Raw genomic sequence first — 57,671 nt, forward strand, 5'->3', positions numbered from 1 at the left:
TGGATTGAGGAGGCCGCCGCTCATCTGGCGCCCATGGTTGCCATGCTCGAGAATATTCTCGATCCCCAGACAGTCATTCTCGGCGGTGCGCTACCTGAAATCGTCATCAGCGAAATCATTGCGCGGATGGGGCCTTTGCCAACCTCGGTCGCAAGCCGGCGGCAGCGGGAACTGCCGCGTGTCATCCACGGCAAGTCCGGCCAATTGACCGCCGCACTCGGCGCCGCCGCCTTGCCGCTGTTCGACATCGTCACGCCAAAACTCGAGACATCCATGGGAGCCGCAGCGCAGGCACCCGGCTGAATATTGGAGGAGACCGCCCATGCTTAACCCCCGGGAGCGCATCGAACGGCAGATGGCCGATCCGTGGCTTGTACGCCTGCACCGCAAGCTGAGCGCGCTGAAATCCACCGTCACCGTTATGCATACCGGCGCACACCCGGACGACGAGCAGAACGGACTTCTGGCTTATTTCCGCATGGAACTCGGCATGAGGATCATCATCGCCTGCTCGACGCGTGGCGAGGGCGGGCAGAATGCGCTGGGGCCGGAGCGGCTCGGCGCGCTTGGCGTCATCCGATCGCGCGAGCTGGAGGAGGCCGCTCGCGTCATCGATGCTGATATCAGCTGGCTCGGCCATGGCCCGGCGGATATCATTCACGACTTCGGTTTTTCCAAGGATGGCGACCAGACCTTTAACCGCTGGGGGCAGCAACGCATTGTCGAGCGGCTGGTGCGCGCCTACCGCAAGGAACGTCCGGATATCGTCATTCCGACCTTTCTCGATGTGCCGGGGCAGCACGGGCACCACCGCGCCATGACGCGGGCGGCAAAGAGCGCCATCGCGCTCGCGGCCGATCCTGCCGCCTATCCCGAGCATTTCGCCGAGGGGCTGAAACCGTGGAAGGTGGCGAAGTTCTATCTTCCCGCCTGGTCGGGCGGTGGCGATACCTATGATGACGAAGTGCCGCCGCCGGAAACGACGCTGACGATCAATGTTCCGGGCAGGGAGCAGGCCACCGGTGCGCAATATGACCGCATCGGCGAATGGTCGCGTTATTATCACGCCTCGCAGGGAATGGGGCATTGGCCGCAGCGGGCGCAGGAGGTCTGGCCGCTGCATCTCGAACTCTCGGACGCCGTCGGTGGAGAGGAAAGCTCGATCCTCGACAGGTTGCCGTCTTCACTCACCGACCTTGCGACTTTTCCGGGGCTGGATGCCGGACTGGCAAAGGCGCTGGTCAAGGCCGAACAGGCAATAACCGAAGCAATCGCGGCATTTCCCGACAGGCAGCGGATCACGGCGTCACTTCTTGCGGCGGCGGCTCTTTTGCAGACGGTGGATGAAGCCGCAGCCACGGATTTCAGGGAGCTGCACGGGCATCGGATCGCGCGCAAGCGGGCGCAGGTCGACGCCGCTATCCTGACGGCGCTCGATGTTTTCGAGCGGGCCTATGCCGAGCCGGCGGAGATCGTTCCGGGCGGGACATCGTTTCTTGCCGTGGAGCTTTCAGACAAGGCGGCTGAATTTGATGTCGAGGTCACGCCGGTCCTTCCATCGGGTGTCTCGTCATCCATTCAGTCGCGTGGCGAGACGCTGGTCTTTTCGCTTGCCGCCGATCGGGATGCTGCAGTTTCGGAGCTTTACCAGCCCGACTGGAAAGCCTTAGGCGGCAATGGCCATGCCTCTGTGCTGCTTTCCGCAACGGTTGAAGGCAGAAAGGTCTCGGCCGCCTTCGATCTGGAGGAGCCGTTTTTCGTGACGCCCGCGCAGTCGCTGACGATAGCGCCAGATGCCCTTCTGGTGCCGCTTGGACAGCGGCAGGACGCCCATGTCTTTCAGGCGCATATAAAGGGTGCCGATGTGCCGCTGTCGTTCAGGAATACGGGCGGCTGGAACCTGCGCAAGCGCGGCGGCGACTGGATTGCCGAACGCACTGGCGATGCGAAGGCGGGCCTTGCCCAGATCGAGGCGCTCGTCGGTTCACAACCCGCATTCCAGATCACGCCCATCGCTTATCCGCATATCGGCAGGGCAAGGTTTCTGGCGCCTTCCGTTTTGAAAATCCTGTCGCTGGACCTCAAACTGCCCGAAGGCGCGCGCGTCGGTTATGTCGGCGGTGGCGCCGACAGGGTGGGTCTCTGGCTTTCGCGCATGGGCCTCGATGTCACCGAACTCGATGCTCAGGCGCTTGGCGGCGACCTGTCGTCCTTCACGACGATCGTTATCGGCATCTTTGCTTTCGGCATCCGCAAGGATCTGGCCGCGGCAACAGAAAAGCTTCATCGTTTCGTTGAAGATGGCGGCCATCTCGTCACGCTCTATCACCGACCGACCGATGGATGGAACCCGGAGACGACGCCTGTGAGGCGGCTTGAGATCGGCAAGCCTTCCTTGCGCTGGCGGGTGACCGACCCGAGGGCGGAGGTGACGGTGCTGACGCCCGAACATCCGCTGCTTGTCGGCCCCAACAGGATCGATGCCGCCGACTGGGCGGGTTGGGACAAGGAACGCGGGCTTTATTTCGCCTCGCGTTGGGACGATGTCTACGAGCCGTTGCTTGCGATGCATGATGTCGATGAGCAGCCGCTCAAGGGCGCGCTGGTCTCCGGTATCATAGGCAAGGGCCGTCACACCCATACCAGCCTCGTGCTGCATCACCAGATGGACAAGCTTGTGCCGGGGGCCTTCCGCCTCATGGCCAATCTTGTACAGCCGGCGTGAATGGCGACGGAAAGAGCGAAAGTGTAGAAAACCCGCGCGACGCCAATGCCCGCGCGGGCATTGGCTGGCTGCTTATGGATATGGCCCTCGTTTCGGGTGGAATGACAGCGCTCGTCAAGGCGCATGGCGTTACCTATCCAGCTTTCCAGCTCGTCTTCATAAGGGCGATGATCGGTCTGCTCTTCATTCTGCCGCTCATCTGGCGACACCGAATGGAAATGGCGCGCGTCCGATATCCATGGCGCAATATTTTCCGGATTTGCTGCAACGCCATTGCGCTTACCAGCAATTTTATCGCTATCACTCTTCTGCCGCTTGCCACTGTCAATGCCGTCGGTTTTTCGCGGCCGTTGGTGACGATGGCGATGGCCGTTGCCGTTTTAGGGGAAAAAGTGAGCCGATATCGCTGGGCGGGGGCGTGTCTTGCCTTTGTCGGCGTTCTGATCGTCATCGGGCCGGGCGGCGCGGCGTTCAATGCGGGGGTGCTGGTTGTCCTCGTCTCGGTGGTGTTTGGTGCTCTTGCCGTGATCCAAACCCGGGCGCTGCGGCAGGAAAACACCACGGTGATGATGGTGTTCTATACGGTCGGCCTTGCCGTCATCACCGCCGTTCCGGCGATCTGGACATGGAAGCCGGTCGCGCCGCTGGACTGGGGGCCGTTGCTCGCCATCGGCCTGCTGGCGCAGCTGGGGCAATATTGCTTCCTGCGGGCCTATCGCATTGCCGATGCCAGTGTCCTTGCACCCGTTGGCTATTTATCGATCCTGTTCGTGACCGCTGTTGGATATTTCCTGTTTGACGAGGTGCCGGAGGCCCGTGTGGTGGTCGGTATCGTCATTATTCTCGTTGCCTTGCAGTCAACTGCCCTTGCGGAATATCTCCTGAAGAGGCTGCGCCGCAAACGGTGACGGAGCGCTCTGCCTCTATTGCGCGAGAAGCCGGAGCCTGACCCAGTTCAGTGCCGCAAGTTTGAAGCGATCGTAAAACGACCGCGCGAAACGCACATAGCGCATGATCCATGCGAGCCAGGGATAGGTGAGGAGTTTTTCCCGGCCGGCGTGATAAATGCGCTCGACGATCAGGAATGTCGCGAGATGAGCGAGGACCGTCAGAACCAGCCCCACCTTGACGGCGCCATGGGCAATGAGGACGAGACCGATGATCTTCATCGGTTCGGCGATGGCGAAGGGCACGGCGAGGCAAAGGAGAATGGCAAGACGCGGCAATCGCGCGATCCGGCTTTCCAGTCGCTTGATGAATGTCAGCCCGGATATGGCCCTGATGACGGGCCGGTAGAGCGGGCGGAAAATGCCGTCCAGGATCAGGGCGAAAACGATGATCGCCCGAAGCGGGAAAACGAGGATCGTCCGGATTATGCTCTTCACCTCGGCGGGTCTCCAATAAGGGTGCAACGCCCATCCTTAATCGCCTGAAACATGTCAAAACGAAGTCGTGTTGTCGTTCAGCCCTGCCGCACACTCGCATACATGCCGGTGGTGCGGAATTCGCTCGGATTGGTGCCGTAGAGCCTGCGAAAAACCTTGGAGAAATAGTTCGGGTCCTCGAAACCGCACAGCACCGATACCTCCTTGATGGGAAGGTTGGCAGCCGAGGTGAGAAGCTTGGCTGCCCGCCGCAGGCGTCGCTGCAGCACGAATTCCGCTGGTGACAGGCCCTCGCTCGCTGCGAAGATGCGGGAAAAATGCGCGCGGCTAAGGCCTGCTACCGCCGCAAGGTCGCTGACCGAAAGCCGTTCGCCGAGATGGCTGTCTATGTAGCTCAGCACCTGCTGCATGGTGCGATATTCACCGCCAAAAGAAGGATGAGAGCCGAAGACATCGTCATAAAGCGTCATCGCCGCTTCATAAGCGACGGCGGAGGCGGCGCCTGGCGTTTCCGCGCCATTGACGAGGCGCGAGCAGCATTCGGCAAGATGATCCACGGTTTCGGGCTGGAGTTTGAGGATCGGGCCGGTGACGGAGAGGATATTGCGGTGAATGCGCAGGGCTTCCTCGCCATTCATGGAAATCCAGAAGAACTCCCATTCTTTGCCGTCTTCCAGCCAGTAGCGGTGATTGTGCGGTATGAGCAGCAGCAGGGTTTCGCCCGGCCTCACCACATAATGGCGGTTCTCGTAACGCAGGTTGCCCTGTCCGGCGATGCAATATTGTAGCACGGTAAAAGGCGTCTGGCCGCGTTTGCGCCCGTCCCAGTCGTAATTGCCGCCGCTGCGGATTTCATAGCCGCTGCTGGTCGGCATGGTGTGCAGCGTCTGGCGGCCGCGCGGCAGCGAGACTGTTCGCATGCCGGGTCCCTGATCGATCAAATCTCGCAGCACAAAATTACCCATGAAAGCATAATCCTTCTCTGGTCCTCACCGATATTATACGCATAATCCCGATCCGAGGAGACAGCCAGCGGGATATTGCTGCTGAAAAATTGGGAGTAAGGCCGGTTTTCCGGGATTCTTACGGGTATTTTTCTGTGGTGCCATATTTACGATCCTTCGGCCCGTTTCACCCGTTCGATTTGCAACAGAGGTGGCGTTATGAGTTTCAAAATCGCTATTATTGGCGCAGGCAGCGTCGGTTTCACGAAAAAACTGTTCACCGATCTCCTGTGTGTGCCGGAGTTTCGCGATATTGAAGTCGCGCTGACGGATATCAGCCAGCACAATCTGGATATGATCAGGGCGATCCTCGAAAAGATCGTCGAGGCCAATGGTTTCCCCGTCAAGGTGACGGCCGATACTGACCGCAGGCGGGCGCTGGAGGGCGCGAAATACATCATCAGCTGCGTGCGGGTCGGCGGGCTGGAAGCCTATGCGGACGATATCCGCATTCCGCTGAAATACGGCATCGACCAGTGCGTGGGCGACACGATCTGCGCCGGCGGCATTCTCTACGGTCAACGCAACATTCCGGTCATTCTGGATTTCTGCAAGGATATCCGCGAAGTCGCCGCACCGGGTGCAAAATTCCTGAACTATGCCAATCCCATGGCGATGAATACATGGGCAGCCATCGAATATGGCAAGGTGGATACGGTCGGTCTCTGCCACGGCGTGCAGCACGGCGCGGAACAGATCGCCGAAATTCTCGGTGCGAAAAGCGTGTCCGAGCTGGATTACATCTGCTCGGGCATCAACCACCAGACATGGTTCATCGATCTGAGGCTCAACGGTCGCAAGATCGGCAAGGACGAGCTGGTCGCCGCCTTCGAGGCGCATCCGGTCTTCTCGCAGCAGGAGAAACTGCGCATCGACGTGCTGAAGCGGTTCGGCGTCTATTCGACAGAAAGCAACGGCCATCTCTCCGAATATCTGCCGTGGTATCGCAAGCGGCCGGAGGAAATCGCCCGCTGGATCGATATGTCCGACTGGATTCACGGGGAAACCGGCGGTTATCTCCGCCACTCCACCGAAACGCGCAACTGGTTCGAAACCGAGTTTCCGCAGTTTCTTGCCTCCGCCGCCAAGCCCATCGACCCGGCGAAGCGCTCCAATGAACATGCAAGCCATATTCTGGAGGCACTTGAGACGGGGCGTGTCTATCGCGGCCATTTCAACGTCAAGAACAATGGCGTCATCACCAATCTGCCATCGGACGCCATCATCGAATCCCCCGGTTTCGTCGACCGTTTCGGCATCAATATGGTCTCGGGCATAACGTTGCCGGAAGCCTGCGCAGCCACCTGCATGGCGTCCATCAACGTGCAACGCATGTCTGTCCATGCGGCGGTGAGCGGCGATATCGATCTTCTGAAGCTCGCCGTGCTGCACGATCCGTTGGTCGGCGCCGTCGCCACGCCGGAGGAGGTCTGGCAGATGGTGGATGAGATGGTCGTCGCGCAGGCCCGCTGGCTGCCGCAATATGCCGATGCCGTGCCGGCGGCGAAGGAGCGGCTTGCGAAATCCAGCGTCAAGACCCGCGACTGGGCCGGTGCCGCCCGCCGCAATGTGCGCTCCATCGAAGAACTGCGGGCCGAAAAATCGGCGCTGAAAAAGGCTGTTTGAAGGAAAAGGCATGGGAACAGGCCGGGCGGCGGAAGGGAGTTCGTCGCCACGGCCAGAACGATCACAGAGGGTGGGCGGTCGAAGAGCTGCCATTTGGGAGGAATGACGATGTTACTTCAACGCAGGATCGGTATCATCTCGGCACTGGGTCTCGGTGTTTCGATGATCGCACTCAATGCGAATGCCTTCGAGACCGCCACGCCGCCGGAGCCGCCGCAATTTCCGGCCGAAGGCAAGATCAATTATGTGGCGCGCGACTCGATCCTCGAATTCAAGGCGCTGCCTGATTACAGCGAGCCTGACTGGGTCAGCGAGAAATTCGAAAAGACCGGCAAGCTGCCGCCCTTGAAGGAGCGCCTGCCGGAAGAACCGCTGGTCTACAAGACCGGCAATATGCCCGACGGTATGGGCGTTTACGGCGATACGATGCGCCATGTGGTGGGCGGCCGGCCCGAGGGCTGGAACTATATTGCCGGCCAGAGCCAGGGCTGGGGCGGCATCGATATCGCCCTTTCCGAATGCCTGACGCGCACCGCACCTCTCTTTCAGGTGGATGCCAAGGACACAGAACCGCTGCCCAATCTCGCCAAAAGCTGGGAATGGTCCGAGGATGGCCACAAGCTGACGATGCATCTCGTCAAGGGCGCCAAATGGTCTGATGGCGAGCCCTTCAACGCCGATGACGTGATGTTCTATTGGGAAGATGCCGTCGTCGATCCCAATGTTTCACCGCTTGGCGGCGGCGCATCGCCCGAGGCTTTCGGTGAGGGAACGACGCTCACGAAGGTTGATGATTATACGGTGGAGTGGACCTTCAAGAGCGCCTTTCCCAAGCAATATCTCTATACCATGGCCTATCCGAGCTTCTGCCCCGGGCCGTCGCATATTCTGAAACCGCAGCATCCGAAATATTCCAAGAACACCTACAATCAGTTCAAGAACGCTTTCCCGCCGGAATATATGAACATGCCGGTCATGGGGGCATGGGTGCCGGTCGCTTATCGTCCCGATGACATCATCGTGCTGAGGCGCAATCCCTATTACTGGAAGGTCGATGAGAGGGGTCAGCAGCTGCCTTATCTCAACGAGGTCCATTATAAGCTCTCCACCTGGGCTGACCGCGATGTGCAGGCTGTGGCGGGATCGGGCGATTTCTCAAATCTCGAACAGCCGGAAAATTTCGTCGCCTCGCTGAAACGCGCCGCCGACCCCAATGCGCCGGCACGTCTCGCCTTCGGCCCCCGTCTCATCGGCTATAATCTGCAGATGAATTTTTCCGCCAATGGCTGGGGCAATCCGGATGAGCGCGGGCAGGCCATTCGCGAGCTGAATCGCAACGAGGTGTTCCGTCAGGCGGTCACATCGGCCATCGACCGCAAGGCGGTCGGCGACTCGCTGGTGAAGGGGCCGTTCACGGCGATCTATCCGGGCGGCATTTCGTCTGGCACCAGCTTCTATGACCGCGCCTCCACGGTTTATTATCCCTTCAACCTCGAGGCCGCCAAGGCCGCACTCGCCTCGATCGGCCTGAAAGATACGGACGGCGATGGTTTCCTGAATTTCCCGAAGGAAACGCTGGGTGGCCGCAATGTCGAAATTACCCTTCTCGTCAATAACGGTTACGCGACGGACAAGAGCCTTGCGGAAGGTCTTGTTGGCCAGATGGCGAAACTCGGCCTGCGCGTCGTCATCAACAGTCTCGATTCCAACCAGCGTGATGCCGCCCATTATGGCGGGCAGTTCGACTGGCTGGTGCGGCGCAATTCCACCGAGCTTTCGTCCGTGGTGCAGAATACCGAGCAGCTTGCCCCTGTCGGCCCGCGCACCAGCTGGAACCACCGCTCGCCCGAAGGCAAGGAACTCGATCTGATGCCGTTCGAGAAGGAGATGGCCGACATCGTTCGCAAGTTCATCTCCTCGCAGGACAATGCCGAGCGGGCGGAACTGATGAAGCAGTATCAGAAGGTCTATACGCAGAACCTCTATACGATCGGTCTCACAGAATATCCCGGCGCGCTGATCGTCAACAAGCGGTTCTCGAATGTGCCGCAGGGCACACCGATCTTCATGTTCAACTGGGCCGAAGATTCCATCATTCGCGAACGCCTTTGGGTCGCGGCGGATAAGCAGGGCAAATACGAACTCTTCCCGCAGCAGCTTCCCGGCAAGCCGGGTGAGGGCGGGCCGATCAACTAAAGCATTTCCGGTAAAACTGGACCCCGGTTTCCCGTCTGGAAATGCGAATATCTTGAAGTACTCCTCCCGGAGAACACCCGGTACCGGTCGCGCGTGAAGCGCGGCCGGAGGCACCCGGCGGACCGTATCCATCACGGCCCGCCCAAACGGAGGAAAACCGTTCGATGCTGAGATTCCTGACGATACGCATAGGCTCCGCCATTCCGGTGCTGTTGATCCTGAGCGTGGTGACCTTCGCCATCATTCAGGCACCGCCCGGCGATTATGCCGATTACATCCGCTCGCAGCTGATGAACCAGGGCGGCGCGTCTTTCGAACAGGCAGAAGCGCAGGCGCAGGCCTATCGTGTCGAACACGGCCTCGATAAGCCGCTCGTCATTCAATATTTCAACTGGATCGGCGGCATCGTCACCCGTGGCGATTTCGGCTACAGCTTCTATTACAACAAGCCGGTCGCCGATGTGGTTGGCGAACGCCTGCCGCGCACCATTGCGCTGGCGCTGGTCTGCCACATCTTTGCATCGGTTCTCGGTATCGCCTTCGGCATCTGGGCGGCTACACGGCAATATTCCTGGGTCGACAACCTGCTGTCGACCATAGCCTTCCTCGGTATGACGATCCCGCGCTTCCTGATGGCGCTGATCCTCGTCTATCTCATGGTGTTTCATTTCGACGTGTCTGAGATCGGCAGCTTCTTCTCGCCGCAATATGGCGGTGCGCCATGGTCATGGGGCAAATTCGTCGATCTCGTCAGCCATGTCTGGCCGGTGGTCGCCATCGCCGTCTTCGGTGGGCTGGCCTATAATATGCGGGTGATGCGCGGCAATCTGCTCGATACGCTGAACGCGCAATATGTCGAGACGGCGCGCGCCAAGGGGCTTTCGGAGGGTGCGGTCATCATGCGCCATGCGGTCCCGAACGCCTTGCACCCGCTCGTCATGTATCAGGGCGTGGTGTTGCCCTACATGCTGAGCGGTGAGATCGAAACCGCGATCATCTTCGCGTTGCCGACCGTCGGCCCGGCCATTGTCGGCTCCATGGCAGTGGGCGATGTCTATGTTACCGCGACCTTCATGATGGTGCTGGCCGCCACGCTGATCGTCGGCAACATCATCGCCGACATGCTGCTCGCCATGCTCGACCCACGCGTCCGCGAATTCGGGAGGGCCTGAGATGATGGCGTTTGACGAGATGAAGACCGAAACCGCCGCCACTGCAAAACCCGACCGTTCCGCCCATGGCAACGAGACCTATCTCGCGCTGGTATGGCGGCGTCTCAGACGCTCCTTCACCGGCATGGTCGGGCTGGTGCTGGTGACGCTGCTGATCCTGATCGCCATCTTTGCGGATTTCTTCGCGCCGATGAACCCGCTCGAAACCCATGGCAGCTTCTCGCCGCCGCAGGTGGTGCGCTTCACCGACAAGGACGGTAATATCAGCCTCGCGCCGCGGGTCTACGCCATCGCCGAGACGGAAGAGCTCGATCCGATCACCTTCCAGCCCATCGTCGGGCCGGACTATGATAATCCCGTCTATCTCGGCCTTTTCGTCAAAGGCGCGGAATACAGGCTTTTGGGTCTCATCCCGATGAGCCGGCATTTCTTCGGCTCGACGGACGGCCAGCCGGTGCACTTTCTCGGCACCGACAAGTTCGGACGAGACGTACTCTCGCGCGCCATCTACGGTTCACGCATCTCGCTCGCCATCGCGCTTAGCGTTGTCGCCATCGTCACCGTCATCGGCACCAGCGTCGGGCTGATATCAGGCTATTTCGGCGGGCCGCTGGATGCCTGGGTGCAGCGTTTCGTGGAAGTGGTTCTGGCTTTCCCGCAATTGCCGCTTTACCTCGCACTGACCTCGCTCATTCCGGTAACCGCACCCACTACCGTTTTCCTTGTCTTCGTGGTCGGCGTCATGTCGGCGCTCGGCTGGGCGCAGATGTCGCGCGAGGTGCGCGGCAAGACGCTGGCGCTGGCGCGTATCGATTATGTAAGGGCGGCGATTGCCGTCGGGGCCACGGACCGGCGCATCATCTTCCAGCACATCCTGCCGAATGTGATGAGCCATGTGATCGTCGCCGTGACGCTGCATATTCCGAGCGTCGTGCTGCTCGAATCCTTTCTCGGTTTCCTCGGCTTTGCGGTCAAGCCGCCGCTGATTTCCTGGGGGTTGATGCTGCAGGATACGGCGACCTATTCCGTCATCGGTTCCTATCCCTGGATTCTCGCACCTGTTGGTTTCGTGCTGGTCACAGTCTTCGCCTTCAACGCGCTGGGCGATGGTCTGCGCGATGCCGTCGATCCCTATTGAGAGGAGCGTAATATGGTTGCTGCTGCACAGAACAACACTTACGCGCCCGCCATCCGCTTCGATGCCGATGACCGAAATGACGACGCCATCATCGATGCGCGCAACATCGCCGTGACCTTCAGGGTGGAGCACGGCACGGTGGAGGCGGTGAAGGACATTTCTTTTCAGCTTTACCGGGGCGAAACGATTGCCATCGTCGGCGAATCCGGTTCGGGAAAATCCGTCACGGCCCGCACCATCATGGGGCTGTTGACGAAGCGGGCGTCCGTTGCGAAATCCGCGACCGTGCGTTTCAACGGCGACGACATATTGAAGTTTTCCAGCCGCCAGCGGCGGGCGCTGCGCGGCAACCGCATCTCGATGATCTTTCAGGAGCCGATGAGTTCGTTGAATCCGATCTATACGATCGGCAGCCAGATCGTCGAGGCAATCCGTGTTCATTCGAAGCTCAGCCGGAAAGAGGCCGAGGCGAGGGCGCTTGATCTTCTGCGGCAGGTGCAGATACCCGAACCGGAAGCGCGGCTGAAGCAATATCCGCATCAGCTGTCCGGCGGCCAGCGGCAGCGTGTGATGATCGCCATGGCGCTTTCCAACGATCCGGATGTGCTGATTGCCGATGAGCCAACCACCGCGCTCGATGTGACGGTACAGGCGCAAATCCTCAACCTCATCCGCGATTTGCAGAAGAAGCGCGGCATGGCCGTGGTCCTCATCACCCATGACCTGACGATCGTGAAGCAGTTTTCCGATTACGTCTATGTCATGCAGCACGGCGAGATGCGTGAGCACAACACCACGGAAAAGCTCTTCGAAGCGCCGCAGCACCCCTATACGAAAAAGCTGCTTGCCTCCGAACCGCATGGCACGGCAAAGCCGCTGCCGGAAAATTCCGGCGTGCTGCTGACGGCGAATGGCGTGCGGGTCTCTTTCATGATGCGTTACGGCGGCCTGTTCAAACCGGAACTGAAGGAGCTGATCGCCGTCGACAGTCTGGGGCTTACCCTCAATCGGCACGAGACGCTGGGGCTTGTCGGTGAATCCGGTTCCGGCAAGACCACCTTCGGCCAATCCCTGCTGCGGCTGAACGACCCGGTGGCCGGAGAGGTGATCTTTGACGGGGAGAGGGTCGATGGCCGCTCCCGCGCCGAAATGCGGCCTTTGCGTTCGCGTATGCAGATCGTCTTTCAGGATCCCTTCGCGTCGCTCAATCCGCGCATGACCATCGGCCAGATCATCGAGGAAGGCCTCATCATCAACGGCCTTGGGCGAACCAAGGCCGAGAGGCTGGAGCGGGTGCGCGACGCGCTGGAGGCGGCGGGTATGCCCGGCAATATCCTCTCGCGGTTCCCGCACGAATTTTCCGGTGGTCAGCGCCAGCGCATCGCCATTGCGCGTGCGGTGGCGCTGGAGCCGGAATTCATCCTGCTCGATGAGCCGACCTCGGCGCTCGATCTTTCCGTGCAGGCGCAGATCATCGATCTCCTGCGCAAGCTGCAGGATGAGCGGGGCCTGAGCTACCTGTTCATTTCGCACGACCTGAAAGTGGTCCGCGCTCTCTGCCACCGCGTCATCGTCATGCAGCGCGGGCAGATCGTCGAGCAAGGGCCTGTCGAGGATGTGCTGACAAATCCGAAAACCGAATATACTCAGCGGCTTGTACGGGCCGCCTTCGAAATCGCTTGAATTCCCAATGCTGGAGGTAGATATGGCAAGAGATCCCAAGATCACATTCATCGGCGCAGGCTCCACGGTGTTCATGAAGAACATCATCGGCGACGTGCTGCAGCGTCCGGCCCTTTCGGGCGCCACCATCGCGCTGATGGACATCAACCGTGAAAGGCTGGAAGAAAGCGCCATCGTCGTCAACAAGCTGATTTCGACGCTTGGCGCAAAGGCGAAAGCCGAGACCTATACGGACCAGAAAAAGGCGCTCGCCGGCGCCGATTTCGTTGTCGTGGCCTTCCAGATCGGGGGTTATGAGCCTTGCACGGTCACCGATTTCGAGGTGCCGCGCAAATACGGTCTGCGCCAGACCATCGCCGATACGCTCGGCGTCGGCGGCATCATGCGCGGCCTGCGGACCGTGCCGCATCTGTGGAAGATCTGCGAGGACATGCTGGCCGTCTGCCCGAATGCGATCATGCTGCAATATGTGAACCCCATGGCGATCAACACCTGGGCGATTGCGGAGAAATACCCGACGATCCGGCAGGTCGGCCTTTGCCATTCCGTGCAGGGCACGGCCATGGAACTCGCCCACGATCTCGATATTCCTTACGAGGAAATCCGCTACCGTTCGGCCGGCATCAACCATATGGCGTTCTTCCTGGAGTTCGAACACCGCCAGCCGGATGGCAGCTACAAGAACCTTTATCCCGACCTCGTGCGCGGCTACCGCGAAGGCCGGGCTCCGAAGCCCGGCTGGAACCCGCGTTGCCCCAACAAGGTGCGTTACGAGATGCTGACGCGGCTCGGTTATTTCGTCACCGAAAGCTCCGAGCATTTCGCCGAATATACGCCCTATTTCATCAAGGAAGGGCGAGAGGACCTGATCGAGAAATTCGGTATCCCGCTCGATGAATATCCCAAGCGCTGCATCGAGCAGATCGAACGCTGGAAGGGGCAGGCCGCAGCCTATCGTTCGGCCGAAAAGATCGAGGTCAAGCAATCCAAGGAATACGCCTCCTCCATCATCAACTCGGTCTGGACCGGCGAACCCTCGGTGATTTACGGCAACCAGCGCAACAATGGCTGCATCACCTCGCTGCCATCGGATTGCGCGGCGGAAGTGCCCTGCCTTGTCGATCATAACGGCGTGCAGCCCACCTATATCGGCGAATTGCCGCCGCAACTCACCGCCCTGATGCGCACCAACATCAATGTGCAGGAACTGACGGTGCGGGCGCTGATGAGCGAAAACCGCGAGCATATCTTCCATGCGGCGATGATGGACCCGCACACGGCGGCGGAACTGGATCTCGACCAGATATGGTCGCTGGTGGACGATCTGCTGCTGGCCCATCGCGACTGGCTGCCGGAATGGACGCAGGTGGAGGTGAAGCGGGCGCGGGCGGTGTGAATGCGGGGGGTGCGGTAATTGGAAGTCGCGGGAGTTTCGTCTGCGGCCGAGTTCACCGACACGCGCCTCTCTCCATATTCGACGTCATCCTCGGGCCTGTCCCGAGGATCCAAACACGTAGCGAAAATTGATAGGTAGCAGATGCTCGGGACAGGCCCGAGCATGACGGAGGGAATGTCATGCTGCCCATCACTTTCGGCGCATGGTTCCCATGGCGTTTCCAGCCTTTGCCCGAAACCTCTCATGCACTTGACTTGTGTCAAAGCCGCAAAACTGACCCTCACCTAAACAGCCAATACCCCGGCCCACTCCCTCAACAGGAGAAATGTCGGGTGCGAATACTAAACGCAAAGGTGGCTGGCTTCTTCGGTTTCATCGTATTAGGGTTGAAATTCGAAGGGTTCATGGGGAAGACGGATGTCTAAAAAAGGCTTGCTCGTTGGTCTGGTGATTCTGGTTGTTGCCGGTGTCGCCTATTTCTCCTGGTCAAAGCTGAAGGGTGAGGGACTTCCCGCCGGATTTGTGGCCAGCAACGGCCGGATCGAGGCCGTCGAGATCGACATTTCCACGAAAACCGCCGGTCGCCTTCAGGACATCATGGTGCGTGAAGGCGATTTCGTGAAGGCCGGGCAGGTGCTTGCCCAGATGGACACGGCGCAACTGGAGGCGAGGAAGCGTCAGGCGGAAGCACAGTTTCGCCGCGCGAAAATAGCGATCGATACGGCCCACAGCCTCGTCGCCCAGCGGGAGGCGGAAAAGACCTCGGCGCTGGCGGTGGTGGAACAGCGCAAGGCCCAGCTCGATTCCGCCTCCAAGACCTATGCGCGCTCGAAACAGCTGCTGACCGGCAACGCCGTCTCGCAGCAGATCGTCGATGACAGTGAGGCCGCCGAGCAGTCCGCCCGCGCCACGCTCGCCTCGGCGCAGGCCTCGCTTGCCGCCTCCGATGCCGCAATCAACGCTGCCAAGGCGCAGATCGTCGATGCCGAGGCGGCGGTGGATGCCGCACAGGCCGATATTGAAAGCATCGAGACTGATATCGCCGATGCGACGCTGAAATCGCCCCGCGATGGCCGCGTGCAATATCGGATCGCCCAGCCCGGCGAGGTGCTGTCCGCCGGTGGACGGGTTCTGAACCTGGTCGATCTCGGCGATGTCTATATGACGTTCTTCCTGCCAACGGCCGAGGCCGGTCGCACGTCCATGGGCTCGGACGTTCGCCTGATACTGGACGCCGCCCCGCAATATACCATCCCTGCCAAGGTTTCCTTCGTTGCCGACGTCGCGCAGTTCACGCCGAAAGCGGTCGAGACCGAAGAGGAACGCCAGAAGCTGACATTCCGGGTGAGGGCGCAAATCCCGCAGGAGCTGCTGCAGAAATATATCCAATATGTCAAAACCGGGCTGCCCGGCATGGCCTATGTCCGGCTAGATCCGCAGGCCGCCTGGCCGGAAAACCTCGAACGCAATCTCGTCAAGTGACGGTGGCCACGATGGTCGCGTCTCCCGCAACGAATGACAGGCATGCATCGGTCGCGCGATTGGCCGATGTGCGGTTGACCTTCGGAAGCACCATTGCGCTGGCCGACATATCGGTCGAGATCCCCGCCGGGCGGATGATCGGGCTTATCGGGCCTGATGGTGTCGGCAAATCGAGCCTTTTGTCGCTCGTCTCCGGCGCGCGCGCCATCCAGAAGGGCAAGGTGGAGGTTCTGGGTGGCGACATGTCCGATCCGCGCCACCGCGAGGATACCTGCCCGCGTATCGCCTATATGCCGCAGGGTCTCGGCAAGAACCTTTATCCCACCCTGTCCGTCTTCGAAAATGTCGATTTTTTCGGCAGGCTATTCGGGCAGGGCGGCAGAGAGCGGCAGGCGCGCATTGCCGAATTGCTGAAGAGCACCGGCCTCGAGCCCTTCGCCGATCGCCCCGCGATGAAACTTTCTGGCGGCATGAAGCAGAAGCTGGGGCTCTGCTGCGCACTGATCCACGATCCCGACCTGCTCATTCTCGATGAGCCGACCACGGGCGTCGACCCGCTGTCGCGGCGGCAATTCTGGGAACTGATCGATTCCATCCGGGCCGGGCGTCCGGGTATGAGCGTTATCGTTGCCACGGCCTATATGGAAGAGGCTGCCGGTTTCGACTGGCTGGTCGCCATGGATGGCGGCAGGATTTTAGCCACCGGCTCGCCTGCCGAACTTCTCGAGCGCACCTCCGCACCCAATCTCGATGCCGCTTTTATCACGCTTCTTCCGGAAGAAAAGCGCAAGGGTTACCGCGAGGTGCATATCGCGCCGCGCAAGGTGGCGGGTGAGGGCGACTATGCCATCGAGGCGTCGCATCTCAGCATGCGTTTCGGCGATTTTACCGCCGTCGACAATGTCAGCTTCAAGATTCCGCGCGGCGAAATTTTCGGCTTTCTCGGCTCGAACGGCTGCGGAAAATCCACCACCATGAAGATGCTGACCGGGCTTCTGGCCGCCAGCGAAGGCGAGGCCAAGCTTTTCGGGCACAAGGTGGATGCCAGCGACATGGCGATCCGTCACCGCGTCGGCTATATGAGCCAGGCCTTCTCGCTTTATTCCGAGCTGACGGTTCGGCAGAACCTCGATCTTCACGCCCGCCTGTTCAAGCTGCCGGAAGAGACCATTCAGCCGCGTATCGCCGAAATGGCCGAACGTTTCGATCTCGGCGCCGTCATGGACACGCTGCCGGACGACCTGCCGCTAGGCATCCGGCAGAGGCTGTCGCTGGCGGTGGCGATGATCCATTCGCCTGATATTCTCATCCTCGACGAGCCGACCTCCGGCGTCGACCCGGTGGCGCGGGACGGGTTCTGGCAAATCCTCGCCGATCTCTCCCGCAACGACAATGTCACCATCTTTATCTCCACCCATTTCATGAACGAGGCGGAGCGCTGCGACCGGATTTCGCTGATGCATGCCGGCAAGGTGCTGATCAGCGATACGCCTGACGCGATTACCAAGAGCCGCAATGCCGCAACGCTGGAAGAGGCTTTCGTCGCCTATCTCGAGGATGCTTCGGGCGTGAAAAAGGTGGAACCTGCGGCCGCTCCTGTTGCGGCAGCGCAGGTGCCGACGACGCAACATGCTGCATCCAATCGTAAGCGGTTTTTCGATTTCAGGCGCATGTTCAGCTATACGCGCCGCGAGGCGCTGGAACTGCAGCGGGATCCCATTCGCGGCACGCTGGCGGTGCTCGGCAGCGTCATCCTGATGTTCGTCATCGGTTACGGTATCAATCTCGATGTCGAGGACCTGACCTTCGCGGTGCTGGACCGTGACGATTCCACCATCAGCCGTGATTACGTGCTCGATATTGTCGGCTCCCGTTATTTCATCGAGAAGGAACCGATCCGCGATTATGCCGATATGGACCGGCGGATGCGTGACGGGGAACTCAGCCTCGCCATCGAAATTCCTCCCGGTTTCGGCCGGGATGTCTTGCGCGGCAAGACGGTGGAGGTGGGTGCCTGGATCGACGGCGCCATGCCGCAGCGGGCGGAAACCGTTCGAGGATACGTGCAGGGCATGCACCAGACATGGCTGGCGCGCAAGGCCGCCGAGATTTACGGCAGCGCGGCGACGCAGAGCAGTTTCAGCATCGAAACGCGCTATCGATACAATCCGGACGTCAAGAGCCTCGTCGCCATGGTGCCGGCGGTCATTCCGCTGCTGCTCATGCTCATTCCGGCCATGCTGGCGGCGCTCAGCGTCGTCAGGGAAAAGGAGCTCGGCTCCATCGTCAATCTTTACGTGACGCCGACCACGCGGCTGGAATTCCTGATCGGCAAGCAGCTTCCTTATGTTGCTCTTGGCATGCTCAATTTCCTGCTTCTGACGGCCTTCGCCATCTTCATCTTCCAGGTGCCCTTCACCGGAAGTTACCTCGCCTATGCGACGGGAGCGCTGCTCTATGTCATCATCGCCACCTCCATCGGCCTTCTCATGTCGTCCTTCATGAAGAGCCAGATCGCGGCGATCTTCGGCACGGCTTTGCTGACGCTCATTCCGGCAACGCAATATTCGGGCATGATCGATCCCGTTTCGTCGCTGCAGGGGGCGGGCGCCTTCATCGGCAACATCTATCCCGCCACCTATTTCATGACCATTTCGCGCGGCACCTTCTCCAAGGGGCTGGATTTCGCGGGGCTCTCCGGCTCGTTCCTGCCGCTTCTCATTGCCATTCCGCTGCTTCTCATTGCCGGCGCCGCACTTTTGAGGAAACAGGCGTCATGAAGCTGTTTTCGTCCAACATCTTCCAGCTCGGCATCAAGGAACTGCGCGGCCTTGCGCGTGACGGCATGTTGCTGCTGCTCATCGTCTATGCCTTCACGTTGCAGATCTACACCGGCTCCAGCGCGCTGCCGGAGACGCTGAACAATGCCGCCATCGCCATCGTCGACGAGGATCAGTCGCCGCTTTCCGGCCGCATCAGCACGGCTTTTTATCCGCCCTATTTCTCTCCGCCGAAGCAGATTTCCATTGCGGAAATGGACAAGCGCATGGATGCGGGCCTCGATACCTTCGCGCTCAACATCCCGCCGGATTTCCAGCGCCGGCTGATGGCCGGGCAACAGCCGGCCATCCAGCTTAATATCGACGCAACCCGCATGAGCCAGGCTTTCAGCGGCGGCGGTTATGTGCAGAGCATCGTGACGAGCGAAGTTCAGGAATATATCAACCGCTATCGCGGTGCGACTTCGGTGCCGGTGGACCTGACGCTACGCTCCCGTTTCAACCCGGAGCTGGACAAGTCGTGGTTCGGGTCGATCAACAACATCATCACCGCCATCACCATGCTGTCGATCGTGCTGACGGGGGCGGCGCTCATTCGCGAGCGCGAGCATGGCACGGTCGAGCATCTGCTGGTCATGCCGGTCACGCCGCTGGAAATCATGCTCAGCAAGGTCTGGTCCATGGGCCTTGTCGTGCTGGTGGCCTCGGCATTTTCCCTGTTCGTCGTCGTCAGGGGCCTGCTCGCCATTCCAATCGAAGGCTCGCTCTTGCTCTTCCTGTTCGGAACGGCCTTGCAGCTCTTCGCCATGACGTCGATGGGCATCTTCCTTGCGACGGTGGCCGGTTCCATGCCGCAATTCGGCATGCTGCTGATCCTGTTCCTGCTGCCGCTGCAGGTGCTCTCCGGCGCCATGACGCCGCGTGAAAGCATGCCTGATATCATCCAGTACATCATGCTTCTCGCACCCAACACCCATTTCGTCATACTGGCGCAATCGGTGCTTTTCAGGGGGGCGGGGCTGGATGTGGTCTGGCCGCAATTGCTGGCGCTGCTGGCCATCGGCTCCGCGCTTTTCGTTTTCGCGCTTCGCCGTTTCAGGCGGTTCCTGCGCTGATTCCGCCTGTTTCCGCGCAAGTTGAATTAATTGTGTTCGGTAACGGTATGTTCGCCTTCCGTGAATATGCCTATGAGGACGGCTGGGTAAGCGGGCTTTGTTCAGGAGTAGCAAAATGAATATTGCAGCACGTCTGTCACTGGCAGCCATGATAGCACTGGCGGCAACGCCATCTCTCGCGTCGGAGGATATGACATCGGAGACGAGCGAAGCGATATTCGGTTTCGGCGGCGCCCTGACGAAAGAGGACATGCTGAAAAGTGCGGCTCTCATTCCGGTGGAATATGAGCGCAATGCCATTCTGGGCGGCGGCTATCAGTTCTATCCCTACCATATCGGCAATCTGAAACTCGGTGGCGAAATCGGCGTCGCCGCCAGGTTCGGCAAGGGTTTTACGGGTGAAGTCTGGGCGGGTCCGGTTGCACGTTACGAGCAGATCAGGCTCGGAGAACGGCTGTTCATCACGCCGAGCTTCACGGCAGGCCTGAGCCTCGTGACGGATGCGCAGCCCGGCCGCGAGCGGGAACAGGAAATCAAGGACAACGGCAACGCGAATGTCCTGTTTTATCTCGGGCCTGAGATCAACGTGTCCTTCAGCGAGGATTCCTCGACGGAATTCTTCTGGCGGCTTCACCACCGCTCCGGCGGCGGCAAGACGCTCGGCAACATGAAAGGCGCGACGAACGCCAATGTCTTCGGCGTCCGCTACAAATTCTAGGCGGTTGGACAGGGTCTGGTCCCGCACGCTGCCAAAATTTCAACCGCCTTTCCCATTTTCGCACGCCGCAGATTGGAACCCGTGCACGCAGCGCATGGGTGGATTGCCTTATTCTGCCTGTTAATTCGTCATCGAAAAGCGCATATAGGGGGCATCAAAGGACGCCGGAACGAAAACGTTACTGACGTCACCTAAACCTCAGAAAGGGTAATGTCATGAACGTAGCACGCAGCTTCAATAACTGGCGCAAATATCGTCAGACCATCAACGAACTCGGCCGTATGAGCACCCGTGAACTGCACGATCTCGGTATCGATCGTAGCCAGATCACCAGCGTCGCCCGCGCCGCCGTTGGCAGGTAATCAAGGCGACATCGCCTCTTTTGAATGCCCAAACGCCCGCTCAGCGGGCGTTTTTGTTTTGGGGGATATGGGACGCTTTCACCGCGAATATCCGCCAGATAATCCGGCGATGCGGAAGTCCGAGCCGAAGGGTGGGGTTTTCTCGGCGTCAGGCGATAGATGTCGCCATGCACTGAATGCATATCTGTGCTGCAAGCTTATGCCTGTCAAATGCGCAGAAAAATGCTATCTTCCAATCATCGAAAGGGATGTACCTCCTCCCACATCCTTTTGGTAAAGCGGGTGATCCTACTCCTCCTCCCAAAGGATTGCCCCGGGGACAGCGGTTTTCCTCCTCCCATATCGCTGTTCATCTTTTCAAAAAGCCTGCCGCACCTCCTCCCGCGGCAGGCTTTTTTGTTTTCAGCGTCTTATCTTTGTCTTCAGGGAATATCTCAGTCGAAAGCCATCATGCCGATGGGCGTCACGGCATGGGTGCCTGCACGTTTGGCAAGGGCATAGGCGAGGCACTGCTCCACGGCATCCTGCGGCACGGGCTTGGCGATCACGCCGGCGCCGATGCCGAGATTGACGACGACTTCGGGGTTTGCCGTCATGAAGATCACCACCACGCCATGATCTTCGGAAAGCCGCCGACCGATCTCCGGGCCGGTCTGTCCATCGGCAAGGTTGACGTCGACAAAGGCGATATCGGCACGGCTGCCAAGCGCCACGGCGTCTTCCAGCCGGTTGGCGATGCCGATGACATCCGCCTCTTCTTCCGCCTGCAAAATGGAATCCTCTATATCCATGGCGATGAGGAATTCGTCTTCCACGATCAGCACACGCGGCTGTTCCGTGCGGAAACCCGGTTCGTTTTGCAAGACGTCTGCCAACATATGCCTGCCTCCATTCTGTGTTTCAGAGCATCGGATTGAAAACTGTAGTGCGGTTGCGGATCATCCGAGGCTTCAACTAAACCCGCAGCGGCGGGACCGGTTCCGTTTTATTTCCCGCCGCTCCAGCGCGGTCGGCAAGCAAACACTTCTCGGCGTAACTCGTTCCAAAGTGAGATAAACATAGTGAATGGAGTGTAAACGGCGTGCCTTTTCGGCTATCACCTTTCAAGAGCGAAGCAGTTGATTCGGTTCGGTTTTCATCCGGGGAAGGGGTCGGAGAACGTCGCCGTGGAGCATCTTTCGCCCCCTGGAACACCGTTCTTTCGCCATTATGGGGTGAAAGGCCGGCATGAAAATTCAAAGCGTTACAGCCTCTTTCCCCATCGGGGAGGAAGCGCTGGAACCTTGCCGATCATTCGCGTGCCGCGGTCAAAAAAAGGCGCGGGACCCTATGAGTTTAGAAAGAGAATAAGACGATGACCCAGTCTCCGCGCGCCACCATTGCCCGCAACACGCCCAATATCGCCGTCGTCGGCGTCGGTGGCGGTGGCGGCAACGCGATCAACAACATGATTGCCGAGGGCATCGGCGGCGTCGATTTCATCGCCGCCAATACGGATGCGCAGGCGCTGAAGAAGACCAATGCGCCGCGGCTCGTGCAGCTCAGCTCCGAGCTGACCGGCGGGCTTGGCGCGGGCGCCGATCCCGAGGTCGGCCGGCAGGCGGCGATCGATTCCCTCGACGAGATCATGGATCACCTGAGCGGTTATGACATGTGTTTCATCACCGCCGGTATGGGCGGCGGCACCGGCACGGGCGCGGCCCCCGTCATTGCCGAAGCCTGCCGGGCGAAGAACATCCTGACCGTCGGTGTCGTGACGCTTCCCTTCAGCTTCGAGGGTGCGCGCCGCATGCGGGCTGCCGAATATGGCTTCGCCAATCTGCTCAACACGGCCGATACCGTCATCGTCATCCCCAACCAGAACCTGCTGCGCATTGCCGATGCCGGCACGACCTTCGAAAATGCGCTGAAGACGGCTGACAAGGTTCTGTCGCTTGGCGTGCGCTGCATCACCGATCTCATCCTGCGCGAAGGCCTGGTCAATCTCGATTTCGCCGATGTGCGCTATGTCATGAAGAATGGCGGCCGGGCGCTGATGGGCACGGCGCAGGCCAAGGGCGAAAAACGCGCCTCGGAAGCGGCGGCCGCGGCCATTGCCAACCCGCTGCTCGGCGAACCGTCGCTGAAGGAAGCGCGCGGCGCGCTGGTTTCCATTTCCGGCGGCAACGATCTGACGCTTTACGAGATCGACGAGGCAATGACGCTGGTGCGCGAGGCGGTGAGCGAAGAAACCGATGTGGTGATGGGCGCTTCCTTCGACCCGACGCTGGACGGTGCTTTCAAGATTTCCGTCGTGGCCACCGGCCTGCGCAATTGATGTTGGAGGCGCGGCATTGCTGGGCGTTTCTTCTCCCCGCCGGGGAGAAGGTGGCCCGAAGGGTCGGATGAGGGGGCAACGTTGCCGTATCTCACCACTCTTGCCCCCTCATCCCGCTGCCGCGACCTTCTCCCCGGCGGGGAGAAGAGACAAGCGGCGTGCTCTTCGCTTCTAAGGGAAATCATCCATTCTTAAGCGGCGACGCCGTATAAATAGCATCAACGCCACAAATCGCATGTTTGAAGCCGTCGCGGGCAATTTTCGCGACGGCTTTTTGTTGTTTTTGAACAATTATTCCGCCATTCGAAGAGGCTGCGGCGCTGCGCGGCGTTGATCGGGAAAAAATATAATAGTACTCTTTATGTCGACAAGAGGGATTTGATGATGACGGATATAATTGCTTCTGCCGAGCGCAAGCGCGGCTCCGGCGTGAAGATGGTCTATGATCTGCTGCGCGACGAGATTCTCGATCTGGTTCTGCCGCCGGGCAGCCCCATCGATGAGGTGCAGCTTGCCGAAAGGTTCAAGATGTCGCGCACGCCGATCCGCGAGGCGCTGGTGCGGCTTTCGGGCGAGGGGCTGATCGATACGCTGCCGAACCGTTCGACCATGGTGTCGAACATCGATTTCCTCAACATGCACACCTATTTCGATGCGCTGGTGTTGATGTATCGGGTAACGACGCAGCTTGCCGCGCAATATCACCGTCCGGAGGATCTGGCCGGAATCCGCGCCCATAATGCGGAATTCGCCATTGCGGTGGAAGAGCAGGATGCGCTGGCGATGATCTCCACCAATGCCGCCCTTCACCTTTCCATCGCCGAAGCCGGTCGAAACCCCTATTTCACCAGCCTGTTCAAGCGCCTTCTGGATGAGGGACGACGCATTCTCAGGCTTTATTACCAGTCTTATGACGATCGTTTGCCGAAGCGCTTCGTCGACGATCATGATGAGATCATCGCGGCGATTGCCGCGCGCGATACCGTTCTTTCCGAGAAACTGGCCCGCGAGCATGCCGAACAGATCGTGCGTCAGGTGCAGAAACTGCTGGTGCGAAACGAGCGTCTGGAAATAAATCTGTAGCTTGTCGATTTCTTGTCGACAAATAAAATACAAGATTGTAATGTCCTTGTCGAAAGGGTGGCGCGGAGGTGCGTCCATTCCCGAAAACATGTCCCTTAGGAGCTTGAAATGACGGCCAGCATTTTTTCCGGCGTGATTCCCGCCTTGATGACCCCCTGCAAGGATGATCGCACCCCTGATTTCGATGCGCTTGTTCGCAAGGGCAAGGAACTGATCGCCGATGGCATGTCGGCCGTCGTTTATTGCGGCTCCATGGGCGACTGGCCTCTCCTGACGGACGAGCAGCGCATGGAAGGCGTGGAGCGCCTGGTGAAGGCCGGCATTCCGGTCATCGTCGGCACCGGCGCGGTCAACACGGCATCTGCCGTTGCCCATGCCGCCCACGCCCAGAAGGTTGGCGCCAAGGGCCTGATGGTCATTCCGCGCGTCCTGTCGCGCGGTTCGGTCATCGCCGCCCAGAAGGCCCATTTCAAGGCCATCCTCTCGGCTGCCCCGGAAATCCCGGCCGTCATCTACAACAGCCCCTATTACGGCTTCGCCACCCGCGCCGATCTCTTTTTCGCGCTGCGCGCCGAGCACAAGAACCTCGTCGGCTTCAAGGAATTCGGCGGCCCGGCCGATATGCGTTACGCCGCTGAAAACATCACCAGCCGCGATGACGAGGTGACCCTGATGATCGGCGTCGATACCGCCGTCTTCCATGGCTTCGTAAATTGCGGCGCCACCGGCGCCATCACCGGCATCGGCAATGTTCTGCCGAAGGAAGTCATTCACCTCTGCAAGCTGTCGCAGGCCGCCGCCAAGGGCGATGCCGATGCCCGCGCCCGCGCGCTGGAGCTGGAACAGGCGCTCGCCGTTCTCTCGTCCTTCGATGAAGGCCCGGATCTGGTTCTCTATTTCAAGCACATGATGGTGCTGAAGGGCGACAAGGAATACACGCTGCACTTCAACGAAACCGACGCCCTGACCGACAGCCAGCGGGGTTATGTCGAGGCGCAGTTCAAGCTGTTCAACAGCTGGTATGCCGACTGGAGCAAGCTGCCGGGTGCGGTTCAGGCCTGCAAGGCTGCCTGAGCAGTCGCTGACGTGAAGACAATAGGCCCGCAACTGCGGGCCTTTTTTGTATGTGATGAGGTTTGATGCCTCTCGTCCGTCATGCCGGACTAGATCCGGCATCCAGCCACGGCGCGTCTGCGCCGTGAAAGAGTCTTCCGCGATCAAGGACTTGATCGCGCTGGACCCCGGATCTAGTCCGGGGTGACGGAGCGGCTATGCTATGCAGTCGCAAAGAAAGCTGAGTGACGCTGTCGTTATGAGAAAGCCCGCGATTGCGGGCTTTTTTTATTTCCACATGCAAACGCGGTCAGGAAACCGCATCCAGCCCCTTTTCCAGCAGCCGGTCGAGCCCGGCCATTTCGGCGGCGGTAAGCGTGATGCCTTCGCTTTCGGATTTGGCGCGGGCAGTGAAGCGGCGGCCCGAGGGCAGGCGGGCGCCCTGGCCGATGATGGCGTCGAACAGCACTTCCGCGCGCTGGAAGGGATCGCCGGGGCGGCCCTTGGCAAAGGCTTCCGGAGAAAAGGCGACGATCAACTCGCCATGGGTGGGTGCAAGCGTGGTGGTGCCGAGAAATTCGAGCGCTTCGGGGCTGGTGAGATCGCCGATCATGATGCCGGCGAGAAGCTCGATCATCGTGCCGATGGCCGATCCCTTGTGGCCGCCAAAGGGCAGCATGGAGCCGGCAAGGGCCGCTTCCGGGTCAGTCGTCGGCTTGCCGTCGGCATCCAGAGCCCAGCCTTCCGGCAGGGGCTTTCCGGCCCGCCGGTGAAGTTCGATTTCACCGCGGGCCGCAACCGATGTGGCGAAATCGAAGACATAAGGGGAGGTGTCCTTGCGCGGCCAGCCGAAGGCGAAGGGGTTGGTGCCAAGCAGAGGCTTGGTTCCGCCGGTGGGCGCGACGGTGGAATAGCTCGGGCACATGACCAGCCCGGCGAGACCGTTTTCGGTCAGCCCTTCGACTTCCGGCCAGAGCGCCGAGAAATGCGTGCAGTCATTGATGACGAGTGCTGCTATGCCCGCGCGTTTCGCCCGCTCCACCAGAACCGGCAGACCAAGTTCGAAGGCGGGGTTGGCGAAGCCGCCATGGGCATTGACCTTCACGATGGCCGTGCCGTCGTCTTCAGCCACTTCAGGTATCGCATCGGGCTTCACCTTGCCGGCCTTGACGGTGCGGAGCGCGCCTTCGATACGGTAGATGCCGTGGGACTTGCAGGCGTCCCGCTCACCGGCAGTAATGACGCGCGCCAATGCGCCCGACTGTACATCATTCAGCCCGGCCCTCAAAAAAATCGACTCGACCCGCTGGAAAAGTGCCTCAATGGTCAAGGTGGTCGTGTCGCTCATCATAGTCCTCCGATAGGGCTCGCACATTTTGAATACATAAAGTATACAAAGGCGTGAGTATTGCAACGTGTCTTTTCGATGAAGCCCAGTCAGAGCAGAAGGCCACCCTATCAAACACGAAGATACCTTAAGCCCTCATTCCTGTGCTTGTCACAGGAATCCAGTCGGCGCGCGTCTGCGCCTCGGAAAGCCTCTTTCAGCCCAAAGACTTGGGCTGGCTAGATTCCTGTGACAAGCACAGGAATGAGGGATGCTGGATGTTTCGCCCACCTTGTCCGCTCCCCCCGCGCCGGCTTGCGTAATGATCCGCGACACCTCATCAGTTCGCACATGCAAAAATTCTTTTTGTATACTCGTTGTATTTTTATGTTGATTTATCGCCGCCATAGGGAAATAGTGACCGCGCCTTCAAGGGCAGACCAATTGTGGGAGCAAATAAAGAATGAAAAAATCGGTCATCGTCGCCGGCCTCTTGGCCGCCACTTTCGCTATTACTCCGGCCAAGGCCGACAAACTTGACGACATCATTTCGTCCGGCACGCTGCGTTGCGCCGTCGTGCTCGATTTCCCGCCCATGGGCGCGCGTGATGACGCCAACAATCCGATCGGCTTCGATGTCGATTATTGCAACGATCTTGCCAAGGCGCTCGGCGTTACCGCTGAAATCGTCGAAACGCCTTTCCCTGAGCGCATTCCCGCGCTGATGTCCGGCCGCGTCGATGTCGGTGTTGCTTCCACCTCCGATACGCTGGAACGCGCCAAGACGGTCGGCATGACCGTGCCTTACTTCGCCTTCGAAATGGCCGTTACCGCCAACGACAAGTCCGGCATCAAGTCCTTCGAAGACATGAAGGGCAAGACTGTCGGCGCAACGGCCGGTACTTTCGAAGCCATCGCGCTCGAAAAGACGGTCAAGGAATGGGGCGTCGGCGAATTCCGTCCGTACCAGACACAGGCCGATGTGTTCCTCGCGCTCAGCCAGGGCCAGATCGACGCCACCGTTTCCACCTCGACGGTTGCGCAGTCCAACGTCAAGGGCGGCAAGTTCGCCGGCATCTCCGTGGTCGGCAAGGCGCCCTATGACATCGATTATGTCGCGCTCTTCACCAACCGTGACGAATACGGCTTCATCAACTACCTGAACCTCTTCATCAACCAGCAGGTTCGCACCGGCCGTTACGCCGAACTCTATGAAAAATGGGTTGGCGGCGAAGTTCCCTCGCTCACCGTCAACGGCGTTTATCGCTGATCAGGACTTTTCGTAAACGGCGCGGTCAAGATGATCGCGCCGTTGATCGTTTCTGAAAAGGCGGGACGCTTAATGTTCAACTATACATTCCACTGGAATCAGGCGCTGAAGGCTCTGCCGCAGCTTCTGGACGGTGCGGTGGTAACGCTGCAGATCGCCATTCTGTCGATGGTGATCGGTCTTTCCTGCGCCATCGTGCTGACGCTGTTCCGGCTCTCCGGCAACCGCATTCTCGGCGCTTTCGCCGCCGTGTGGGTGGAAATCGCCCGCAACACGCCGGCGCTGTTCCAGATTTACATGGCCCATTTCGGCCTTGGCAATTTCGGCATTCATCTCAGCCCCTATACCGCGCTTCTGGTCGGTATCGCCTTCAACAATGCCGGTTATCTCGCGGAGAATTTCCGTGGCGCGCTAAAGGCCATTCCCGATACGCAGACGCGCTCCGGCCGTTCGCTCGGCATGACCTCGATGCAGACCTTCCGGCTCATCATCCTGCCGCAGATGCTGCGTGTTGCGTTCCTGCCGGCCACCAACCAGATGGTCTGGGCAATCCTCATGACCTCGCTCGGTGTCACGGTCGGCATGAATACGGATCTCGCTGGTGTGACGCAGGCGCTCAATGCGCGCTCGTTCCGCACCTTCGAATTCTTCGCGCTCGCCGCGGTCATCTATTACGTGATCGCCAAGATCGTCACGCTCGCCGCCCGTTTGTTGGCCGCGCGTCTGTTCCGTTATTGAGAGAGGTGAGCCATGTTTGAAACCGCTCTCACCTGGAGTGATCTCGCCTTCCTGGCCAAGGGTGCCGGCATGACGCTTGCCGTCACCGCCGTCGCCGTCACGGCGGGCACCATCATGGGGATCGTCTTCGGTATCATCCGTTTCCAGTTCGGCCCCTATTGGTCGCTGCCGCTGACCTTCGTTCTGGATATTTTCCGTTCCGTGCCGCTGCTCATCCAGCTCGTGCTCGGCAACGCCTTCCAGTCGATAGCCAAGCTTGGCTGGCCGCCTTTCACCACCTCCTGCGTGGTGCTGTCGCTTTATACGGCGGCCTATTGCACCGAGATCGTGCGCGGCGGCATTGATGCGGTGCCGTCGAATACGCGGCGCGCCTGCCGTTCGCTGGGCATGACCTGGTCGCAGGACATGCGCTACATCGTGCTGCCGCTCGCCACCCGCGTGTCGCTGCCCTCATGGATCGGGCTCACGCTCGGCGTCATGAAGGATTCGGCGCTGGTGCTGTGGCTCGGCCTTATCGAGCTTCTGCGCGCCTCGCAGATCCTTGTCACCCGCCTGCAGGAACCGCTGACCATCCTGATGATCTGCGGCGCCATCTATTTCCTTATCAGCTTCCCCATCGCCCGTTTCGGCGGGTATCTCGAAAGACGGTGGTCCCCCAATGATTGAGATCGAAAACGTCCGCAAATCCTTCGGCCCGCTGGAGGTTCTGAAAGGGATCAACCTCACCGTCAACAAGGGCGAGGTGGTCACCATCATCGGCGGCTCCGGTTCCGGCAAGTCGACGCTGCTCACCTGCATCAACGGCCTCGAGCCGATCGATAGCGGCAAGATCGTTATCGACGGCACGGAAGTGCATGCGAAGTCCACCGACCTCAACAAGCTGCGCCGCAAGGTCGGCATCGTCTTCCAGCAATGGAACGCCTTTCCGCATCTGACGGTGCTCGAAAACGTCATGCTCGCGCCGCGCAAGGTGCTCGGTATCTCGAAGGAGCAGGCCGAGGAAATCGCGGTGAAGCAACTGACCCATGTGGGTCTTGCCGAAAAGCTGAAGGTCTATCCGAACCGCATGTCTGGCGGCCAGCAGCAGCGTATGGCGATTGCCCGTGCGCTTGCCATGTCGCCGGAATATATGCTGTTCGACGAAGTCACCTCGGCGCTCGACCCGATGCTGGTGGGCGAAGTGCTCGATACGCTGAAGATGCTGGCGGATGAGGGCATGACGATGATCTGCGTCACCCATGAAATGGCTTTCGCGCGTGATGTCTCGAACCGCGTCGCCTTCTTCCATCAGGGTGTGATGGCGGAAATCGGTACGCCGGACCAGCTGTTCGGCGCGCCGCAGCACGCTGAAACCCAGAAGTTCCTGGCGAGCGTGCGGTAATGCCAGCCAATGATGTCATCGTCATCGGGGCCGGCGTCGTCGGCCTCTCGGCGGCAATCGCGGCGCAGGGCCGTGGCCTCTCGGTCACGGTCATCGACCGCGAGGGACCGGCGGCGGGCGCGTCCGCCGGCAATGCCGGCGCCTTCGCCTTCACCGACATCCTGCCGCTGGCATCGCCCGGCATTCTGTGGAAGGCGCCGAAGTGGCTTCTCGATCCGCTCGGTCCGCTCAGCGTGCCGCCGGCCTATGCGTTGAAAATTGCGCCGTGGATGTTCCGCTTTTGGCGGGCCTGCGCCGCTTCGAAGGTGGAACATTCCACCGCCGCCCAGACCGCGCTGATGGATCTCGCCAAGGCCGAGTTGGAGCCGTTCCTGAAAAAGACCGATACCATCGCCATGCTGCGCAAGGAGGGCAACCTCCAGGTCTATGAAAGCGAGGCGGAATTCGAAGCCTCGCTTCCTGGCTGGAAGGCCCGCGAGCGGCACGGCATCGAGTTCCGGCATCTCAACGCCGAGCAAATGGCCGAGATACAGCCCGGCATCGCGCCGCGTTTCACCTGCGGCACGTTCACGCCCGGCTGGTATTCCATCGCCGATCCCAAGCTTTATACGCTGGCGCTGGCCGAGCATTTCCGCACCATTGGCGGCCGTATCGAATGCCTCGATATCGCTTCGCTCAGGCCGCTGGAAGACGGCGTCGAGGTGGTGAGCCATGACGGACGCACCCGCAAGGCCGCCAGGGTGGTGCTGGCGGCCGGCGCCTTTTCGCATCGTATCGCCCGTTCGCTCGGGGAAAAAATTCCGCTGGAAACCGAACGGGGGTATAATACAACCCTGCCGTCTGGCGCCTTCGATCTGCGCACGCAGGTGACTTTCGGCGGCCATGGTTTCGTCGTCACGCGGCTTTCCTCGGGCATCCGCGTCGGTGGCGCGGTGGAACTGGGCGGGCTGGAGCTTCCGGCCAATTTCGCCCGTTCCGAAGCGCTGCTGACCAAGGCGAAAGCCTTCCTGCCGGGCCTGAAAACCGAAGGCGGCAAGCAGTGGATGGGCTTTCGTCCGTCGCTGCCGGACAGCCTGCCGGCCATCGGGCAAGCACGGCACACGGCGCGGGTGGTCTATGCTTTCGGCCACGGGCATCTGGGGTTGACGCAATCGGCGGGCACGGCCCGCATCGTCGCCGATCTTCTGACGGGGCAAAAACCCGCCATCGATACAAGGGCATTTTCGCCGCAACGTTTCTGACGGGGATTTCCGATGTCTTCTTCCCTCTCGACAACAGCCGTTCCTGAAGCCCGCAGCATTTTGCCGGGTTCGGCCGAAGGTCCCGTGATTGCGACGACCGAAGCGCTGAGTTTCTGGGGCGGCGTCGATCCTGCCACCGGCAGTGTGATCGACGTGCACCACCCGCTGCATGGCACCTGTCTCACCGGCGGCGTGTTGTTCATGCCCACCAGCCGCGGTTCGTGCACCGGTTCGGGCGTGCTGCTCGATCTTATCCTGACGGGCCGTGCGCCCTCGGCGCTGGTCTTCTGCGAGGCCGAGGACGTGCTGACGCTGGGCGCGCTGATCGCCGCCGAAATGTTCGGCAAGCCTTTGCCGGTGCTGCGCCTCGACGCGGAAAATTTCGCCCGGTTCTCCAAAGCCGTTGATGTCCGTATCGATGAGACGGCCATTGAAGCCGATGGCGTTTCCCTTGCCATCACGCCGCCGGCGACGGCGCATCTCGATCTCAGGGATGACGACCGGGCCATGCTCGAAGGACGCGATGGCATCGCCGTGCAGCAGGCCATGCGCATCACCGTCGCCATGGCCGCCCAGCAGGGGGCGTCGGCGCTTGTCGATGTCACGCAGGGCCATATTGACGGTTGCATCTATGCCAGCCCCGCCAATCTCACCTTCGCGGAAAAAATGGCGGAGATGGGGGCGAAGGTACGGGTGCCGACGACCATGAACGCCATTTCGGTGGACAAGGCGCATTGGCGCGCGCAGGGCATGCCGGAGGATTTCGGCGACCCGGCCGCAAGGCTGGCGGATGCCTATGTGCGCATGGGCTGTCGCCCCACCTTCACCTGTTCGCCTTACCTGCTCGACAGCGCTCCGAATGCCGGTGAATCCATCGCCTGGGCCGAATCGAATGCCGTGATCTTCGCCAATACGGTTCTTGGCGCGCGCACGGCCAAGCACCCGGACTTTCTCGATCTCTGCATCGCGATGACGGGCAGGACGCCGCTTTCCGGCGTTTATCTGAAGGAAAACCGCCGGCCGCAGCGCATTGTCGATGTGGCGTTGCCGCAGGGCGTGGACGACGCTTTCTGGCCGCTCATCGGTTATCTTGCCGGCAAGGCCGCACCGGATTGCATTCCGCTGCTGCGTGGCCTTGGACCTGCAAAGCCGTCACGGGATGATCTAAAGGCGCTTTGCGCCGCTTTCGGCACCACCTCCGCTGCGCCCATGCTTCATATAGAGGGCGTAACGCCGGAAGCCGGTCTTCCGCCTCTTGAAACGGCCGATATCGTTATTGTTTCACCTTCCGATATGGCCGCCGGCTGGTCGCTTCTCAATGAGGGACCGGAAGAGGTGCAACTTGTCGCCATCGGCAGCCCGCATGCCTCGCTGGAGGAGTGCCACGCGCTTGCGGCTGAATTTGCTGGCCGCCGGCGTCACGCGGATGTCGCCGTCATCGTCACAGCCGGCCAGCAGGTCATCGATGCGGCCGGGCTGGACGGCACTTTGCAAAGCCTGCACGACAGTGGCGTGCAGGTGCTGCCTGATCTTTGCTGGTGCTCTATTTCCGAGCCGGTTTTCCCGACGAAGACCCGTGCCCTGATGACCAATTCCGGCAAATACGCCCATTACGGACCCGGCCTCAGCGGCCGCGCAGTGCGCTTCGGCAGCCTTGCCGATTGCGTTGAAAGCGCGCTGACCGGCCGTGCCCCATCCCTTCTTCCTTCATGGCTTTCCTAAGGAGTTTTGAATGCGCAGTATCAAGACCGTTCATGTCATTTCCGCCCATGCGGAAGGCGAAGTGGGGGATGTGATTGTCGGCGGTGTTAAGCCGCCGCCGGGCGAAACGATCTGGGAACAGAGCCGGTTCATTGCCCGCGATGAAACGCTGCGCAATTTCGTGCTCAACGAGCCGCGCGGCGGCGTGTTCCGTCACGTCAACCTGCTGGTGCCGCCGAAACATCCGGATGCGGATGCAGCCTTCATCATCATGGAGCCGGAAGATACCCCGCCCATGTCCGGCTCCAACTCCATCTGCGTTTCCACCGTGCTTCTCGATGGCGGTATCGTGCCGATGCAGGAGCCGGAAACGCATATGCTGCTGGAAGCGCCGGGCGGGCTGGTGAAGGTGCGTGCCGAATGCCGCAACGGCAAGGCCGAGCGCATTTTCGTGTAGAACCTGCCGAGCTTTGCGGCAAAGCTCGATGTCGAACTAGAGGTTGAAGGCCTCGGTACGCTGAAAGTGGACACGGCCTATGGCGGCGACAGCTTCGTCATCGTCGATGCCGAGGCGATGGGCTTTAGCCTGAAGCCGGAAGAGGCGCATGAGATTGCCCGCCTCGGCGTGCGCATCACCAATGCCGCCAACAAGGCTTTGGGCTTCGACCATCCCGAAAACCCGGACTGGCGGCATTTCTCCTTCTGCCTGTTTGCCGGCAAGGTGGAACGCACCGCCGAAGGCCTGCGGGCAGGGGCGGCCGTCGCCATCCAGCCGGGCAAGGTGGACCGTTCGCCGACAGGCACGGCCCTTTCAGCCCGCATGGCGGTGCTGCATGCGCGCGGCGAAATGAAGGAGGGGGAAACGCTGACGGCGGTGTCGCTGATCGGCTCAACTTTCACCGGCCGTATTCTCGGAACAACCAAGGTCGGTGATCGTCCGGCCATCCTGCCGGAAATCTCCGGCCGCGGCTGGATCACCGGTATTCACCAGCACATGCTCGATCCGTCCGATCCGTGGCCGGAAGGGTATCGTCTGACGGATACGTGGGGTGCGCGGTAGGGAGGGCCTTTAAAGGTCTATAGCCCAGATCGGCGGCGTGTTACGGGCCGCATCGGTTCGGCGTCTTTCTTCTCCCCGCCGGGGAGAAGATGGCCCGAAGGGTAAGATGAGGGGGCAACGTTGCCGGATTTCGGGGAGCTTGCCCCCTCATCCCGCTGCCGCGGACTTCTCCCCCTTGGGGAGAAGAAACAAGTGGCCGCCGCTCGCCCCCCTGGCTAGACCTTCACTTACCCAGCCGCTTCGTCGTCTCCCGCACGATCAGCTCGAAGCCGACATCCACCCTTGCGCCTTCGGGAACAATGGCATCCTTTTCCGCCTCCAGTATCGAAAGCAGCAACTCGCCCGCCCTGCGGCCGATCATCTGGGCGTCGACGCGGATCGTTGAAATCGCCGGGTAACATTGCCGGCCGATATCGAAGTCGCCGAAGCCGAGGATGGAAATGCGGTCAGGGACACTGATTCCCCTTCTATGACATTCCATCAGCGCGCCGACGGCGGAAATATCCGATACGGCGAAGATGGCCTCGACATCTGGCGCCTTGGCCAGCAGCGAGCCGAGGGTCTTTGCCCCGTGGTCATAGGAGACCGGGGCGCTGCCTTCTCGGATGATGAGGTCATCGGCAATGCCGGCTTCCCGCAGGGCCGCGCCGAAACCGAGCAGGCGGCTTTCGCCGCGCCAGTCCTTCACATCGCCATCGGCCCTTGAGCCGAGCGCGCCGATTCGCTTGAAGCCAAGCGATATCAGATGTTTGGCGGCAGTTCTTCCCACTTCGTAATTGGAAAAACCGACCGCATGGTCGATCGGGTGTTCGGGAACATCCCAGATTTCCACGATGGGAATACCGGCGCGCATCAAAACTTCGCTCGCCATCTTGGTATGCACCGTGCCGGCGACGACGATGGCATCGGGGCGGCGCTCCATCATGGTGCGGATGACGCGTTCTTCCTCCTGCAGATCGTACATGGTGTAACCGATCAGCAATTGGTAATCGGCGGCGCGCAGCGCATTGGCGAGCCCCTGAGCGCTATCGGCGAAGTTGGAGTTGGTGAGCGTCGGCAGGATGGCGGTGATGAAATTGGTGCGGCGGGAGGATAGCGAGCCGGCGATCCGGTCTGGCACATAACCCAGCTTCTCGATGGCTTTCATCACCTTCTGGCGAGTCTCTTCCGACACCAGCGCGGGATCGGCCAGCACCCGCGAAACAGTCATCTTGGAGACGCCCGCGAGTTTCGAGACATCGCTCATGGTTGCTTTTTTTGACGTGACTAACGCTGCGGCCAAGGGCGTGCGCTCCACCAAAGCATGTCTCCCTAAATTCGAACCGGTTCAGGACAAGACATACACGAAGATATCAAGGGAAAGCACGCCGTATGATTGCAGATCGATGCGGCGTGCACCGGATTTATGCGACGCGGCTATAGACCAGATGGTAAAAACGCCCGTCGCACATGCTCATCATCTCATCCGTCAACACCCGGCCTTCCAGCCGGACGGGGGAAACCAGCGCTTCCTCCACCGCTTCCATCGACGGATAGTCGATTTCCTGCACCATGATGATCGAGGCGGCGTCCGGATCGGTGCGCTCGGTGCGCATCACCCGCACGGCCTGTGCATTCGGCATGCGTTTCCAGACCGGCAGCAATTTTTCCTCGACGATGCGGAAAAACTCCTCCTCCCGGCCAGCGTGAATCCTGCCTTCGAAAATTGCCGAGCGTGTATACATGTTTCCTCCCGAATGATTGCCGACCGAAACAGTTCTGTAGATCGGACTTGCAATGATACCGATAACATGCATTATTGATCCTGCCAAGAACGTGAAACGGTGTCGAACAGAGGAAAATCGATAACCAGCCGAAAACATTGAATTTCATGGGAAATTCATCCGGTTTTGTGCTTTCGCGGTTTCTTGGGAGGAGTTTTTAGTCAATCGCGTTAAAATGTTATCGAGAACATTTTTCGGTTTGCGCAAGGCCGCTGTTCCATTCTGGGCAGCCACTATAAGGTTGGAGGAGAAACCATGAGCATTTCAAGATTTCTGAAGAACATGACCGTTGCCGTCGGTGTTGCAGCAGCAACGCTTGCCGCCACCACGTCTGCCCATGCCGTCTCGATCAGCGAGATCACGGCGCGCGGCAAGGTCAAGATCGGTGTTCTGACCGGTGCGCCGCCGATGGGCATGGTGGATGAGAAGGGCAATCCTTCCGGTTACGACGTCGATGTCGCCAATCTCATCGGCTCTTACCTGTCGCTGCCGGTGGAACTGGTGCCGCTGACACCGCCTGCGCGTATTCCCGCACTTCAGACCGGCAAGGTCGATTTCCTTGTCGCGACGCTTGCGCCGACCGGCGAGCGCGCCAAGACCGTGATGTTCACGCAGCCTTACAGCGCCTTCAACATGGACATCATTTCCGGCAAGGACCAGAAGTTCGAAAATCTCGACAGCCTCAAGGGCAAACGGGTTTCGGTCAATCGCGGTTCCTCGCAGGAAACCGCGCTGCGCAAGGCCAATGTCGAAGGTCTCGAAATCGTCGTTTACGAAGACGATTCCACCAGCGCCCAGGCTTTGCTCGCCGGTCAGGTGGATGCCGTGGCCCTGCCGTCCACGGTTGGCGAAGCGATCATCAAGCAGCGTCCGGAAGCCGGCCTGCAGGTTGGTTTCACCTTCTTCCAGCAGGGCAACTCCATGGCGACCAAGCTTGAGGACTTCGAGCTGCGTCAGTGGCTGAACACCTCCATCTACCTCATGAAGATGTCCGGCGATCTCGACCGCATCTCGGTCAAGTGGACCGGCCGTCCGCTGCCGCAATTGCCAAGCTTCTGATTGAGCCTTTCAACGCGCCCGCCGGGAAGACTTCCGGCGGGCCCGGGAAATGTCAACGGAGTGACGCATGTCCTATACATTCCAATTCGGCGCGCTCGCCCAGTATCAGAACGAGATTCTGAACGGCATATGGCTGACGATCAAGCTGTCTGTCCTGTCCATCGTGCTCGGCTGCGCTTTCGGCATTCTTTTGGCCTCGCTGCGGTCCATCAACGGCGGCATCGTCCGCATCATCGTGGACGGTTATGTGGAAGTCATCCGCAATACGCCGTTTCTCGTGCAGCTTTTCATCGTCTATTTCGGCCTGCCGGGCCTCGGCTTCAGGGTAGGGGCGGATACGGCGGCGCTGATCGGCATGACGATCAACCTCGCCGCCTATTCGACGGAAATCATCCGCGCCGGCATCGAGGCGGTGCACAAGTCGCAGATCGAGGCGGGTGAGGCGCTGGGTTTCACCAAGTACCAGATTTATCGCCACGTCATCATCGTGCCGGCCATCGCCAAGGTCTATCCCTCGCTTTGCAGCCAGTTCGTGCTGATGATGCTGGCATCGAGCATATGTTCGGCCATCTCCACCCATGAGCTTGCGGCTGCCGCAGCCTTCGTGGAATCGCAGACCTATCGCTCCTTCGAGGTTTATATCGTCGTCACGCTCATCTATCTTGCGCTGGCGCTCAGCCTGCGGCTCATCCTTGCCCTTGTCGGCATGTGGCTGTTCGGCCGTCGCGTTGCCCGCAAGACGATGACCGCCATGCCGGAGGTGCAGTCATGACTCTTCGAACTTTCGGCTGGAACGAATTTGGCTTCCTGCTGACCGCCCTGCAATGGACCGTGCTTCTGACGATCATTGCGCTTATCGGCGGCGGCATCGTCGGCTTCTTCGTGGCGCTCGCCCGCACCTCGAATTTCAAGGCGCTGCGCATTGCCGCCGGCACCTATATCCAGGTGATCCAGGGCATTCCGGTGCTGATGATCCTGTTCCTGTCCTATTACGGCCTCAGCCTTGCCGGGCTGGAACTGCCGCCGCTCTTTGCCGCCGGCGCCTCGATGACGATCTATACATCGGGTTACCTCGCGGAAATCTGGCGCGGCTGCATCCAGGCGGTGCCGAAGCAGCAATGGGAGGCGTCGGAATCGCTGGCGCTGACCCGCGCCCAGCAATATCGCTACGTCATTCTGCCGCAGGCGATTCGCATTTCGCTACCGCCGACCGTCGGTTTCGCCGTTCAGGTCGTCAAGAATACGTCCATCGCATCGATCATCGGTTTCGTCGAACTGGCGAGAGCGGGGCAGCTCATCAACAATGCCACGTTCCAGCCGTTCCGCGTCTTCGTCGCCGTGGCCGTGCTTTATTTCATCGTCTGCTACCCGTTGTCCCAGCTATCGCGTTGGCTGGAAAGGAGGCTTCATGCCGGAAGTAATCGTTGAAAACGTTCACAAGAGCTTTGGCGCTCTGGAAGTCCTCAAAGGCGTGTCGCTGACGGTCGGCCGCGGTGAAGTCTTCGCCCTCATTGGCCGCTCGGGCTCGGGCAAGAGCACGCTGCTGCGCTGCATGAACGGGCTGGAGAAGATCAATTCCGGCCGTATCGAAATCGCCGGTCACGCCATCGGGGAAGATGCCAAGGCGCTGCGCAAGCTGCGCACCGATGTCGGCATCGTGTTCCAGAGCTACAATCTCTTCCCGCATCTGACGGTCGGCGAGAACATCATGCTCGCGCCGCGCATCGTCAAGGATGTGGCGAAATCGGAAACGAAGGATATTGCCCGCGAAGTTCTGCAACTCGTCGGCCTTTCGGAGAAATTCGATTCCTATCCGGATCAGCTTTCCGGCGGACAGCAGCAGCGCGTGGCGATTGCCCGTTCGCTCGCCATGCGGCCGAAGGTGATGCTGTTCGACGAGGTGACCTCGGCGCTCGATCCTGAATTGACCGAGGAAGTGCTGACCGTGATGGAAAACCTCGCGAAAGACGGCATGACCATGATCCTCGTGACCCATGAAATGGCCTTTGCGCGCCGCGTGGCGACCGAAACCATCTTCATGCACAAGGGCAAGATCTGGGAGCAGGGGCGTTCGTCCGAACTTTTCGCCAACCCGCAAACGCCGGAACTCCGGCAATTCGTCAAGGCCGATGTGAAGTAGTTCACCGGCGCAAAGGAAACTTCATGACCACTGAAATCGTGCAATTGTGCCCGCTCATCCCGGCACTGGAAGGCGAACTCGCGCAGCGCTTCACCGTGCATCGCCTGTTCGAGGCTGCTGACAAGGCGGCGTTCCTTGCTGAAAAGGGTGCTTCAATCCGCGGCGTCGTCACCGGCGGCCACATCGGCCTGCCGGCGGATATCGGCGCCGCACTCCCCAATCTTGAAATCGTCGCCATCAACGGTGTCGGTTTCGACAAGGTCGATCTCGCCGAAGCCAAGCGGTGCGGTTTTCGCGTCTCCAATACGCCTGACGTGCTGACGGCCGATGTTGCCGATCTGGCGCTCGGCCTCGTTCTGGCGCAGGCGCGCAAGCTGCCGCAGGCCGACCAGCATGTGCGCACCGGCCAATGGCTGAAGGGTGATATGGGGCTTTCCACCCGCGTCGCCGGCCGCCGTTACGGCATATTCGGCCTCGGCCGCATCGGTCAGGCAATCGCAAAGCGGCTCGAAGGTTTTGATGCGCGCATTTCCTACACTGCCAGAAACCGCCGCGATGTCGCGTATGATTATTATGACAGCATCGAGGCGCTTGCCGCCAATTGCGACGTGCTGATCATCGCCGCCGCCGCTACTGCCGAAACGCGCCATATCGTCAATGCGAATGTGCTGAAGGCCCTCGGGCCCCAAGGTGTGCTCGTCAATGTGGCGCGCGGTTCGCTGGTGGATGAGAAGGCGCTTGTCGAGGCTCTTGCCAGCGGCACGATCGGTGGCGCGGCGCTGGATGTCTTCGAGGACGAGCCGCGTGTGCCGGAAGCGCTTTTCGCCTTCGACAACGTCACGCTCGCCCCGCATGTCGGCAGCGGCACGCACCAGACGCGCCGCGCCATGGCTGATCTCGTTCTCGCCAATCTCGATGCCCATTTTGCCGGCAAAGAACTGCCGACGCCGGTGGTGTGACGGTCAACGAATTGCCGCCTGTGGTTTTGACGGCGCAGCTTCTGTTGCGCCGTTTTGATTCAGGGAGGCTGCTGCAAAAGGCGGGTTTCCCGGCAATCTCCCGCTGTTGTTCATATTTATATAATACGTATAATCCTACTATTCTGCTTCCTTATAAAATGATGAGGCGGAGAGGTGCGTTCCAAAGGCCCGAAGACACCCGAAGAGAACCGGATGTCGCGAAAAAAGCGCGATGTCACGCCATCCGCCACTCCTGACATGAGCGAAAACAGCAATCCTTCCGACCGGCACGCGCTTCTGGAAGCGATGATCGACCACGTGCCGGATTTTATCTATGCCAAGGATCTGGAAGGGCGCTTTCTTTTCGCCAATCGCGCCATCGTCACCGAAAACGGCTTTGACACGGTCGAGCAACTGATCGGGCTCACCGACTACGATATCAATGGTGAAGCGGCGCAGCGCGCCGGCATTCCCGATACCGAGGCGCGGGTGATGCGCACCGGCGAACCGGATCTCGGTTACGAGGAACGCGCCATGCGCGGCGATATCGACCGCTGGCTGATGATGTCGCGCGTGCCGTTGAAGGACAAGGCCGGCAACATCATCGGCGTGGTCGGCGCCTCGCGGGATATAACCCAGAAAAAGGCCTCGGAAAGACTGCTTCAGGCGCAGGCGCATATTCTGGAAATGATCGTCGCGGCGGCGCGTATCGAGGATTTTCTCGAGGAGTTCGTCAAGGCCATCGAAAATCTCGCGACCGGACTGGCCTGCGCGGTGCGGGTGTTCGATGCGGCGGAAGGGGAGCCTTCCGTTTACGCCTCGCCGGCACTTGCGCAGCAGGAGGGGCTGGCCGCACTTCTTTCCAGCGTCAGCGATCCTGAGAGCCTTGTCCATCCGGCAGAACACATGGCCTTCAGCTTCGATATTCCGGCCAGCGAAGGCAGGGCACATGGTTTCGTCTGGTGCATGCTGGCCGGCCGCCAGCCGGATGCGGCGCTGGTGGAATTCATAGGCGCTGCGGCGCGCATGGCGGGGCTGGCGATCGACCGAAAAAGGGCGGCGGAGCATATCGCCTTCCTGGCGGATCACGACATGCTGACCCGGCTGCCGAACCGCCGTTTCCTCGATACGAGACTGCCGGAAATACTGGCGGCGGCGGCAAAGGCGAAGCGAAGGGTCGGTATCGGTTTTCTCGATCTCGATAATTTCAAGCAGATCAACGATACGCTCGGCCACAGTATCGGCGACGCGTTGCTGTCGAAAGCCGCCGAGCGCATTGCGAAAAGCCTCCGGAAGAACGATCTCGTTCTCAGGGTCGGCGGCGACGAGTTCGTCATCATTCTCGAAGAGCGCAGGGACGATGTCGAAAACCGCCTGCAGCGCATCCGCGCCGCTGTCTCGCAACCATTGCGTATCGGCAATTACGATATCAAGGTCACATGCAGCATCGGCATGGCCTTTTTCCCGGAACATGGGGAAACCACGGCGGAAATCGTCGCGGCGGCCGATCTCGCCATGTATGAGGCCAAACATACCGGGCGCGACAGCATCGCCACCTTCACCCCGAATATGGCGGATGATCTGAGGAAGAAGTTCACCCGCATCGAGGAATTGCGAAAGGCGGTAAAGAGGGACGAGTTTGTGCTGCACTTTCAGCCGCAGGTCGATCTTGTCAGCGGCCGGATCAGCGGCGTGGAGGCGCTGGTGCGCTGGCAGCATCCCACGGAAGGCCTGCTCGGTCCTGCGGAATTCATTGGGCTTGCGGAAGAAACCGGCCTGATCGTCGAACTCGGAGAAAGCATTCTCGAAAAGGCCTGTCGTCAGGCGCAGGCATGGGCCGCCGCTGGCCTGTCGCCCGTCAAAATGGCGGTCAATATCTCGCCGCGGCAGTTTCAGGGCGGGCTGGTGCAGCAGATCAGGTCGGTGCTCAAGGAAACCGGCCTTGCGCCATCCCTGCTGGAAATCGAAATCACCGAGACGCTCATCATTCAGGATGTCGAAACATCGGTGCGGATCATGCGGGCCATCAAACAGATGGGCGTCAGCCTGGCGCTGGATGATTTCGGTATCGGTTATTCCTGCCTCGGCATGCTCAAGACATTCCCACTGTCCTGTATGAAGATAGACCGCTCGTTCCTCACCCATCTGCCGGAAAAGACCAAGGACAGCGCCATCGTCTCGATCATGATCCAGCTTGCCGGGTCTCTGGGCATCGATGTCATTGCCGAAGGTGTGGAAGCCGGCGAGCAGGCGACATTTCTGCGTGATGCCGGCTGCCCCTACGGTCAGGGTTATTACTTCAGCCGCCCGGTGCCGGCAGAGGCGATCGAAGACATGCTGGCGAAGACGACGATATTCGCGACCGGCTTACCCGAAAACAGCCCATAGGCTGCCCGGACGACCGGTTGTTTCAGATCGGCCAGATATGGCTTTCCCGGAGAGGCCGGGCGGCTTTGCTGCCTTTGCCCTGTGCGGTTCTGTAACGAAACCACTTCGTTTCCCCTAGCCTGTAAGATGTCTCCCGATCTCGTGCGGAGCGGGAGATGTTTCATTCTATTGATTTGCAATTTAGTATTATATGGATAATTATATAAGTAATAAATTGTATTATTTCGAAATAATAATTCAAAATATTATATTTTAAACTATTAACTTGTTGTAATTTTACTACGAAATTAAAATGCTTACTTTATCTGTATTTGTATTGCGTCGATTTAAATTGCGAGTCTGCAGCAACTTCTGTCATTTGCTGAATCAGCGCAGGGAACAGGGCGGCAGGGAAAAGACCAGCCCTCAAATTTGCGCATTCGTTGAAAAATTTTTGACTGGAGATTACAAATGAACATCAAGAGCCTTCTGATCGGCTCCGCTGCGGCTCTCGCAGCAGTATCCGGCGCACAGGCCGCTGACGCCATCGTCGCTGCCGAGCCCGAGCCCATGGAATATGTTCGCGTCTGCGACGCTTTCGGCACCGGCTTCTTCTACATCCCCGGCACCGAAACCTGCCTGAAGTTTCAAGGTTACGTGCGTTTCCAAGTAGACTTTAATCGTACCGGGGACGCAAATGGTACAACCTCTACCGCCAATGGCGGTCGCTCCGACTGGGATGCCTTCACGCGCGCTCAGTTCGAAGTTGATACTCGTACTGACACCGAACTCGGCGCTCTGCGTGGCTTCATCGGCTTCCGTGGCGACGCAGACAATGCTGCGGGTTCTGCTAGCTCGGTTTCGGTTCACCAAGCATTTATCGAACTCGGTGGTCTGAAGGTTGGTCAGTATCTGAACTGGTGGGATGATGGCCTCAATGGCGAGGTCGACAACCTCAGTTCCAATCGTACACGCCTCAACGCTGTGCGTTACACTTACGATGCGGGTTCGTTCTATGCCGGTCTGGCCGTTGAAGAACTTGAAAATGTCGTCGCTGGCGCAGGCCCCAACAACTTTGGTGTGACGCAGCGCAACTGGACGCAGCTTAACGGAAACGCCAACTCTAACAACGTCGGCGTGAGTGCGATTGTTGGTGGTAAGTTCGGTGCTGTCAAAGCGAACCTGCTTGGTGGCTATGACACGAATGCCGAGAACGGTGCGATCCGCGCCATCTTGTTCGCTGAGGTTGGTCCCGGAACTTTCGGTCTCTCCGGCGTTTGGGCTTCTGGTGCAAACGCATATTACGAAGAGTCCGAATGGACGGTTGCGGCTGAATACGCCATCAAGGCGAGCGATAAGCTCACCATCACCCCCGGCGTACAATACGCACGCGGCCTCGACATCGGCACCAACGGCGACTTTATCGGTGACCGCGACGCATGGCGCGCCGGCGTAGCTGCCAGCTACAAGATCACTTCCGGTCTCTCCACGCTCGTCTCGGCCACCTATCAGGACGTAGACGGCCGCGAGGGGATCGACAGCGGTGCCGGTGACAGCTGGACCGGTTTCGTTCGCCTGCAGCGCGCGTTCTAATAGTCTACAAAAAGCATAGTAGGGTTAGACAACTCAGATCCACCCCGTTTCCGAACGGGTGAGTAACTAGCTTCAGTCAAAGTTTCTGACATGATGTCAGGTTTACTCCCCGGACCCCTCCAGGCCGGGGAGTTTTTACGCTTATAGTCGATGCGTGGATGGCGGGCCTATCCATGGAGTTGGAGAGTGAGTATGAGCTCGCTGCTCCTTCTTAGCCCCCAAACGTTATGCAGTAAAATCGGCTATCCCGTGATGAGAACGATTGAGTAATTGTCTGCAATATGAAATATTATTGTATACAATAAATCAGGTGCTCCCATGGAATTCGATTTTACCTCGCTTGAGCCGCAGAGCCGTTATCGTTTGCTGACCAATTTTATCGGTCCACGGCCGATAGCGCTTGTCACGACGCGCTCGGCCGCTGGCCACAACAATGCCGCGCCGATGAGCTTTTTCAACGTTTTCTCCCATGATCCGCCGATCGTTGTTCTCGGCATCCAGCCGCGTGTGACGGGCGAGGAGAAGGATACGATGGCTAATATTCGTCGCACCGGCGAATTCGTCATCAACATGGTCGATATGGCTCTGTCCGAACAAATGCTTGTCTGCGGCCTCGGTTTCGACAGCGAAGTGGATGAACTTTCAATTGCCGGATTGACGGCCACGCCCTGCAGCAAGATCGATGCGAGCTTTGCGGCGGAATCGCCCTGCGCCTTCGAATGCCGTGTGGAGCGCCTGATCGATTATCCGCGTCGTACCCTGGTATTGGGCGAAGTCGTGCACATGCATGTCCACAAGGATTGCCTCGATGCGGAGGGGCGTTATGTCGATCCGGACCGATATCAGCCGATTGCGCGCCTGCATGCCGATAATTACATCAGCTCGGATCGCCAATTCGTCCTCAAGGCGCCCGCGATGACCGACTTCATCAAGCCGGATGGCGAGTGAAGGTTCTTGCGGCTGAAGCGCCGAATACCTTTTGCCTGCCGCCGCAAACTCGAGAAAATGAGAGGGCAGGGCATCGAGGCGGCGATGACGATTGGTTTCGCTTCCCGGTGCTGTGCGGCAGGAGGCGAAACGACGGATGGGTCAATGCCGCCATAAGCTGCGTCCAGTGTGGTTGGAGCGGTTGACCGAACGTCGACGCCCATGACTGCCTATGCCTGACGGAATCCAGTCTTGCCACCCCGCGCGATTTCAGGAAAACAACGGCACCCATTTGCGGGCTTCCCCGCCTCGTTCTAGTGTTCTCCTGCTCGCACCATCCGCAGGGTCGCGAGCGACGCGGGAGGACGCATGATCGACAAGCTGGAATTTTTCATTGCATTGGCGCGCGCAGGGCATTTTGGCCGCGCGGCGGAGGAGTGCGGCGTTTCCCAACCCAGTCTCTCGGCCGCGATCCGGCAGCTGGAGGATCAGCTTGGTGTCGTTCTTGTGGTGCGTGCGGCGCGTTATCAGGGGCTGACGCCGGAAGGTCAGCGTGTTCTCGAATGGGCGCGTCGCATCGTCGCCGATACGCGCACCATGCGTGAGGAAATGCGGGCGGCGCGCAAGGGGCTGGCGGGCCACATCCGCCTTGCGGTCATTCCGACGGCGCTTGCGATGGTGCCGCGATTGACGGAATCCTTTCAGGCGCGGCATCCCGACGTGACCTTTTCCGTGACGTCACGCACCTCGCTTCAGGTCCTGAGCCAGATCGAAAACCTCGAGATCGATGCGGGAATCAGCTATCTCGACAATGAACCTCTTGGCCGAGTGACCACGGTACCGCTTTATTCGGAGCGATATCACCTGATTGCGGCAGCCGGAACGCCGCTCGCCGATCAGGAAAGCGTTACCTGGAAGCAGGTTTCAGGTCTTAGGTTATGCCTATTGACTTCGGATATGCAGAACCGCCGCATCATCAACAAGCATATGGCCGAAGCGGGCGTAGAGGTAAAACCGACATTGGAGTCCAACTCCATGATTGTGCTGTTTTCGCATATCCGAACCGGACAATGGGCTTCAATAATGCCGCGTAACATAGCGGAATCATTCGGTTTTCCAAAACAGATCAGAATGATACCGATCACCGAGCCGGATGCGGAACATCTGGTGGGGCTGATTGCGACCTATCGCGAACCACACACGCCGCTTGTTTCCGCGCTTCTTCATGAGGCACGTCAGCGCGCAGCGGCGATGGTTTTTGATAGGAATTTCCTATCGGTTGACGAAAACACATTATTGACCTGATCCGGCCGACCTCGCCATTCTCCCGAACCATGCAGGGGCTGCGCTGGCACTGAAACATGTGCCGCTCGCCATACCTGCCCCTGTCGGTTTGGGAGGACTGGCTCATGAATATCCGTGCGGTTGCCGCAGATGAGGCGGCCCGTGTTTCCGCTATCATTGACGAACTTCTCCACCTGGAGGGGCCATTGCTGCCCATTCTGCACGCGGTGCAGGAAGAATTCGGCTACATACCGGAAAGCGCTAAGCAGATCGTTGCATCCGCGCTGAATATATCGCGCGCCGAGGTTCATGGCGTCGTGACCTTCTATCCTGATTTTCGCGATCATCCGTCCGGCCGGCATGTGCTGAAGCTCTGTCGCGCCGAGGCTTGCCAGTCGATGGGTGGCGAGCCTCTTGCGGACACCATCAAGAACCGGCTCGGCCTTGACTGGCACGAAACGGCAGCCGACGGTTCCGTCACGCTGGAGCCGGTCTTCTGTCTCGGGCTTTGCGCACAGGCGCCCGCGCTGATGCTGGATGGCGAGCTTCACGCACGACTGGACGAGCACTGTCTCGGCGACATTCTGGCGGAGGCGCGCCGATGAGTGTCACCGTTTTTGTTCCTGGCGATTCCGCCGCGCTTGCCGTTGGCGCAGACCGTGTCGCCGAAGCGATCGGCCGCGAGGCGGCCATCCGCAATCTCGATGTGCATATTGTACGTAATGGCTCGCGCGGCATGCTCTGGCTTGAAGTGCTGGTGGAAGTGCGCACCGAACATGGCCGTATTGCCTATGGGCCGGTCAAGGCCAGCGACGTTGCCTCGCTTTTCGATGCGGGTTTTCTCAACGGCGGCGAGCATCGCCTCTGTCTCGGGCCGACGAAGGACATTCCGTTCCTGAAAAGCCAGACGCGCCTGACATTTGCCCGCTGCGGCGTTACCGATCCATTGTCGCTTGCGGATTACCGCGCCTATCAGGGCTTGAAAGGCCTCGAAAAAGCCGTCGCCATGGCGCCGGCCGATATCGTTGCGCAAGTGACCGAAAGCGGCCTGCGCGGACGTGGCGGCGCGGGTTTCCCGACCGGTATCAAATGGAAGACCGTCGCCGATGCGGTCGCCGACCAGAAATACATCGTCTGCAATGCCGATGAAGGTGACAGCGGCACCTTCGCCGACCGCATGATCATGGAAGGCGATCCCTTCGTGCTGATCGAAGGCATGGCGATTGCCGGCCTCGCCGTCGGCGCGACGAAAGGTTTCATCTATACGCGCTCGGAATATCCTTACGCCATCAAGGTCATGGAGCAGGCGATCGAGATCGCCCGCCGCGAAGGCATCATCGGCCCATCCGTGCTCGGTTCCGGGCGGGCCTTCGATCTCGAAGTGCGCATGGGTGCCGGCGCCTATGTCTGCGGCGAGGAAACCTCGCTTCTGAACAGTCTGGAAGGCAAGCGCGGAACCGTGCGCGCCAAGCCGCCGCTTCCTGCTTTACAGGGCCTGTTCGGCAGGCCCACCGTCGTCAATAATGTGATTTCGCTCGCCTCCATTCCGGTCATCATGGATCGTGGTGCAGCATTCTATCGCGATTTCGGCGTCGGCCGCTCGCATGGCACCATCCCCATCCAGCTTGCCGGAAACATCAGGCATGGCGGGCTTTATGAGATCGCTTTCGGCCTGCCGCTCGGGCAGCTCGTCAATGATATCGGTGGCGGCACGGTCACCGGGCGCCCCGTCAAGGCGGTACAGGTGGGCGGTCCGCTCGGGGCCTATTTCCCGGTTTCGCTGTTTGACACGATCTTCGACTATGAGGCCTTCACCGCCGCCGGCGGCCTGATCGGCCATGCGGGTATCGTGGTTTTCGACGATACCGCCGATATGCTGCATCAGGCCCGGTTCGCGCTGGAATTCTGCGCCGTCGAAAGCTGCGGCAAGTGCACGCCCTGTCGCATCGGCTCCACACGCGGCGTCGAGACGGTGGACAGGATTGCGCTCGGCATCGAGCGGGAAAAAAATACGGCACTCCTCGCAGACCTCTGCGAAACCATGAAATTCGGTTCGCTCTGTGCGCTCGGCGGTTTCACGCCCTATCCCGTCATGAGCGCACTCCGGCATTTTCCTGATGATTTTGCCCCCACCCCACGTGTTGAAGCGGCGGAGTAAGACCATGGCCCTTGTGACAGAATTCGACTATGGAACCCCCAAATCCCACGCAACGGACATGGTGACGCTCACCATCGACGGCAGGCAGGTGACTGTGTCTGCGGGAACCTCGATCATGCGCGCCTCGCGGGAAGCGGGTATCGATGTTCCGAAACTCTGCGCCACCGACATGGTGGATGCCTTCGGTTCCTGCCGCCTCTGTCTGATCGAGGTGGAGGGCCGCAACGGTACCCCTGCCTCCTGCACCACGCCTGTCGCCCCCGGTCTCGTCGTGCACACGCAGACCGAGCGGTTGAAGCAGATTCGCAAGGGCGTGATGGAGCTTTATATCTCCGATCACCCGCTCGACTGTTTGACCTGCGCCGCCAATGGCGATTGCGAACTGCAGGATATGGCCGGCGCCGTTGGCCTGCGCGATGTGCGTTACGGTTACGAAGGCGACAACCACGTCAAGGCCCGCACCGGCGATGGCGATCTCAATGCCCGCTGGATGCCGAAGGACGAGAGCAATCCCTATTTTACCTACGATCCTTCCAAATGCATCGTCTGCTCGCGTTGCGTGCGCGCCTGTGAGGAAGTGCAGGGCACCTTCGCGCTGACGATCGAAGGGCGCGGTTTCGAAAGCCGAGTATCGCCCGGTGCACATGAGGCGTTCCTCGATTCCGACTGCGTTTCCTGCGGCGCCTGCGTGCAGGCTTGTCCGACGGCGACGCTTACTGAAAAATCGGTGATCGAAATTGGCCAGCCGGAACATTCGCTGGTCACGACCTGCGCCTATTGTGGTGTCGGCTGCTCCTTCAAGGCGGAAATGCGCGGTGAAGAGCTGGTACGCATGGTGCCGTGGAAGGACGGGCAGGCCAATCGCGGCCATTCCTGCGTCAAGGGCCGCTTCGCTTATGGTTATGCCACCCACAGGGACCGCATTCTCAACCCGATGATCCGCGAAAAGATCAGCGATCCATGGCGGGAAGTCACGTGGGAGGAGGCCTTCTCCCATGTCGCGTCGGAGTTCCGGCGTATCCAGGGTCAATATGGCCGGGAATCCATCGGGGGCATCACCTCGTCCCGCTGCACGAACGAAGAAACCTTCCTCGTCCAGAAACTCATCCGCGCCGGCTTCGGCAATAACAACGTCGATACCTGCGCCCGCGTCTGCCATTCGCCGACCGGCTACGGTCTCGGCCAGGCTTTCGGCACCTCCGCCGGCACGCAGAATTTCGATAGCGTCGAGCAGTCCGATGTGGTGCTGGTCATCGGCGCCAATCCGACGGATGGACATCCTGTTTTCGGTTCGCGGCTGAAAAAGCGGCTGCGACAGGGCGCGAAGCTGATCGTCATCGATCCGCGCCGTATCGATCTCGTCCGCACGCCGCATGTGGAGGCGTCCTTCCACCTGCCGCTGAAGCCCGGAACGAATGTCGCGGTGCTGACGGCGCTTGCGCATGTCATCGTCACGGAAGGCCTGTTCAACGAAGCCTTCATTCGCGAGCGCTGCGACTGGTCGGAATTCGAGGATTGGGCCGCTTTCGTCGCCGAACCCCAGCATAGCCCGGAAGAAACCGAAAGCTTCACTGGCGTGCCGGCGGAAGAGGTGCGCGGCGCCGCACGTCTTTATGCCAGGGGTGGCAATGGCGCCATCTATTACGGGCTCGGTGTCACCGAACACAGCCAGGGGTCTACCACGGTGATGGCAATCGCCAATCTCGCCATGGCGACTGGCAATATCGGCCGCCCCGGCGTGGGGGTCAATCCGCTACGCGGTCAGAACAATGTTCAGGGCTCCTGCGACATGGGGTCTTTCCCGCACGAGCTTCCGGGCTATCGGCATATTTCCGACGATGCCACGCGCGACATCTTCGAGAAACTCTGGGGCGTGAAACTCAACAACGAGCCGGGGCTGCGTATTCCCAACATGCTCGATGCGGCCGTGGATGGCAGCTTCAAGGGCATCTATATTCAGGGCGAGGATATTCTCCAGTCCGATCCGGATACGAAGCACGTCTCTGCCGGTCTCGCCGCGATGGAATGCGTCGTGGTGCACGATCTCTTCCTGAACGAGACGGCGAATTACGCCCATGTCTTCCTGCCGGGCTCCACCTTCCTCGAAAAGGACGGCACCTTCACCAATGCCGAGCGCCGCATCAACCGCGTCCGCAAGGTCATGTCCCCGAAGAACGGTTATGCCGACTGGGAAGTGACGCAGAAGCTGGCGCAGGCCATGGGTCTTGCGTGGAATTACGCGCATCCGTCCGAGATAATGGACGAGATCGCGGCGACGACACCGAGCTTTGCCGGTGTTTCCTACGACTATCTGGAAGAAAAGGGCTCGGTGCAGTGGCCCTGCAACGAGAAATTCCCGGATGGTTCGCCGATCATGCATGTGGACGGTTTCGTGCGCGGCAAGGGCAAGTTCATCCGCACCGAATATGTGGCGACGGACGAACGCACGGGGCCGCGGTTCCCGCTGCTGCTCACCACCGGCCGCATCCTGTCGCAATACAATGTCGGCGCGCAGACACGGCGCACGGAAAACGTTGTCTGGCATGAGGAGGATCGGCTCGAAATCCATCCGCACGACGCCGAACAGCGCGGCGTGAAGGATGGCGACTGGATCAAGCTCGCCAGCCGGTCGGGCGACACGACGCTGCGGGCGCTGATTACCGACCGTGTGGCGCCGGGCGTGGTCTATACGACCTTCCACCATCCCGGCACGCAGGCGAATGTCATCACTACCGACTTCTCCGACTGGGCGACCAACTGTCCCGAATACAAGGTGACCGCCGTGCAGGTATCGCCTTCCAACGGGCCGACGGAATGGCAAGAAGAATATGATGCGCTCGGCCGCCGTTCGCGGCGGATCAGCGGCAAGCTCGAAGCGGCGGAATAAGGAGGGCCGGGTGCGCCCGGCCTGTCACACACAGAGGCGTCGGGCGGCAGCCGGCGCGGGGGAAGAGGTCATGTTGCTCAACCACACCGATGAAAAGCTGGTGAGAATGGCGAACCAGATCGCGACGTTCTTTCTGTCGCAGCCGGAAGATATTCGCATCGAAGGTGTCGCCACCCACATCAACAAGTTCTGGGAACCGCGCATGCGACGCCGGTTCTTCGAGATGGTGGATGCCGGGGCCGGTGATTTTCTGCCGCTTGTGCTTGCCGCGTCGAAGAAGATCAAGCGGCCCGACGATCCGGCGGCCGATGCCGTGGGGCTCGGCGACGATGCCAAGGGCGCGCCGGGCGGCAAAGGACCAATTGCGGGCGAGTCCCTTTCGGAACCGAGCGTCCCGGAAAGCACAGAGGCTTGAGCGGCGCGACCGCAAAATCACACTTTCGGCCGGACGGGGGACGTTCGGCGATATCGGTGTTCGCCCGGCGGGGCGAACGTGACATGTCCAGACATCCACGAGGGAGGTAATGTCAATGGCAGTAGCAGGTGCGACAGCGGGAGAGGCGGCGCAAGCCGGGTTTTTGGACCGCGAACGAATAATCGCAAGACCGGGTTTCAATCGCTGGCTGGTGCCGCCGGCGGCCCTTGCCATTCATCTATGCATCGGCATGGCCTATGGCTTCAGCGTGTTCTGGCTGCCGCTGTCGAAGGCGCTGCCGGCCACGGACCCCAGTTGCTCCAGCCTTACCCTTCTGGGTGCGCTGTTCACCACTGAGTGCAACTGGCGCGTGGCCGATCTCGGCTGGATCTATACGCTTTTCTTCGTTCTTCTCGGCTGCTCGGCGGCCATCTGGGGCGGCTGGCTGGAAAGAGTGGGGCCGCGCAAGGCCGGCTTCGTTTCCGCCTGCTGCTGGTGCGGCGGTATTCTGGTGGCGGCAATCGGCGTCATCACGCATCAACTGTGGCTGATGTGGCTGGGCGCCGGCGTCATCGGCGGTATCGGCCTCGGCCTCGGCTATATTTCGCCCGTATCGACCCTGATCAAATGGTTCCCGGACCGTCGCGGCATGGCGACGGGCATGGCCATCATGGGATTTGGCGGTGGTGCGATGATCGGTGCGCCGCTCGCCAATCTGCTGATGAACAACTTCAAGACGGATGTTTCGGTCGGCGTCTGGCAGACTTTCGTCGTCATGGCCCTGATCTATTTCGTCTTCATGATGGCGGGTGCTTTCGGTTACCGCATTCCGCCATCGGGCTGGCGGCCGGAAGGCTGGACCGCGCCTTCCGCCAAAAGCGCCATGATAACCCATCGCCATGTGCATCTGCGCGATGCGCACAAGACGCCGCAGTTCTGGCTCATCTGGGCGGTGCTGTGCCTCAACGTTTCGGCGGGTATCGGCGTCATCGGCATGGCCTCGCCCATGCTGCAGGAAATCTTCGCGGGCTCGCTGATCGGCTTACCCGGCGTGGGCTTCGCCGATCTCGATGCCGGGCAGAAGGCACAGATCGCGGCGATTGCTGCCGGTTTCACCGGGCTGCTTTCCCTGTTTAATATCGGCGGCCGCTTCTTCTGGGCGTCGATGTCTGACAAGATCGGCCGCAAGAACACTTATTTCTGCTTCTTCATTCTCGGCATCATTCTTTATGCGCTGGCGCCGACGCTCGCGACGATGGGCAACAAGGCGCTCTTCGTTCTCGCCTTCGGTATCATCCTGTCGATGTATGGCGGTGGTTTTGCGACCATTCCCGCTTATCTTGCCGATATTTTCGGCACGCAGTTCGTCGGCGCAATCCACGGCCGCCTGCTGACGGCGTGGGCGACTGCGGGCATCGCCGGCCCGGTCGTCGTCAACTACATCCGCGAAGCGCAGATCGCGGCGGGTGTGGCGCCAGGACCCGCGCTCTACACCAGCACCATGTATATTCTGGCGGGCATGCTGGCGATCGGCCTCGTGGCCAATGCTTTCGTGCGGCCGCTTTCGGACAAGTGGTTCATGTCGGATGCGGAGGTCGCGACGCTGCAGGCAAAGACGGCGGCCGCCAATGCCGGTCCGACAGGCTCCTTCGGCATCGGACGTGGCGGGCTGGACACCAAGGCGGCACTTGCCTGGGTTGCTGTCGGTATTCCGCTTCTGTGGGGCGTATGGGTTACCGTGAAGAGCAGCCTTGCGCTGTTCGGCTGAGCATCCATCGGCCCGGAAAGCATATGCCGGCTCATGGCCGGCATATGATCTGATCAAAGCGAAAACGTGCAGCTTGCTGGCAAGGCGTCCATCAGCGCCAGCTGGCAAGCAGTCCTTCGAGCGTTGCGCGGTCTTCTTTGTCCAGACGGGCAAGTCCCGGGGCGCGAACGGGGCCAACCTTCATCCCCAGAATTTCCATGGCTTCCTTCACAACGGTCACATTTGCGCCGTTACGATATCGTGTCCGCAGCCGTTCGAACAATTCGATCTTTTCGATGATCTTCCGTGCGGCCGGGAAATCGCCGGCCGTCAGGGCGTCATGAACCTGCAGGGAAAATTGCGGCGCGACATTGACGAGACCGGATGTGAAGCCGCGCGCGCCAACCGCCGCAAAGGCAGGCGCCCAGCTTTCAGCCAGTCCGCAGACATATAGAGCGCCGTTCGGATCGGAAGCGGCAATCGCGCGCGACAGAAGCATGATGTCGGTCGTCGCGAACTTGATGCCGGCGACATTCGGGTGGCTCGCGAGCCTTACCATGTCATCGACCGAAAAGCCGTCCGCCCGGACATAGGCGACCAGCGGCAATTCGCTGCCCTCCGCAAGACCGATAAAATAGTCGATCTGCGATTGCGGGGCTGCAAAAGGGTCGACCGGCTGATGCGACATCACGGCGGATGCGCCCATTTCTTTTGCCTGACGCGCCATGGAGAGCGCTTCGCGCTGCGAGCGGCCAATCGCCGCCGTAACCGGGGCTTTGCCGCTGACGCCTTTTATCGCGGCCTCATAAACCTTCAGAATTTCCGCAGGCATCAAGGCGTAGAATTCGCCGGTATTGCCCGCCGCGACGATATTGTGGATGCCCGCCTTTGCGACGCGGGCGTAAACCTCGGCGGTAACACCGGTCTCCACTTCGCCGCTTGCATCGTAAGCCGTTACCGGAACGCCGGAGATGCCCTGCAGGGCCTGGCGAAAATCGAATGTCGTCATCAACTGGGTTCCTTAGGATCAAAAGTCATCTTCAGATGGAGAATTTGTGAACGGGCGTGCCGGCGACCGGGGCATCGAATGCGACAACCGTGCCTGCGGTGGTTATTCCGTCCGTCTCGGTGACGAGACTTGTGAGGTAGATCGTCTTGAGGTCGGGACCGCCGAAACACGGCATGGTCGGCCCCTTGAACGGCAGCCTGTAGACCTCGAACAATTCGCCGTCCGGTGAAAAGCGGTTGAGACGTCCCGCCTGAACGCCGGCGCTCCAGTAACAGCCTTCGCAATCGGTCGCAGCACCGTCCGGCCTGCCTTCATCCGGCGCGAAATCGTGCAGGCGTTCGGCCGGGCCGATCTTGCCCGTTGCGACATCGAAATCGAACACCTGATACATGAGGCCGCTGCTGTCGGAATGGTACATGCGCCTGCCGTCAGGGCTCCAGGCAAGCCCGTTCGATGTGAGCATGTCGCCATCGATGATGCATTCGACGCCGCCATCCGGGGCGACGCGATAGAGGCGTGCATTGCCTGTCTGTATCGCGGCCTCGTCGCGGGTCCCCACCCAGAAATGGCCGTCCGGGCCAATCTTTCCATCGTTGAGGCGGCTGTCAGGCCGCCCCTCGTCCGGGTCGCAGAGAAGATCGAGCTTGCCGCTCGCGGGATCGAGAAGATGCACGCCGGTCTTGAGGCCCGCCACGATCAAGCCATTGTCGCAAAGGCCGAGACAGCCCACCTGGGCGGGCATGTCGTATCTGTCGAGTTTTCCGCCGGGATGCAGGCGGAAAATGGCGGGCGCGAGAATATCGACGAACCACAGATCGCCGGTTCGCTCGTCCCAGGCAGGCGATTCGCCCACCTTCAGCGGGGTATCGATCAGGGAACGGAGCTTCGGTTCTATGATGTGCGGCTGGCTCACTGGTTCCTCTCCCTCATCCGCCCTTTATGATTCTATTTTCCACATTGCAGGGTGCGGCCTAGCTGCCGACGCCCTGAAACATGCGGGCGCGCGCCTTCAATATGTGGTCTTTCATCGCGTCATGCGCGGCCTGCTCGCGTCGCGCAAAAATCGCTTCCACGATGGCCGTGTGCTCGTTCTGCACCTCACGCACATGCTGCGGCGTCCGCTTGAGGCTGAGGCTGCGTGTCACTGACTGGCCGATGGCGAAATGGGGCTTGAACCAGATCCGCACCGTGATGTGGAACTGGTTATGGCTCGCCTTCGCGATGGCTTCGTGCAGGGCGAAGTCTTCCTCAGCACCGAGATCGTTGCGCTCGAGACACTGTTCCAGCGCGGCAATCGCCTGCTCGATACGCACCCTGTCCGCGGCCTGCCAGTTGCGCGCCGCAAGCTCAGCCGCGGAAGCCTCCAATCCGGCCCTGAACTCAAAAAAACGCTGTACGTCGGCCAGCGAGCCGACCGGCACCTGTTGCAACACGGAAGAATCCGGTTGCTGGCGTACATAGGAGCCGGATCCCTTTTGCGAAACGATAAGCTCGTCGTTCCGAAGCCGCTCCAGCGCTTCCCGCACAACCGGCCGCGACGCGCCGAACAGCGACGCCAGATTCTGTTCCGATGGCAGCCGCTCGTTCACGGGAAACCGCCCGTCCGAAATCATGCCGACGATTTTTTCGTAGATGATGTCGCTCAGCCGAGTTTCGCCTCGAGCGGCGGCAGATGCAGTGTGATTGTCCATCAGCAGCCCTTCCGTTGCAAATCGCTGAAGTTAATGGGTTTCCTGCATTTCAATCGCAACAGAAATACCGGGGTTTTTGTGCGCGAGGGGGCTGTCCTACCGATTTTTTCTTCAAGCCTGATCCTGAAAACCGGCCTACAAATAAAAAAGATGTAAAAATCTGTCAATACTTGTAATCATCTGAAAACGCCCATATGGTCTGCCCCTGCCGATGGAGGATCGGCGTGCTGGCTGGCCGGGAGGGCCGTCGCGGTTCGGTGAAAGCCGTCTCGCTGCCGGTGATTTTTTGGGAGGATTGTCGATGCGCGATGGCGAAGCATTTTCACTGGGCGTAACGCGCCGAACCTTTATGGCGGGTGTTGGCGGCGTGGCCGCCCTTTCCGTCATCGGGACCTCGGCGCGGGCTGCTGCCGGCAAACAGGCGCCGGAACTGGAGGCGCTGGTAAAGGACGGCAAATTGCCGCCTTTGGCCGAACGTCTGCCGAAAAATCCGATGGTGGTGACGCCGCACGAGAAAATCGGCACCTATGGCGGTACATTGCGCCGTGGCCTGCGCGGTTCGTCGGACCATAACGGCATCCTGCGCATGGTCGGCAATCAGGGCCTTGTCCGCTGGAACATGGATTTCACTGAGGTTCTGCCGAACCTTGCGGTGAAATGGGAAGTCAACGACGATGCCTCGCAATTCACCTTCCATTTGCTGGAGGGCGCAAAATGGTCGGACGGCCACCCCTTCACAGCCGATGACGTGGTCTTCGCCATTGAGGACTGCATCAAGAACAAGGAGCTTTACAGCGCCACGCCGGCGCAGCTTTCCGTGGCCGGCAAGGCGGTCGATGTCGAAAAAGTCGACGATTTCACGGTAAAGTTCAAATTCGCAGCGCCGAATGCGCTTTATCTCGAAAATCTCGCCACGCCGCTCGGCCAGCATCCGACGCTGTTTCCCAAACACTATTGCAGCAAGTTCCTGCCGAAATACAACACGGCGCTCGATGCCGATGTGAAGGCGGCGGGTGTCTCCAGCTGGACCGAGCTGTTCCGCGCCAAATGTGGCGATATCGAAATTCCGTCCCGCTGGTCGAATGTCGACAAGCCGACGCTTGATCCATGGGTGGTGAAAGAACCCTATTCCGGCGGTGCGACACGCGTGGTTATGACCCGCAACCCTTACTTCTGGCAGGTCGATACCGAAGGCAACCAGTTGCCCTATATCGACGAAATCAATTTCGGCATTTCGCAGGATGTCGAATCGCTGATGCTGAACGTCATTTCCGGCAAGATCGACATTCAGGAGCGCCATATCAGCGTTCTCGCCAACAAGCCGACCCTGTCGCAGAACATGAAAAAGGGTGACTACCGCCTGCTGACTTTGGTGCCGTCTGCTGCGCAGCAGTGCCAGATCTACCTGAACATCACCCACAAAGACCCGGCAATGCGCAAGATGTTTGCCGACAAGTCATTCCGTCAGGCATTGTCCATCGCGCTCAACCGGCAGGAAATTATCGACATTGTCTATTTCGGCCAGAGCGAAGGATATCAGGCCGGGCCGCGCCCGACACATCCCTGGTATAACGAAAAGCTGGCGCGGCAATTCACCGAATATGACGCCGACAAGGCGAACGAGCTTCTCGACAAGGCCGGTTACGACAAGAAGAACGGCAACGGCATGCGGTTGCGGCCTGACGGCCAGCCTGTCTTCTTCTCGATTGACGTCATCCC

Annotated in this window: 47 protein-coding genes and 1 pseudogene (2 of these 48 cut by a window edge); 39 read left to right on the forward strand and 9 right to left on the reverse strand. The window is 60.0% G+C overall.

The features are described 5' to 3' along the window. The 3 genes in view from I3J13_RS15155 to I3J13_RS15165 are tightly spaced (at most 19 nt apart) and all read left to right on the forward strand, a layout consistent with a single transcriptional unit that may run on beyond the window. A protein-coding gene (locus I3J13_RS15155) for an ROK family transcriptional regulator (protein ID WP_196379328.1) crosses the window boundary here: on the forward strand, positions 1-303 show its end. 924 nt of this gene lie to the left of the window's left edge; the window shows 303 of its 1,227 coding nt (coding positions 925-1,227); the start codon falls outside the window, past its left edge; it ends in the stop codon at positions 301-303. Between the two features lie 19 nt (positions 304-322). Next, positions 323-2,725 carry a PIG-L family deacetylase gene (locus I3J13_RS15160; RefSeq protein ID WP_196379329.1) on the forward strand — a complete coding sequence of 801 codons (2,403 nt, stop codon included), beginning with the start codon at positions 323-325 and terminating at the stop codon, positions 2,723-2,725. After that, a complete protein-coding gene (locus I3J13_RS15165) occupies positions 2,722-3,633 on the forward strand; it encodes an EamA family transporter (RefSeq protein WP_196379330.1) in 912 nt (303 codons plus the stop codon). The genes I3J13_RS15160 and I3J13_RS15165 overlap by 4 nt, the downstream gene beginning before the upstream one ends. A gap of 15 nt (positions 3,634-3,648) precedes the next feature. On the opposite strand, the gene I3J13_RS15170 is transcribed toward I3J13_RS15165, so the two are convergent. Together I3J13_RS15170 and I3J13_RS15175 are read right to left on the reverse strand one after the other, a co-directional pair. After that, entirely contained in the window at positions 3,649-4,110 is a 462-nt protein-coding gene (locus I3J13_RS15170) for a hypothetical protein (RefSeq protein WP_059756285.1), read from the reverse strand. 77 nt (positions 4,111-4,187) lie between these two features. Then, positions 4,188-5,075: an AraC family transcriptional regulator gene (locus I3J13_RS15175; RefSeq protein WP_196379331.1), complete on the reverse strand. Its 888-nt coding sequence runs from the start codon at positions 5,073-5,075 to the stop codon at positions 4,188-4,190. A 198-nt stretch (positions 5,076-5,273) separates the two neighbouring features. Between I3J13_RS15175 and melA (I3J13_RS15180) the strand changes: the two genes are divergently transcribed. The 11 genes from melA (I3J13_RS15180) (at position 5,274) to I3J13_RS15230 (ending at position 20,782) form a co-directional block, all read left to right on the forward strand. Continuing rightward, positions 5,274-6,740, forward strand: a complete 1,467-nt coding sequence (gene melA, locus I3J13_RS15180; protein WP_196379332.1) for an alpha-glucosidase/alpha-galactosidase — start codon at positions 5,274-5,276, stop codon at positions 6,738-6,740. 108 nt (positions 6,741-6,848) lie between these two features. Next, positions 6,849-8,936, forward strand: coding sequence for an ABC transporter substrate-binding protein (locus I3J13_RS15185; RefSeq protein WP_196379333.1), 2,088 nt, complete (start codon positions 6,849-6,851; stop codon positions 8,934-8,936). 164 nt (positions 8,937-9,100) lie between these two features. Further along, a complete protein-coding gene (locus I3J13_RS15190) occupies positions 9,101-10,108 on the forward strand; it encodes an ABC transporter permease (RefSeq protein WP_196379334.1) in 1,008 nt (335 codons plus the stop codon). Position 10,109: 1 nt separating this feature from the next. Then, positions 10,110-11,246, forward strand: coding sequence for an ABC transporter permease (locus I3J13_RS15195; protein WP_196379335.1), 1,137 nt, complete (start codon positions 10,110-10,112; stop codon positions 11,244-11,246). A gap of 12 nt (positions 11,247-11,258) precedes the next feature. Then, complete coding sequence (locus I3J13_RS15200) at positions 11,259-12,929, forward strand: ABC transporter ATP-binding protein (protein WP_196379336.1); 1,671 nt, start codon at positions 11,259-11,261, stop codon at positions 12,927-12,929. A gap of 22 nt (positions 12,930-12,951) precedes the next feature. Further along, a complete protein-coding gene (gene melA, locus I3J13_RS15205) occupies positions 12,952-14,325 on the forward strand; it encodes an alpha-glucosidase/alpha-galactosidase (RefSeq protein ID WP_080853436.1) in 1,374 nt (457 codons plus the stop codon). 417 nt (positions 14,326-14,742) lie between these two features. Continuing rightward, on the forward strand, positions 14,743-15,807 hold the full coding sequence (locus I3J13_RS15210) for an HlyD family secretion protein (protein ID WP_196379337.1): 1,065 nt from the start codon (positions 14,743-14,745) through the stop codon (positions 15,805-15,807). A gap of 11 nt (positions 15,808-15,818) precedes the next feature. After that, a complete protein-coding gene (gene rbbA, locus I3J13_RS15215; RefSeq protein WP_196379338.1) occupies positions 15,819-18,587 on the forward strand; it encodes a ribosome-associated ATPase/putative transporter RbbA in 2,769 nt (922 codons plus the stop codon). Next, positions 18,584-19,702: an ABC transporter permease gene (locus tag I3J13_RS15220; protein ID WP_420867944.1), complete on the forward strand. Its 1,119-nt coding sequence runs from the start codon at positions 18,584-18,586 to the stop codon at positions 19,700-19,702. Before rbbA ends, I3J13_RS15220 begins: the two co-directional genes overlap by 4 nt. 115 nt (positions 19,703-19,817) lie before the next feature. Then, the gene (locus I3J13_RS15225; RefSeq protein ID WP_168208234.1) at positions 19,818-20,420 is read left to right on the forward strand and encodes a hypothetical protein; all 603 of its coding nucleotides are present in this window, start codon (positions 19,818-19,820) and stop codon (positions 20,418-20,420) included. Between the two features lie 215 nt (positions 20,421-20,635). Further along, positions 20,636-20,782 (forward strand): DUF1127 domain-containing protein, encoded by a 147-nt coding sequence (locus tag I3J13_RS15230; protein ID WP_003521716.1) that lies wholly within the window; start codon positions 20,636-20,638, stop codon positions 20,780-20,782. Between the two features lie 434 nt (positions 20,783-21,216). Here I3J13_RS15230 and I3J13_RS15235 read toward each other — a convergent pair whose 3' ends face one another. After that, positions 21,217-21,660: a response regulator gene (locus I3J13_RS15235; RefSeq protein WP_059756315.1), complete on the reverse strand. Its 444-nt coding sequence runs from the start codon at positions 21,658-21,660 to the stop codon at positions 21,217-21,219. A 476-nt stretch (positions 21,661-22,136) separates the two neighbouring features. Between I3J13_RS15235 and ftsZ the strand changes: the two genes are divergently transcribed. From ftsZ to I3J13_RS15250, 3 genes are all read left to right on the forward strand, one after another. Beyond that, complete coding sequence (gene ftsZ / locus I3J13_RS15240) at positions 22,137-23,099, forward strand: cell division protein FtsZ (RefSeq protein ID WP_003521714.1); 963 nt, start codon at positions 22,137-22,139, stop codon at positions 23,097-23,099. Between the two features lie 384 nt (positions 23,100-23,483). Beyond that, entirely contained in the window at positions 23,484-24,182 is a 699-nt protein-coding gene (locus I3J13_RS15245) for a GntR family transcriptional regulator (protein ID WP_031234148.1), read from the forward strand. A gap of 108 nt (positions 24,183-24,290) precedes the next feature. Next, positions 24,291-25,256: a dihydrodipicolinate synthase family protein gene (locus I3J13_RS15250; RefSeq protein WP_142846053.1), complete on the forward strand. Its 966-nt coding sequence runs from the start codon at positions 24,291-24,293 to the stop codon at positions 25,254-25,256. A 289-nt stretch (positions 25,257-25,545) separates the two neighbouring features. Here I3J13_RS15250 and I3J13_RS15255 read toward each other — a convergent pair whose 3' ends face one another. Beyond that, positions 25,546-26,583, reverse strand: coding sequence for an Ldh family oxidoreductase (locus I3J13_RS15255; RefSeq protein ID WP_196379339.1), 1,038 nt, complete (start codon positions 26,581-26,583; stop codon positions 25,546-25,548). Between the two features lie 442 nt (positions 26,584-27,025). On the opposite strand from I3J13_RS15255, the gene I3J13_RS15260 reads away from it, so the two are divergent. The 7 genes and pseudogenes from I3J13_RS15260 (at position 27,026) to I3J13_RS15290 (ending at position 33,953) form a co-directional block, all read left to right on the forward strand. Next, on the forward strand, positions 27,026-27,832 hold the full coding sequence (locus tag I3J13_RS15260; protein WP_080840107.1) for an ABC transporter substrate-binding protein: 807 nt from the start codon (positions 27,026-27,028) through the stop codon (positions 27,830-27,832). A gap of 72 nt (positions 27,833-27,904) precedes the next feature. Beyond that, positions 27,905-28,570 (forward strand): amino acid ABC transporter permease, encoded by a 666-nt coding sequence (locus I3J13_RS15265; protein ID WP_003521708.1) that lies wholly within the window; start codon positions 27,905-27,907, stop codon positions 28,568-28,570. A 12-nt stretch (positions 28,571-28,582) separates the two neighbouring features. Then, positions 28,583-29,236, forward strand: coding sequence for an amino acid ABC transporter permease (locus I3J13_RS15270; protein WP_196379340.1), 654 nt, complete (start codon positions 28,583-28,585; stop codon positions 29,234-29,236). Beyond that, positions 29,229-29,951, forward strand: a complete 723-nt coding sequence (locus tag I3J13_RS15275) for an amino acid ABC transporter ATP-binding protein (protein WP_020811659.1) — start codon at positions 29,229-29,231, stop codon at positions 29,949-29,951. Before I3J13_RS15270 ends, I3J13_RS15275 begins: the two co-directional genes overlap by 8 nt. Then, positions 29,951-31,192, forward strand: coding sequence for an NAD(P)/FAD-dependent oxidoreductase (locus I3J13_RS15280; RefSeq protein ID WP_142781476.1), 1,242 nt, complete (start codon positions 29,951-29,953; stop codon positions 31,190-31,192). Before I3J13_RS15275 ends, I3J13_RS15280 begins: the two co-directional genes overlap by 1 nt. 12 nt (positions 31,193-31,204) lie before the next feature. After that, on the forward strand, positions 31,205-32,914 hold the full coding sequence (gene lhpI / locus I3J13_RS15285; protein ID WP_196379341.1) for a cis-3-hydroxy-L-proline dehydratase: 1,710 nt from the start codon (positions 31,205-31,207) through the stop codon (positions 32,912-32,914). A 10-nt stretch (positions 32,915-32,924) separates the two neighbouring features. After that, positions 32,925-33,953: pseudogene (locus I3J13_RS15290) on the forward strand (trans-3-hydroxy-L-proline dehydratase). Positions 33,954-34,176: 223 nt separating this feature from the next. Here the strand turns inward: I3J13_RS15290 and I3J13_RS15295 are convergent. After that, on the reverse strand, positions 34,177-35,199 hold the full coding sequence (locus I3J13_RS15295) for a LacI family DNA-binding transcriptional regulator (RefSeq protein ID WP_196379342.1): 1,023 nt from the start codon (positions 35,197-35,199) through the stop codon (positions 34,177-34,179). A gap of 157 nt (positions 35,200-35,356) precedes the next feature. After that, a complete protein-coding gene (locus tag I3J13_RS15300; protein WP_142841961.1) occupies positions 35,357-35,677 on the reverse strand; it encodes a hypothetical protein in 321 nt (106 codons plus the stop codon). Positions 35,678-35,971: 294 nt separating this feature from the next. Here I3J13_RS15300 and I3J13_RS15305 point away from each other — a divergent pair, with 294 nt between their 5' ends. The 14 genes from I3J13_RS15305 (at position 35,972) to I3J13_RS15370 (ending at position 53,273) form a co-directional block, all read left to right on the forward strand. Continuing rightward, positions 35,972-36,775 (forward strand): transporter substrate-binding domain-containing protein, encoded by an 804-nt coding sequence (locus I3J13_RS15305; RefSeq protein WP_020811663.1) that lies wholly within the window; start codon positions 35,972-35,974, stop codon positions 36,773-36,775. 67 nt (positions 36,776-36,842) lie between these two features. Further along, positions 36,843-37,547 carry an amino acid ABC transporter permease gene (locus I3J13_RS15310; RefSeq protein WP_003505665.1) on the forward strand — a complete coding sequence of 235 codons (705 nt, stop codon included), beginning with the start codon at positions 36,843-36,845 and terminating at the stop codon, positions 37,545-37,547. Continuing rightward, on the forward strand, positions 37,544-38,203 hold the full coding sequence (locus I3J13_RS15315; RefSeq protein ID WP_003521700.1) for an amino acid ABC transporter permease: 660 nt from the start codon (positions 37,544-37,546) through the stop codon (positions 38,201-38,203). The genes I3J13_RS15310 and I3J13_RS15315 overlap by 4 nt, the downstream gene beginning before the upstream one ends. Next, a complete protein-coding gene (locus I3J13_RS15320) occupies positions 38,184-38,915 on the forward strand; it encodes an amino acid ABC transporter ATP-binding protein (protein ID WP_003521699.1) in 732 nt (243 codons plus the stop codon). Before I3J13_RS15315 ends, I3J13_RS15320 begins: the two co-directional genes overlap by 20 nt. A gap of 23 nt (positions 38,916-38,938) precedes the next feature. Beyond that, positions 38,939-39,874: a 2-hydroxyacid dehydrogenase gene (locus tag I3J13_RS15325; RefSeq protein ID WP_196379343.1), complete on the forward strand. Its 936-nt coding sequence runs from the start codon at positions 38,939-38,941 to the stop codon at positions 39,872-39,874. Positions 39,875-40,087: 213 nt separating this feature from the next. Then, positions 40,088-42,262, forward strand: coding sequence for a putative bifunctional diguanylate cyclase/phosphodiesterase (locus I3J13_RS15330; protein ID WP_196379344.1), 2,175 nt, complete (start codon positions 40,088-40,090; stop codon positions 42,260-42,262). 450 nt (positions 42,263-42,712) lie between these two features. Continuing rightward, on the forward strand, positions 42,713-43,834 hold the full coding sequence (locus I3J13_RS15335) for a porin (RefSeq protein WP_196379345.1): 1,122 nt from the start codon (positions 42,713-42,715) through the stop codon (positions 43,832-43,834). 318 nt (positions 43,835-44,152) lie between these two features. Beyond that, entirely contained in the window at positions 44,153-44,782 is a 630-nt protein-coding gene (locus I3J13_RS15340; protein ID WP_196379346.1) for a flavin reductase family protein, read from the forward strand. Positions 44,783-45,130: 348 nt separating this feature from the next. Beyond that, positions 45,131-46,066: a LysR family transcriptional regulator gene (locus I3J13_RS15345; RefSeq protein WP_020810591.1), complete on the forward strand. Its 936-nt coding sequence runs from the start codon at positions 45,131-45,133 to the stop codon at positions 46,064-46,066. A gap of 104 nt (positions 46,067-46,170) precedes the next feature. Further along, positions 46,171-46,650 (forward strand): formate dehydrogenase subunit gamma, encoded by a 480-nt coding sequence (locus tag I3J13_RS15350; protein WP_196379347.1) that lies wholly within the window; start codon positions 46,171-46,173, stop codon positions 46,648-46,650. Then, entirely contained in the window at positions 46,647-48,203 is a 1,557-nt protein-coding gene (locus I3J13_RS15355) for a formate dehydrogenase beta subunit (protein ID WP_196379348.1), read from the forward strand. Before I3J13_RS15350 ends, I3J13_RS15355 begins: the two co-directional genes overlap by 4 nt. A gap of 4 nt (positions 48,204-48,207) precedes the next feature. Then, positions 48,208-51,090, forward strand: a complete 2,883-nt coding sequence (fdhF, locus tag I3J13_RS15360) for a formate dehydrogenase subunit alpha (RefSeq protein ID WP_196379349.1) — start codon at positions 48,208-48,210, stop codon at positions 51,088-51,090. A gap of 70 nt (positions 51,091-51,160) precedes the next feature. After that, complete coding sequence (locus I3J13_RS15365) at positions 51,161-51,505, forward strand: formate dehydrogenase subunit delta (RefSeq protein WP_065657700.1); 345 nt, start codon at positions 51,161-51,163, stop codon at positions 51,503-51,505. A 115-nt stretch (positions 51,506-51,620) separates the two neighbouring features. Then, positions 51,621-53,273, forward strand: a complete 1,653-nt coding sequence (locus I3J13_RS15370; protein WP_003521686.1) for an OFA family MFS transporter — start codon at positions 51,621-51,623, stop codon at positions 53,271-53,273. A 91-nt stretch (positions 53,274-53,364) separates the two neighbouring features. Here the strand turns inward: I3J13_RS15370 and I3J13_RS15375 are convergent, their stop codons facing one another. The 3 genes from I3J13_RS15375 to I3J13_RS15385 are packed head-to-tail and all read right to left on the reverse strand — an operon-like array spanning position 53,365 to position 55,952. Further along, positions 53,365-54,261, reverse strand: coding sequence for a dihydrodipicolinate synthase family protein (locus I3J13_RS15375; protein WP_196379350.1), 897 nt, complete (start codon positions 54,259-54,261; stop codon positions 53,365-53,367). Between the two features lie 31 nt (positions 54,262-54,292). Further along, positions 54,293-55,174 carry an SMP-30/gluconolactonase/LRE family protein gene (locus I3J13_RS15380; RefSeq protein ID WP_196379351.1) on the reverse strand — a complete coding sequence of 294 codons (882 nt, stop codon included), beginning with the start codon at positions 55,172-55,174 and terminating at the stop codon, positions 54,293-54,295. Positions 55,175-55,232: 58 nt separating this feature from the next. Next, the gene (locus I3J13_RS15385) at positions 55,233-55,952 is read right to left on the reverse strand and encodes a FadR/GntR family transcriptional regulator (protein ID WP_003521683.1); all 720 of its coding nucleotides are present in this window, start codon (positions 55,950-55,952) and stop codon (positions 55,233-55,235) included. Between the two features lie 301 nt (positions 55,953-56,253). On the opposite strand from I3J13_RS15385, the gene I3J13_RS15390 reads away from it, so the two are divergent. Then, positions 56,254-57,671 carry the 5' portion of an ABC transporter substrate-binding protein gene (locus I3J13_RS15390; RefSeq protein WP_035260480.1) on the forward strand. 532 nt of this gene lie beyond the right edge of the window, so the window shows 1,418 of its 1,950 coding nt (coding positions 1-1,418); the start codon lies at positions 56,254-56,256; the stop codon falls past the right edge of the window.

The organism is Agrobacterium leguminum (assembly GCF_015704895.1).
Taxonomy (GTDB): Bacteria; Pseudomonadota; Alphaproteobacteria; order Rhizobiales; family Rhizobiaceae; genus Agrobacterium; species Agrobacterium leguminum.

Bases quoted from the DNA above. Each gene is read 5' to 3' on its own strand.
- I3J13_RS15245 (WP_031234148.1), top strand. From the start codon at position 23,484: ATGACGGATATAATTGCTTCTGCCGAGCGCAAGCGCGGCTCCGGCGTG.
- I3J13_RS15305 (WP_020811663.1), top strand. From the start codon at position 35,972: ATGAGCATTTCAAGATTTCTGAAGAACATGACCGTTGCCGTCGGTGTT.
- I3J13_RS15340 (WP_196379346.1), top strand. From the start codon at position 44,153: ATGGAATTCGATTTTACCTCGCTTGAGCCGCAGAGCCGTTATCGTTTG.
- I3J13_RS15315 (WP_003521700.1), top strand. From the start codon at position 37,544: ATGACTCTTCGAACTTTCGGCTGGAACGAATTTGGCTTCCTGCTGACC.
- I3J13_RS15375 (WP_196379350.1), bottom strand. From the start codon at position 54,261: ATGACGACATTCGATTTTCGCCAGGCCCTGCAGGGCATCTCCGGCGTT.
- I3J13_RS15200 (WP_196379336.1), top strand. From the start codon at position 11,259: ATGGTTGCTGCTGCACAGAACAACACTTACGCGCCCGCCATCCGCTTC.
- I3J13_RS15265 (WP_003521708.1), top strand. From the start codon at position 27,905: ATGTTCAACTATACATTCCACTGGAATCAGGCGCTGAAGGCTCTGCCG.
- I3J13_RS15230 (WP_003521716.1), top strand. From the start codon at position 20,636: ATGAACGTAGCACGCAGCTTCAATAACTGGCGCAAATATCGTCAGACC.
- I3J13_RS15175 (WP_196379331.1), bottom strand. From the start codon at position 5,075: ATGGGTAATTTTGTGCTGCGAGATTTGATCGATCAGGGACCCGGCATG.
- I3J13_RS15255 (WP_196379339.1), bottom strand. From the start codon at position 26,583: ATGAGCGACACGACCACCTTGACCATTGAGGCACTTTTCCAGCGGGTC.
- I3J13_RS15250 (WP_142846053.1), top strand. From the start codon at position 24,291: ATGACGGCCAGCATTTTTTCCGGCGTGATTCCCGCCTTGATGACCCCC.
- I3J13_RS15300 (WP_142841961.1), bottom strand. From the start codon at position 35,677: ATGTATACACGCTCGGCAATTTTCGAAGGCAGGATTCACGCTGGCCGG.
- melA (WP_196379332.1), top strand. From the start codon at position 5,274: ATGAGTTTCAAAATCGCTATTATTGGCGCAGGCAGCGTCGGTTTCACG.
- I3J13_RS15320 (WP_003521699.1), top strand. From the start codon at position 38,184: ATGCCGGAAGTAATCGTTGAAAACGTTCACAAGAGCTTTGGCGCTCTG.
- I3J13_RS15270 (WP_196379340.1), top strand. From the start codon at position 28,583: ATGTTTGAAACCGCTCTCACCTGGAGTGATCTCGCCTTCCTGGCCAAG.
- I3J13_RS15330 (WP_196379344.1), top strand. From the start codon at position 40,088: ATGTCGCGAAAAAAGCGCGATGTCACGCCATCCGCCACTCCTGACATG.
- melA (WP_080853436.1), top strand. From the start codon at position 12,952: ATGGCAAGAGATCCCAAGATCACATTCATCGGCGCAGGCTCCACGGTG.
- fdhF (WP_196379349.1), top strand. From the start codon at position 48,208: ATGGCCCTTGTGACAGAATTCGACTATGGAACCCCCAAATCCCACGCA.
- I3J13_RS15355 (WP_196379348.1), top strand. From the start codon at position 46,647: ATGAGTGTCACCGTTTTTGTTCCTGGCGATTCCGCCGCGCTTGCCGTT.
- I3J13_RS15220 (WP_420867944.1), top strand. From the start codon at position 18,584: ATGAAGCTGTTTTCGTCCAACATCTTCCAGCTCGGCATCAAGGAACTG.
- I3J13_RS15210 (WP_196379337.1), top strand. From the start codon at position 14,743: ATGTCTAAAAAAGGCTTGCTCGTTGGTCTGGTGATTCTGGTTGTTGCC.
- I3J13_RS15185 (WP_196379333.1), top strand. From the start codon at position 6,849: ATGTTACTTCAACGCAGGATCGGTATCATCTCGGCACTGGGTCTCGGT.
- I3J13_RS15310 (WP_003505665.1), top strand. From the start codon at position 36,843: ATGTCCTATACATTCCAATTCGGCGCGCTCGCCCAGTATCAGAACGAG.
- I3J13_RS15225 (WP_168208234.1), top strand. From the start codon at position 19,818: ATGAATATTGCAGCACGTCTGTCACTGGCAGCCATGATAGCACTGGCG.
- I3J13_RS15195 (WP_196379335.1), top strand. From the start codon at position 10,110: ATGATGGCGTTTGACGAGATGAAGACCGAAACCGCCGCCACTGCAAAA.
- I3J13_RS15295 (WP_196379342.1), bottom strand. From the start codon at position 35,199: ATGAGCGATGTCTCGAAACTCGCGGGCGTCTCCAAGATGACTGTTTCG.
- I3J13_RS15365 (WP_065657700.1), top strand. From the start codon at position 51,161: ATGTTGCTCAACCACACCGATGAAAAGCTGGTGAGAATGGCGAACCAG.
- ftsZ (WP_003521714.1), top strand. From the start codon at position 22,137: ATGACCCAGTCTCCGCGCGCCACCATTGCCCGCAACACGCCCAATATC.
- I3J13_RS15275 (WP_020811659.1), top strand. From the start codon at position 29,229: ATGATTGAGATCGAAAACGTCCGCAAATCCTTCGGCCCGCTGGAGGTT.
- I3J13_RS15370 (WP_003521686.1), top strand. From the start codon at position 51,621: ATGGCAGTAGCAGGTGCGACAGCGGGAGAGGCGGCGCAAGCCGGGTTT.
- I3J13_RS15385 (WP_003521683.1), bottom strand. From the start codon at position 55,952: ATGGACAATCACACTGCATCTGCCGCCGCTCGAGGCGAAACTCGGCTG.
- I3J13_RS15190 (WP_196379334.1), top strand. From the start codon at position 9,101: ATGCTGAGATTCCTGACGATACGCATAGGCTCCGCCATTCCGGTGCTG.
- I3J13_RS15335 (WP_196379345.1), top strand. From the start codon at position 42,713: ATGAACATCAAGAGCCTTCTGATCGGCTCCGCTGCGGCTCTCGCAGCA.
- I3J13_RS15235 (WP_059756315.1), bottom strand. From the start codon at position 21,660: ATGTTGGCAGACGTCTTGCAAAACGAACCGGGTTTCCGCACGGAACAG.
- lhpI (WP_196379341.1), top strand. From the start codon at position 31,205: ATGTCTTCTTCCCTCTCGACAACAGCCGTTCCTGAAGCCCGCAGCATT.
- I3J13_RS15345 (WP_020810591.1), top strand. From the start codon at position 45,131: ATGATCGACAAGCTGGAATTTTTCATTGCATTGGCGCGCGCAGGGCAT.
- I3J13_RS15280 (WP_142781476.1), top strand. From the start codon at position 29,951: ATGCCAGCCAATGATGTCATCGTCATCGGGGCCGGCGTCGTCGGCCTC.
- I3J13_RS15260 (WP_080840107.1), top strand. From the start codon at position 27,026: ATGAAAAAATCGGTCATCGTCGCCGGCCTCTTGGCCGCCACTTTCGCT.
- I3J13_RS15160 (WP_196379329.1), top strand. From the start codon at position 323: ATGCTTAACCCCCGGGAGCGCATCGAACGGCAGATGGCCGATCCGTGG.
- I3J13_RS15325 (WP_196379343.1), top strand. From the start codon at position 38,939: ATGACCACTGAAATCGTGCAATTGTGCCCGCTCATCCCGGCACTGGAA.
- rbbA (WP_196379338.1), top strand. From the start codon at position 15,819: ATGGTCGCGTCTCCCGCAACGAATGACAGGCATGCATCGGTCGCGCGA.
- I3J13_RS15350 (WP_196379347.1), top strand. From the start codon at position 46,171: ATGAATATCCGTGCGGTTGCCGCAGATGAGGCGGCCCGTGTTTCCGCT.